The sequence below is a fragment of the Steroidobacter cummioxidans genome, from assembly GCF_003104955.1.
In genome coordinates, this window is the sequence record NZ_LSRW01000002.1 from 115,344 (window position 1) to 173,014 (window position 57,671).

Consider the following 57,671-nt stretch of genomic DNA (forward strand, 5'->3'; position numbering starts at 1 on the left):
GCCCTTGAAACGCAACGTCGGCGGCAGGATGGACATCCGCTCGCCAGCTGTATCGTACGGATTGCTCATTGTTATCTCCTGGGGTTGCGAACTGCCGCACACTGTAGGCAGCAGCGCACATCCACAAAGAGAGTTGCATCACAGATTGATCGGCGTGGGACGCGGCGACGACGATATCACCGAACTGTCACCTTCCCTAAATTGTCACAATGTGCCTGCCCCAAGGGTGATCCCTGAATGTTTTGAACAACTGTAAAACGGAGCGTGGCTCGCCGCACCAGCCTGGAGCGTCAGTGGCGCATCTTTTTCAGCAGCTCATGCAATCGCCCTTGCATCATGCGCGCCATGGCTTCGTAGTAACGCGCAGCCTTCTCTGCATCGTTGTTACGTCGCACGGGCCGCTTTTTATGAGCGGAATCGCGACGGCGATTCCTCAATGCATAGATAACGTCCATGCCGATCTCCAGCGCGGCGTCGTTGCCGAGAATGCTGGCGACCATCGCGACGCCCGACTGCGTGAATGCGAGCGCGGGCCGACGGTCGAGCCGGCCGCGAGAGTAGCGTTGATCGAGCTTGAAGTACGCCGGCGATTTCAGGGCCCACAGCTTGCCACCGATGCGCTTATAAAAAATCGGCAGGCTGAGGCCAAGCAAGCGGGCAAGATCGGCGTCCTTGATCGCCTTGCAACCTTCCACGGTAATGACGAGAGACGCGATGGTGCTCGCGTCGACACGCCCTGGCTTGCGTGCGCGCGTCATGCGGCATTCCCGCCGCATGACACGGTCTCTAACGTGCGTTGCTTTGTTCGAGCACGTCGAGAATACGAATGATGAAGCGCTGCTGCGTCTTGCTCAGCGCCTGCAATCGCTCCGCGTGACGCATCGCCCGGGGCGACAAGCGCCCCTTCGGAATGCGCGGAGGCTTGGACAAGCCCGCCATTTCCTCGACCGAGACAGTAAACACTTTCGCGATCTTGGTCAGGATGAGCACCGACACCCGGCGCTCGCCGAGCTCGTAGGCAAAGACTGCCTGTTGTGATACCCCAATGGCGCGTGCCAGTTCCGCCTGGGTCATGCCCCTGGATTTGCGCAACATCGCGACGTGCGCCCCGAGAGCTTTGAAATATGCGCGGCTTTCGTGCTTGATCACAATCCCGAGCTTCCATCGTTGTTATTCCTGAAATATACAAATCCTGTTTTGGGATGACACATGAATCCATTGCGGTTGTCGAGTTCGGCTATTCAATTCGTTGACCGTGGAAAATGAATTTCTCGTTACTTTATGCGCAGCTTAGTTCCAATATTTGTTTCGCAGATTGCCACTGCTTGCCAGCACGTTGCGCCGTCAAAAGGTGCAGCTTTGCGCAAATCGCTTTCATCGCTACGGCGCAGAGTTTTTCACGGAACGGACTGATGTAGCGGCGACCATGTATGGCGTGCCGTGGCACGCGCACGGAGAGGCGATCCGCGGGTATTTCCGCGCCGCTTCACAGGGCCGGCCACCTCGTCGATACTTCACTCTTCGCGGCGAGGGGACACAACGTGAACGATTTGAGCTTCAGCGGGTTTCTGGTGCGGGTAGCACTGTCGTTGATACTCGTGCTGCTGACCTTCAACCCGAGCGGCTATTCGTATGTACACATGGTCGCTGACGGTTTTCCGAGCATCTCGCCGGTCGAAGCGGTGCTCGGCATCCTGCTGCTGATCGGCTGGATCGTATTTCTGGGCGCGACGCTGAAGTCCATCGGCCTGTTCGGGATGGTGCTGGCACTGGCACTGTGCGCCGCACTGATCTGGCTGGTCGCGTCGTGGGGCTGGGTGAGCCTGGACAACACCAACGCACTGACCTGGATCGGTCTGGTGGTGCTGGCGCTGATCATGGCCATCGGCATGGCCTGGGCCCATCTCTACCGTCGCTGGACCGGCCAGACGACGGTAGATGAGGTCAACGAAGGTCAGTAGTCATTCGGCGCTGTTAGCGGGCGCCGTCTTCCAGTAAACCGTGTATCGCTGGTAGTCCAGCTCGTGAAACGGCCGTAGCGTCACCTCCTGGCGAGGCTCGCCAGTCGTCAGCTTGAAGGCCAGCTCGTTGCCCGGCACCCGACGCAACCCGGCGGCCAGCTGTTGCGGATTTCCGGCCAGTGCCGGGACTGCGACCGATTCGGCTTTGAAATTCGCCTGCTGCTCCTTCGCATACGGCACCGTCGGCACCGCCGGCGCCGGCCCGAGATCGCCGGCAAGAACGACAGGCCCGTACACGAACGCGAACTGATCGCTGGATCCATGGAGGGGCTCGGTGCGCACCGAGGTCGGGACCGTCACCTCGAGCACATCGCCCTTCTTCCATCGCCTCTGCAGCGTCGCGTATGAACCGGGCTTCGCATCGACCGCGACCGCCTTGCCATTCAACTTCAGCGTAGCGTTGCCCGATGCCCAGGCGGGCACACGAACTCGCAGTGACAGCGGCCCGCGCGGCGCTTTAGCGACCGTCAACGAAGTTCGATTCTCGTTCGGGTACCGGGTGTTCTGCCGCAACTCCAGGCCGCGCTCCTGCCAGCGCAGCACCGACGGAATGAACAGGTTCACGTAAAGCGCATCAGGCGTGTGGAAATAGATTGCCGCGCCGTACTTGGTGTGATTCTCCATGCCGCTGCCCACGCAGCACCAGAACGACTCATGCGGCGTGCTGTAGGTCTTGAAGTGACCCGGCTTGAGCGACATGAAGTACGTGAACATGCCCTGCTTCGGCTCCTGTGAAGCCAGGATGTGGTTGTAAAGCGCGCGTTCCTCGAAGTCGGCGTACTCGACCTGTGGCTGCCAACCGAACAATCGCTCGGTGAGTCGGAGCATGTTGTAGGTATTGCAGGTCTCCGCCGTAGCGGCGCTCAAATGCTCCGAAGCTGCGTTCGGCGAAAAGAAGAACTCGCCGTCGCTGTTGCCGCCAATGGCCCACGAGTGATTGTGGACGACAGTCTTCCAGAAGTTCTCGGCGATCGGCCGCCCCTCCGACTGATTTGCCACCTCATAGCCGCGTGCGGCGCCGATGACTTTCGGGATCTGCGTGTTCGCGTGCTTGCCGGGCAGCTCGTCACGCCCGGCGAGCAGCGGATCGAGAATGGCACGGTGCTCGAAGCGCTGCGCGGTCTTCAGATACCGCTCGTCTTTGGTCAGCCCGTAGATATCGAACAGCACTTCACGCATGCCGCCGTGCTCGACCTGCAACATCGTTTGCTGCTGCTCGGGCGTCAGGCCGGCGGTGATGTCATCCACCCAGTTCGCCAGCTTCAATGTCACGTCCCTGGCTTGTGCACTTTCGCCCAGCGTCCATGCATCTCTCACCCCGGCGAGCACCTTGTGCTGCGTATACCAGGGCACCCAAGCGCCATCCTTGAAGGTAAAGGCATCCTTGCTCTCGACCTTGCCCTGCTTGAAGCCGCGCATGGTCGACAACTCCAGCTCAGGTAGCGCGCCAACATATCCATCGCCGTAGGCGCGCTGCGCCTCGGCCATCTCGCCGATGAGATAATCCAGCCGCTGTTTGAAACGCTGATCGCGAGTGGACGCGTACTGCTGTGACACCGCCGTCAGATAGTGACCGAGCGTGTGACCAGCGATGCCTCGCGACTCCCAGCCACCGTACAACTCGCCCTTGGGCTTCAGGCCCGCGTACTTGCGCGTGTTGTGCAGCAGACGATCCGCATCGAGGCTGAGCAGATACTCGGCATTGCGCTCCATCGCCTGCTTGAACGGACTGTCCAGCAGTTCGACGTCGCCCAAACCGAAAGTCTTGACCGTCGGCGTCGCGGCTTCCACGGCCAGGCTCGCCATGACCAGAGTTCCAAACAATACAGATCGCAGCAGCATGGGCGAGCTCCTTACGCCAGGGTGGTGACGATAACGTTCCAGGACAGCGGCTTCAGCTTCGCGCTGACCACACCTTTGTTGATGGAAACATCGGTGCGCTCCTTCGGCGCGACGGCGTTGGGCGACTCCTTGCTGTTGACCGCCTTGATGTCGCTGTGATGCAGCTCGCTGGCAATCGCCACCCTGCGACCCTCGCCCAGGCCACGCAGCTCGACCTCCAACTGCATTTCTTCATTCGGTCGTGCTGCGATTCAGCGCAAGGATGGTCACCGCACCGGTCGCTTCGTCATGAATGACGCTCGACAACAGCAGCGCCGCATTCGAATGCGTCTTGGTCGAGAACGTCTCGGACTGCACCTTCGCACGCAACACCTGCCCGCGCGCATGACGCGAAGCCTGCGCGAACGGATGGAAAATCGTCTGACGCCAGGCCGCGCCACCGGTCTCGGTCATGATCGGACCGATGACGTTGACGAGTTGCGCGATGCACGCCGCTTTGACGCGATCGGCGTTGTTGATCATGGTGATCAGCGCGCCGCCGACCACGAGCGCGTCCTCGAAGTTGTAGATCTCTTCGATCAGTGGCGGCGCCTTGGGCCAGCCCGGCTTACGCAGATCGGCCGGCGAGTGCGCCTTGTACCAGACGTTCCACTCGTCCAGCGACAGCATGATGCGCTTTGGCGAGCGTCGCTTGGCGGCCACGGCATCGCCGATCGCGGCGACTTCCTTGATGAAGGAGTCGAGGTCTTCGATGACGGTGAAGAATTCCTTGATGTCATTGCTGTCGTTGCGGAAGTACGCGTGCAGCGAGATGAAGTCGACCTCGTTGAAGCAGTGGTCGAGCACTTCGTATTCCCACGACGCGTAAGTCGGCATCGCACGCTGCGATGAGCCGCACGCGGCCAGTTGCAGATCGCCGTCGACCCAACGCATGACCTTGGCGGTTTCCTTTGCGACACGGCCATACTCCTGCGCGGTTTTTTGACAGATCTGCCACGGACCATCCATCTCATTGCCCAGACACCAGAACTTGATGCCGTAAGGCTGCTCGTAACCATGCGAACGCCGCAGATCCGAGTAGTACGTGCCGCCCGGGTGATTGCAGTACTCGAGCAGATGGCGCGCGTCATCCGGCCCGCGCGTGCCGAGGTTCACCGCAAACATCGGCTCGACATTGGCTGTGCGGCACCAGGTGATGAATTCATTCGTGCCGAACTCGTTGGTCTCGGTCGAGCCCCACGCGAGATCGAGCCGCGTCGGACGCTGCTCTTTCGGACCCACGCCATCTTCCCAGTTGTAGCCCGAGAGGAAATTGCCGCCGGGATAGCGAACGATCGTCGGGCCGAGCTCGCGCGTCAGTTCCAGCACGTCCTGGCGGAAGCCATCCTTGTCCGCGGTGGGATGACCGGGCTCGTAGATGCCGCCATAGACACAGCGCCCCATGTGCTCGACGAAGGTGCCGAACACACGCCGGTCGAGTTCGGAGATGACGAAGTCGCGGTCGACGACAATGCGTGAAGTGAGCATGACGATGATCCAGTGAGCTACAGAAGATGAAACAGCAGATCGTTGACGCGATGCTCGGCATCGGCGAGCGCGGCGTCGACGGTTTTGTGGCCGGTTATGGCGGCAGCCATTTCCTCGCCGATGATGTCTTGCACAGGGAACTGTCGCTGTACGGCGGAAGGCAATGGCGCGCCGGTCGAGGAGATCTTCGCGATCTCGCTACGATGAGGCAGCGCGTTGAAGCGCTCGCTCTCGATAACCGCCTGGTACGCGGGCAAATGGCCGGTGCGCGACCACTCAAAGTCGTTGTCGGCGACGAACTTCAGCAATCGGAAGATCGCGTCGCGCTGCTGCGGCGTGCGGTCCTTGGCGGGCATCACCCACGCGTGACCGTCGATGAACGTAGCGTCGCGTCCATAGAGTTGCGGCCAAGGCATGACGGCGTAGCCATTCGACAGCGGCCGATCCAACTTGCGCGACTCCGCATCGAAATCGCCAATCATCCAAGTGCCCACCAGATACACGCCACCGGCACCATTGATGAAACCATTGGTGGCAGCCGCGTAGTCTTGATTCTTCGTGGTCAGATCTTCGACGTAGATTTGCCGGAACATCTCCAGGACTTGCTTCACTGCCGGCGACTGCAGCTTCACGCGTTGCGGATCCGCGAAGAAATCGACGTTCTGCTGCATCAACAGCGTGTACAGATTGCGGCTGTAGGCGGCTCGCTCATTCGCCAGCGCTTGCACGAAATACGGTTTGCCCGTGGCTTGTTTGAATTGCCGTGCTTGTGCCAGCAATTCCTCCGGGCTGCGCGGCAGGATGGGCTTGCCATCCTTCACCAGGCCGGCCTGCCGGAAATAGTTCATGTTGATGTGCCACAGCGGCGCCCAGTTATCGATGGGCAAGCCGTAGATCTCGCCCTGCTTGCTGACACTCGCGAGGCTCGCCGCAGTGAAGCCATTCGGATCCACCCCGACCGCACGCAGATCCTTGCCGAGCGGCTCGAGCAACTTTCTCGATTGATAATCCGAGATCGCCGACAGGTGCATCGTGACCAGATCCGGCGGATCGCCAGACGCGAGCTGCGCGGCCAACTGGTTATATCCGGGCCACGCCACCGGGCTCACTCGAACTTTCACATCGGGATTGCGCACGCTGAACTCGTTGATCAGCGTCGTCATGATGCCGCACTCGCCTTCCGCGTTCTCGACATCGGTGCGGCTGCCATACTCGGCCTTGCACGTGCCGAAGAACCGTTGCACGACGATCTCGTTCGGCGCCTGATGTACGCCGCAACTCGCGAGCACGACGCAGCCCAGCAGGGACGCAAGCAGGCGCCTCATGTCGCCGCTCCGGAAGCTGCCCGCACAATGTACTTCTGGAAGAACATATAGACGATGAGGATGGGCAACCCGGCGAACACCGCCTGCGCCATCAAGTAGCCGAGGCCCGCCGATTCCGCGAAGTTCATTTGCGTCGAGGCAATGCCGACGGTGAGTGTGTACATCTGCTCGTTGGTGCCCGACACCAGCGGCCACCAGTAGTCGTTCCACGCATGCAGGAACGTGAAGATGCCGAGCGTCGCCTGCGCTGGCAGCGTCATCGGCAACAGCACGCGCCAGAAGATCTTGAAGCGCGACGCGTTGTCGAGCATCGCCGCTTCATCGACCTCGGTTGGAATCGCCTTGAAATACTGAGTCATCAGGAACACGCCGAACGGGGCCGACATGCCCGGCAACATCAAGCCGGCATACGTGTTGTGCAGATCGAGATCGCTGAACAGCTGATGCCGCACCAGGATCACCGCCTGCTCGGGAATCGCCAAGCCGCACAGCACCAGCACGAAGATCACATTGCGGCCCGGAAACTCCAGGCGCGCGAAGCCATAGCCGGCCAGCGACGAGAGCGCGAGCACGCCCAGACTCATGCCCACCGACACGATGATGCTGTTGAGCAGCCAGCGGAACACCCCTGAGCCGATCAAGATGTCGTAGTAGTTCCGCAGCGTCCACGGCGCTTTCAGAACCGAGTTGGTATCGACCAGCAGTTCGGCATTGGTCTTCATCGACAGGCCGACTGCCCACAGCATGGGCAGGACCATCACGATGGCGAGCGCGATCGTCGCCGCGAGAATCACTCGATCGCCGAGACCGCGACCGACGGCGCCGGATGCGAGCTGCGTCGTCATCAGAACGCCTCCTTGCGACGCGCGACGAAGTACTGAGCCATCGCGGCGATCGCAATGAGGCCGAACAGGATCTGGCCCGCAGCGACCGCGTAGCCCACGTCCCAGCGAGTGAAGCCCACTTCGAAAATGAACAGCACCAGCGGACGCGACGCATTGTTCGGTCCGCCCTGCGTCATCAGATACGCCTGACCGAACAGCTGGAATTGCAACACCACTTCGATGATGACGACCAGCGCAAACGTGCGGCGGATCGACGGCAACGTGACGCTCCACAGCGTCTTCCATCGCCCGGCATTGTCCAGCGCCGCGGCTTCGTACAATTCACGCGGCACCTGTTGTAGCGCCGCCAGGAACAGCATCATCGGCAAACCGATGCACCACCAGATCGTCGTAATCGCAATTGCAGGCAGCGCGAGATCGGCGTCACTCAGGAACGCAACCGGCTGCTTGCCGAAAGCTTCGAAAAGATTCGCGAGGAACCCGCCGTCCGGCGCGAACACCACTTTCCACAGCAGCGTCACGATCGTCACCGACAGCACCGAGGACGAGAAGAACACCCCGCGCAGGAACGCAGCGGTGCGTGTCGTGCGATTCAGCGCCAGCGCCAATCCCAGTCCAATGATCGCGAGTGCCGGCACGGTCAGCAGAATGAAGTAGAACGTGTTGCCGACGGCACCGATGAAGACCTTGTCGTTGGACAAGCGAACGAAGTTCTCGAAGCCAACGAAGCGACTGCCGCCAAAGAAGTCCGCCTTGTGCAGGCTCAACCAGAAACCTGCGAACAGGGGATAGACGAGCAACGTCACATACAAGAAAAGGAACGGCGCCACATAGAGCATGTGCCCCCAGCGGCTTTGCTGCGCACCGGCGCGCGCAGGCTGAGCGCGCGCCTGGCCCAGCTCGGTCAACTGACCAGCCGCGGTGCTCACGTTGTGCTCCCGTCCAGCACGGCGTGATGGCCGCGATCCTGATCGTCGAACAGATGCGCGCCGCCGCCGTCGAACTTCACGCCGACCCGATCATTCAGCGCGACGCGGCTGTTGCCGGCATCCTCGGCCACGATGATTGAGCCATCGGACAGCTTTACGTACACGAGCGTGCGATCACCCAGGCGCTCCACGAACTGCGCAACACCCGCGGTCTCGCCCTGCCCGACCGGACAGATATCGAGCGACTCGGCGCGAATACCCAGCTTGAACGACTTGGACGCGGGCAACGATGATTTGTCGATGCGCGTCGTGACAATCGCGCCGTCTGGCAGCCGTGCCGAGACGAAGCCGTTCGGCCCATCGCTCAACTCGACCGGCGAGAAGTTCATGGCCGGCGTGCCGACGAAACCCGCGACGAACGTGGTCGCGGGTCGCGAGTAGATTTCCATCGGCGTGCCGATCTGCTCGATCTTGCGGTTGTTCATCACGACGATGCGATGTGCGAGCGTCATCGCCTCAACCTGATCGTGCGTGACGAAAACCATCGCCGCATCCACGCGCTGATGAAGTTGCGCGATCTCCAGGCGCGTGCGCACACGGAGCGCGGCATCGAGGTTGGACAGCGGCTCGTCGAACAGGAACAGCTGCGGCTCTTTGACGATGGCCCGACCGATCGCGACTCGCTGGCGCTGGCCGCCGGAGATCTGGCCAGGCTTACGGTCCAGCAGGTGCGTGATCTCGAGCATCCTGGCCGCGGCGTCGACCCGCTTTTCTATTTCCGCTTCAGGCAGTCGCACATTACGCAGGCCGAACGACATGTTCTCCCGCACCGTCATGTGCGGGTAAAGCGCGTAGTGCTGAAACACCATCGCGACGCGTCGCTCGCCCGGCGCCAGCTGATCGACGCGGCGGTCGCCAATCCAGATCTCGCCGGCATCGACGGACTCCAGGCCAGCGATCATGCGTAACAGCGTCGACTTACCGCAGCCCGACGGCCCCAGGAACACCATGAATTCATGCGGCCGGATGCTCAGCGACACGTTGTCGATGACGGTGGCGGCCCCGAAGGTCTTGGTGACGTTCTTTAGCTCGATGCCAGGCATGAGAAGTGACGGGTGACTAATGATTGGTGACTGGTCAGACGAGCGAAGGCCAGCCGTCGGCGGTCCATTCGATGGGCGCAATGCGCAGCGTCGGCCGGCCGTCGTGCTCCGCGTCGTACGCGTGATACACGAGATAGTCACGATCGCCTTCTCTCAGGATTGCCTGATGCCCTGGCCCCCTGAAGCGACGGCTGCCTTGAATCACCGCCGTGCCATAGCCGGCCATTTGTGACTTACCGTCGCGCCCCACGTAGGGTCCGGTCACATCTCGCGAGCGTCCGACGACGATGTAGTACGAGCTGCTCGCGCCTCGGCAACAGTAATCGAATGACGTGAACAGGTAGTAGTAACCGTTGCGCTCGATCATGAACGGCGCCTCGATCGCGCCTGGCGCGTTCTCCGGCGCAGGCCGCGACGCGAGAGAATATTTGCGCGAGTCGTTCGGGAACAGCTTGCCGGTTGCGGGATCGAGCGGAAACATTTTGATGCCGCTCCAGAAACTCCCGAGGCACAGCCAGTGCTTGCCGTCGCGGTCGATCAGATGGTTGGAATCGATGGCGTTGAAGTCATCGCCACGCTCGGACTTCACCACCAGACCGCGATCCTCCCATTTGAAGTCCCTGGACGTGCGATCCAACGTTTTGTTGGTTACCAGACCAATGACCGAATGATTCGAGCCAAACGTCGAGCACGAGTAGTACAGGTGATACTGCCCGTTGAAGTACGCGATATCCGGCGCCCATGTGCCGCGAGTGCCGGGCACTGCTTGCTGCGCCCATTTGGGAATCTCATCGAACACACGGCCCTGGAGCTTCCAGTTGACCAGATCCTGCGACGTGCGCCAGGGCAACAGGCCGGTAGGATCGTGCGCCTGCCCGGTGCAGAACAGATGATAGGTATTGCCCTGTTTGATGATGCAGGGGTCGTGCACGGGCGCAATGTCGCCAGCCAGTCGATCGTTGAGCGAGGCTGGACGCTCATCGGCACGGGCTTTGGCCCAGACGCCGGCGGACAAGCCCAGCGTCGAGCCCATGAGCAGCGAGGCGCGTAACAGGTCGCGCCTGTGAACACTCACGTTCCGCACGTGAGTCTCGACCCACCGTCGCAGCTGTGCATGGATCCCCCCCGTTGAAATTCGTCCACCTGAGTCATATTACTCAGACAATTTCATGGTAACGATTTTTGATTTGTCAGGCAAATCGGCTCTGCATTTTGCAGAGCGCCGAGCGGCGAACGCAATCGCAATGCGCGCTTCGCTGTAAATCAGAGCAGATCCTGCGAAATCGGGCGCCGGCGTGCGTAAACTACTGTCTAAGTAAAGGGCGCCGGGCATAGACCTGTCCGTGTCGCGAGGAAATCATCGATGTCGAGCAAAAAATCATCAGCGTCTGCGGCGAGGGCCAATGCACGGGCGCGCCGCAAGTCGCTGCGGCTGCATGGAACCATCGCGCGGGATCTGGGAGTGCTGATCGTCTCGGGACGTTACAAGCCGGGCGACATCCTCAACGGCGAGATCGATGCGAGCGATCGGCTGCAAGTGTCGCGCACCGCCTATCGCGAAGCGGTCCGCATCCTTGCAGCGAAAGGCCTGGTGGAATCGCGACCGAAAGTGGGCACGCGCGTCAGCCCGCAAGCCCGCTGGCACATGCTCGATCCCGACGTGCTCTCCTGGATTTTCGAGTTCGAGCCGGACGATACGCTGCTGGCGAACCTGTTCGAGTTGCGCAAGATCGTCGAGCCCGAGGCTGCCGCACTCGCGGCCTTGCGTCGGACCAACGAAGAGCTGCAAGCCATGGAAAAAGCACTCGAAGGCATGGCCTCACACACGCTGGCCAGCGAGGCCGGTCGCCTTGCCGACCAGGAATTTCATTCCGCGATGCTGCGCGCCAGCGGCAATGCTTTCATCGTGTCACTGACCAGCGGCGTCGGCGCCGCAGTGTCGTGGACCACGATCTTCAAACAGCGCCACAACCCGCTGCGCCGCGATCCGATTCCCGATCATCAAAAGGTGTACGAGGCGGTCAAAGCCTCCGACCCCAAGGCCGCGCACGCGGCGATGTTGAATCTGGTCGAGCTGGCGCAGCTGGACACGACCAACTCGCGCAAAGCCAAACCTGCCAAGTCTGCGACTTCGGCTCGCAGCTGAAATAACGCTCCCTCGAGGCGCTGCTGGGCAGGACGCCCGAATGCAGCGGGCACATGGATGTGCAGGAGCTGCCCCCAGGCTATGGATTTTGCGCCCGGGCCCCTCACCTTTCGTGGCATGGTCTTGCTGATACCCCGCCTCGGATGCCTTAATGCCGCAGGCGTTGTTAGCGCTACCTCGCCCCCGGGGCGCCACGGCATTGCCCGCCATGGCGCAACTGGGATAATGTCTGAGTAAATCACGGAACAAGTTTAGGTGGAGAATCTCCCATGCCCCTGACCGGTCAGCTATTCATCGGTGGCGAACGCGTCGCGACCGCACAAACCTTTCGCGCGGCCAACCCCACCACCGCCTCATTGCTCGAGCCGCCCTTCAGCTCGGCCGGCGCCGCCGAAGTGGAGCGCGCCTGCCAACTGGCCAGCGATGCTTTCGATCAATACCGCGCTCTCGATAGCGAAACGCGTGCGAAATTTCTGGAGACCATCGGCGATCGCATCATGGCGTTGGGCGATGAACTGCTCGAACGCGCTCATGCGGAGTCCGGTCTGCCGCTCGCTCGTCTGACGGGCGAGCGCGGCCGCACAGTGGGCCAGCTGCGTCTGTTCGCCGATGAGTTGCGCAAGGGCGGCTGGCAAGGCGTTCGCATCGATCCCGCGATGCCCGACCGCAAGCCGCTGCCGCGCGCCGATCTGCGTCAGCGCAAAGTGCCGCTCGGTCCGGTCGTCGTCTTCGGCGCCAGCAACTTCCCTCTCGCGTTCTCTGTCGCCGGTGGCGATACCGCCTCCGCGCTCGCGGCCGGCTGCCCAGTCATCGTCAAAGGTCACTCGGCCCATCCGGGCACGAGCGAGCTGGTCGCACAAGCAATCACTGAAGCCGTCGCTCAGTGTGGCTTGCACCCTGGTGTGTTCTCGCTGTTGAACGGCGATAAGCGCGACTTGGGCGCGGGCCTGGTCGCCGATCGACGCATCAAGGCCGTTGGCTTTACGGGTTCCCGCGGTGGCGGCGTGGCGTTGATGAAGATTGCCGCGGCTCGTCCTGAACCGATTCCTGTGTACGCTGAAATGAGCAGCGTGAATCCGGTGTTGTTGTTGCCCGGTGCGCTCGCCGCTCGTGCCGAAGCGCTCGGCAAAGAGTTCGTCGGCTCGCTCACGCTCGGCTCGGGTCAGTTCTGCACGAACCCCGGTCTGGTGTTCGCGATCGACAGCCCGCACGTCGACACATTCATCGCATCTGCGGCCGCAGCGCTCGGCGGCACGGCGCCCCAGGTCATGCTGACTGCTGGCATCTTCGATGCGTTCCAGAAAGGCGTCGATCGCCTCGCCAATCAACAAGGCGTGAAGACGATTGCGCGCGGTAGCGACACGCAAGGCAAGAACTGCGGCCGTGGCGCATTGTTCTCTGTTCCCGCCAGCGCGCTCACGACGGAAATCGCCGAAGAAGTATTCGGCGCCTCTTCCGTCATCGTCCGCTGCGCCAACGAGGCAGAGCTGATCGGCGCGCTGGAGAAACTCGAAGGCCAGCTGACTGCGACGCTGCACGTCACCGAGCAGGATTACGCGGTCGCGCAGAAAGTCCTGCCCACGCTGGAACGCAAGGTGGGTCGCATCCTCGCGAACGGCTGGCCGACCGGTGTCGAGGTGTCGCATGCCATGGTTCATGGCGGCCCCTACCCGGCGACCTCCGATAGCCGCACGACGTCGGTGGGCACGCTCGCCATCGAACGTTTCCTGCGCCCGGTCTGCTATCAGGACATCCCAGACGCACTGCTGCCGCCGGCGCTGAAGCGTGACGCTCAAGCTTCGCTGCCACATCGATTCGACGGCGTTTACCGGAGTTAACAGATGAGTTTGCGTTTGATACAGGTGCGCGCTGCTGACGGGCAGCGGTGCGTGGCCGCCATCGACGACAGTGGCGTCGCTCGTAAAGTGAAAGATTGCGTCAGCACGTACGAGCTGGCGCACTCGGCCCTGAACAGCGGCACCTCGCTGGAGAAATGCGTAGCCGCGCGACTCTCCGACGAACGGCTCGATCTGGAGGAGCTGCAGACGTGGAATCGCCTGCTCGCCCCAATCGATCATCCGGACGTTGCGCACCTGTATCTCACCGGCACCGGCCTCACGCATCTCGGCTCGGCCGAAGGTCGCGACAAGATGCACAAGGCCGCCGCCGGTGGCACGCTCACCGACTCGATGCGCATGTTCAACATGGGCCTGGAAGGCGGCAAACCTGCCGCCGGCCAGGTCGGCGTGCAGCCCGAGTGGTTCTACAAGGGCGACGGCTCCTGCGTGGTCGGCACAGGTGAGGCGTTGCCCTCACCTGACTTCGCGCTCGACGGCAGCGAAGAGCCGGAGATCGCCGGCATTTATCTCATCGACGCCGCAGGCAATCCGCGTCGTCTCGGCTTCTGTCTGGCCAACGAGTTCTCGGATCACATCACCGAGCGTGGCAATTACTTGTGGCTGGCGCATTCCAAACTGCGCCATGCCGCGCTGGGCGCCGAACTGCTGGTTGGTGATTTGCCTGCCGACGTGCGCGGTATGAGCCGCGTGCTTCGCGATGGCAAGACGCTGTGGGAAAAGCCGTTCCTCACCGGCGAAGCCAACATGTCGCACACCATCGCGAACCTCGAACATCATCATTTCAAGTATCGATTGTTCCGTCGGCCCGGCGACGTGCACGTGCATTTCTTTGGCACGGCGACGTTGTCGTTCTCCGAAGGCATTCAGACCAAGGAAGGCGATGTGTTCGAAATCGAGGCGCCGCCGTTCCGTCTGCCACTGCGCAATCCTCTGAAACGCAGTGAATCACCGTCCGTGGCCGTCAAGGCGCTGTAACCCATGAGCCCGATCAAACTCGCCATCGTCGGTCTGGGCAAGATCGCGCGCGATCAACATCTGCCATCGCTGGCCTCCAATCCGAACTACCAACTGGTCGCGGTCGCCAGCCCGAACAGCAAGCTCGAAGGCACGCCCACCTATCCGAATATCGAGACCTTGCTGCGCGAGCAGCCGCAGATCGAGGCAGTCTCGTTGTGCTGCACGCCGCAGGTTCGTTACGACATCGCGCGCTATGCGTTGGAGCAGAATCGACATGTGATGTTGGAGAAGCCGCCGGGCGCGACGTTGAATGAAGTCGCGGGCCTGATGGACATGGCACAACAACGGCAGCTCGCGCTGTTTGCTACCTGGCATTCGCGCGAAGCCGCTGCGGTCGAGCCGGCGCGTGAGTGGCTCGCGGGCCGAACGATTCGCAAAGTGCAGGTGATCTGGAAGGAAGACGTCCGCGTCTGGCATCCGGGCCAAGCGTGGATCTGGAAAGCAGGCGGGCTCGGAGTGTTCGATCCTGGCATCAACGCGCTGTCCATCATCACTCGCATCCTGCCGCAGCCTCTGGTGTTGAAGGACGCCGAGCTGCACTTTCCCTCGAATTGTGAAACGCCCATCGCCGCTGAACTGACCTTGCAAGGTCCAGGCGGTTTGCCGGTGCGCGCGGAATTCGATTTCCGCCAGACCGGCCCGCAGAGCTGGGACATCGACATCGAAACCGACGACGGCCACCTGCTGCTTGCCAAAGGCGGCTCGGTCATGCACGTCGGCGGTAAACAAACGGTGTCCGCACCGGATCGCGAATACGCGAATCTGTACGCGCGTTTCGCCCCGCTGGTTCGCGAGCGTCGCATGGACGTCGATCTCGCCGCCTTCCGCCTGGTCGCCGATGCATTCATGGCCGGCCGGCGCTCCGTCGTCGATCCCTTCATCGAATAGAGGACAACAAGATGCCGATTCTCCAGGGGGCTTCCCGCCTGACCGCCGCGCTCGGTCTGGCGACGCTCAGTTTGGTTCCTTTCACTGCCGGTGCCGCCGAATCGACGGCCGTCTCGGTGACCATTCAAGCCAACCAACCGGGCGCCAAGATCGATCGCAATATTTATGGCCAGTTCGCCGAACACCTGGGGCATGGCATTTACGAAGGCATCTGGGTAGGTGAAAACTCCTCGATTCCCAACACGCGCGGCTATCGCAACGACGTCGTCGCGGCCTTGAAGAAACTGCAAGTGCCGGTGGTACGCTGGCCCGGCGGCTGCTTTGCCGACGAATATCACTGGCGCGAAGGCATCGGCCCGCGCGATCAGCGGCCGGTGAAAGTGAACACGCACTGGGGTAACGTCGAAGAGCCGAACTCCTTCGGCACGCACGAGTTCCTGGATTTCGCCGAACTGATCGGCGCAGACGCTTACGTGTCCGGCAACGTCGGCTCGGGCAGCCCGCAGGAAATGGCGGAGTGGGTCGAATACATGACCTCCGACACGAAATCGACGCTCGCCGAGCTGCGCCGTAAGAACGGCCGCGAAAAACCCTGGAAGGTGCCGTACTTCGGTATCGGCAATGAAACCTGGGGCTGCGGCGGCAACATGCGGCCGGAATATTTCGTGGACCTCTACAAGCAGTTCCAGACGTTCGTGAAAGCGCCGAAGGACAACACCCCGGTGAAGATCGCCAGCGGCGCAAATGTCGCCGATTATCACTGGACGGAAGTGATGTTGTCGCAAGCGGCCAAGCACATGGATGCCTACTCGCTGCACTACTACACCTTCCCTGGCCGTTGGGAGAACAAAGGCCCGGCGATCGGCTTCACCGAAGATGCCTGGGCATCGACGCTGAAGCATGCCGTTCGCATGGAAGAGCTGGTGACCAAGCACTCGGCCATCATGGACAAGCACGACCCGGACAAGAAGGTCGCCCTGTACGTCGACGAGTGGGGCACCTGGTACGACCCGGAAGCGGGCCGCAACCCGGGCTTCCTGTATCAGCAGAACACGCTGCGTGACGCGCTCGTGGCATCGCTGACACTCGACATCTTTCATCGCCACGCCGACCGCGTGAAGATGGCGAACATCGCGCAGATGGTGAACGTGCTGCAGGCGATGATCCTCACCGACAAGGAGAAGATGACGGTCACGCCGACGTATCACGTGTTCGAGATGTACATCCCGTTCCAGGGCGCAACGTCTCTGCCGGCGGAAGTTCAGTCGCCAACGTATTCGCGCGGCGAGTGGTCGCTGCCGCAGGTATCGGTGTCGGCCGCGCGTGATGCGAATGGCAAGTTGCAGATTGCGTTTACGAACGTTGATCCGAATAAGGGCGCTTCGGTGTCTACGAAGATCAATGGCGTGAATGTGAAGTCTGCTTCGGGTCGCATCCTCACTGCGGCCGCGTTGGATGCACGCAATACGTTTGATAAGCCTGAGGCTGTGAAGCCGGCGCCGTTCAAGGCGTCGAAGAAAGGGAATGAGCTGCGGGTTGAATTGCCGCCGAAGTCGGTGGTCGTTGTCGCAGTGGAGTAAGAGGCTCGGTGGTTCGCAGTGCCGGGGTGGGGGATCTCCTCCCCGGCACCGCGACACACCGTACTCGTGCAGGGCGGACAAAGTCGCTGCGCAGAGCGAAGCGCAACTCAGCAAGCGCGGGACGGGTGGTCGGAGTGCGTCTGTTCGGAACTATCTGATCCTGCGATCGAAGAACGGAGCACAGACACCGGCAAGCTTCGATTCCTGATTCCGATCTACAAAAACAATATCCATGTGCTCGTGGGGGGCCGAACATCGACGCAAAGATTCTCCCAGCATGCTGAACTACATCGCTATCGTGACCGCCCGACGGTGTCAGGCAGAGAGCGACGCTTACTGCAGAGCCGCCGTAGGTAACCTGCGCCAAGTAGGCGGCCTCCACACTCCTGCTGTGCCGGAAGTATTCGATTAATCGTTCCTTAAGTTCGCGCTCGGGCACTCCGTCTTGTCCCCCCAAAAAACGGAGCTGTGAGACCTGCGTCGATTCTGTGCGCTTCTTCATCATCGGCTGGGTCACGACAGATTTCACATCACCTTCGAGTGAGCATCGCTCTCAGTGCGATACAACTCAGCCCATGCGATTGACTCAAACTCGTCGGAGCGCAGATCGTCCCTGAGTTCAGGATGCTCGACTAACGGGCGCGCCACATGCACAAAGATCGGCCACTCGTTGATCGGGAACAACGAGCTGCCGCGATATCGAGTAGCAACCAGCACCATGTCGACGTCGCGGCTTCCGAGGCCGTACTTCTGCCCCAACAAAGGTGGATCAATTTTTAACAGCAGCAGATCATCTCGTCCGTCTGTCGACAATCGCCTGACGCGCCACGCCCGTCGGGGACTTTCTAGATCGTATCCCTCGGAAGATGCCAAATAAAAATCCGGGTCGCTCATACGTTTCTCTAGACATCATGGCCTGAGCATCCGTTCGGAGTCAGGCGATGAAGAGGAAAACAGCGGTTAGAGGGAGGGGTCTGTCTCCCGTATCGTGGGTTGCGCAGGCGAATGCGCCGAGCCACATGCAGAGCGCCCGAGGGCGTCAGACTGCAAGGAGACAGACCATGAAAGAGGCTATCACTTCCTTTGTCGGATTGGACGTTCATAAGAACTCCGTTGCAATCGCGGTCGCTGAAGCCGGGCGGCAAGCACCACGCTTTGTAGGCACAGTTCCGTCGTCGATGAGTACGCTGTGCAAGACCTTGCGAGGGGTCTGCCGCGCCGAACGCACGCTGGTGGTCTATGAGGCCGGCCCGTGCGGTTATGGCTGGGCGCGTCACTTGCGTGCGCACGGTTGGACTTGCGACGTCATCGCACCGGCTCGAATTGCCCGCAGTCCCGCTGAGCAGCGGATTAAAACCGATCGACGTGATGCGTTGCTGCTGGCGCGAGAATCGCGCGCTGGCAATCTGGTCTCGGTGGTGATGCCCGATACCTCTGATGAGGCCATCCGGGATCTGTCGCGCACGCGCGAGGATGCCTGCGTTGCGCGCTTGCGGGCGCGTCAGCAACTCAAAGCGATGCTGCTGCGTCATGGGCATGCCCACCAGGGGAAAACCTCCTGGACGGGTGCGCACGAGCGGCACTTGAGCACGATCCGCTTCGCGCATTCGGCGCAGCAGATCGCCTTCGAAGAGTATCGCCAAGCGGTCAAAGAAGCCCACGAGCGCGTGGAACGCCTCACGGAGCAACTGCGCGAACAATGCGCGCACTGGCGCATGAATCCACTGGTCAAGGCGCTGATGTGTCTGCGCGGCTTTGACTTCGTCGCCGCCGTGACCTTCGTCGCTGAAGTCGGTGACCCGCGCCGCTTCTCTCATCCACGTGAACTGATGGCTTACTTGGGACTGGTGCCTTCGGAGTACTCCAGCGGCGAGTCTCGCCATCAGGGCCCCATCACCAAGACAGGAAACAAACATGCTCGGCGCATCCTGGTGGAGGCCGCCTGGAATTACCGCCACCGCGCATCGATCAGTCGCGTCCTGGAGGTTCGCCAGCAAGGTCAGTCCAAAGCCAGCCGCGACATCGCTTGGCGTGCGCAGCTGCGCCTGACCCGGCGCTTCGCACACTTGAGCATGCGCCGCTTGCCGCAGAACAAAGTGTGCGTGGCGATCGCTCGGGAGCTGGCGGGCTTCATCTGGGACATCGCCCGCCAGCTCACCCCGGCATCGGCGTAAGCAGTTACGTTCCTTGGCGATGCGTTCTCGGAGGGCGTCCCTAACGCTGAACCGAACCACACCTGACAACGAGCCGGCAACGCGATGTGCGGAACCGATGAGGGGAATCCTCGAACGTTCTATGTGGGCATCCGTGTGATGATCCCCGCTCCTAGAGCGAGGCAGCCCCGCGAAGAAGAGATGAAATGCGGTAGCCAACCCGCGGATATCAGAGTGATCCATCGTCGCAGCCATCGACCGCACGTCGCGTTGCTCGCTCGCTGTCAGCGCCGTCCAATGTAACCCTCGGGCCAAACTCATCATCGCCTCAGCGAAGGATAGTCCGCGCCCTTCGTTGACAGAACAGGCCATATCAGACACCTCGCCCGACGCCTCGACGAACTGGAAGCACGCATCACTCGCCAGTTCGCCACGCACGGTCAAGCCATCACCGGGATTCTCAAGACCATCCGCGAGCTGATGAACCCCCGCCCGAGCGCTGCGGCATCGGCTTTACCGCCGACTTCGACGAGAAGTGCCGCGCAGCCATCGGCCTCGCGCATTTCTTTTAGCCGTTCTCTGGTGCTTCCGTTCTGCCAGCACCGAAGCGACTAAACAGGGGTGCGAAGCGGCGCACATGCAGCTCACAACGGTTGTGAGCGAAGGCGCGCCGCGCAGCGATGGGCGGGCATAAAACTGCGGCGCTTCGCCGCTGCGCATATTTTCTGAGCGTTGTGTCCGATGCCCGCCTAAAGCCCCCTTCCAGGGGGATGGGGGTCTTGATCGGGCACGCAAGCGGCGCGCCGACGTGTGAAGAAGTGTAGATGTATCGCGCTTGAGTGCACGATCAGTGGAACAACTCCCAGCACGCGCGTCTTCGCGGGTGTTGACCGACTCAGTCCACTCAACTCACCGAAGCTGCCCGCACCTCAGCGCTCCACTGCCGCAGCCCGGCGCGCAGCTGAAGCGAAGCACAACGCAGCAAGCAGCGCGACGTGAGGCCCACGTGCTACTCGCCGCCACTCTCACTCGCTTGAATGATTCGATGCACGTCGCGCTGAAATGCTGCCTGCGCACTCGGATCACCGTCGAAATACGCTTCCCAAAACCCCGGATTGCTCCAGTCCTGAGTTGTAAGCTCGAAGACGCCGTTGGCGTTCCACGTGACGATCCAACAGCTAGGAACGCTCGCGTCTACAACCTCGAACTGCTCTATAGGAAAGAGTCCAACGCCAGGGTAAGAGTCACTCGGCAATCGCAACAGCCATCGACCATGAGCATCGAAGACCACGGACAGCACGTCATAAATCCTTCCAACAGTTAGCCAAGAAGACTGTCTCTGCGGCGCATCCAGCAGTCGTGTGCATCGGACTTTCATTGATCAAAGACCGCTATTGAAGATGACCTTGTAGTCGAGCCCATAGAAGACTTCTCGCGTGGCCGGATTCATGTAGAAGTGAACTTGAAAGGGCCCAGCGGGGCTCTTGAACGTTTCGGTCGTGAACTTCGCGAAGCCCGCAGGAATCGCGGGATTTCCGAGCGCACCGGCCGGGATGATTTCGATGGCACCATTTATGGCTCTTTGGCTAAGTCGTCCGCCGGTAGTGAATACGGAAGTTGCTTCCGACACCGTGAGCTGCCCTGAAAGCCGAACGCCATTCACGATGTTCTGAGCGCTGGCTGCGCTGGTTGCCCGAACGATCGCGCCAGGCAGCGGAGGCATTCCGGTAACGCGCGGAATTTCCCGGCCATCTTCGGTGACATATCGAGGCGGGCTAGTCCACTCGTTGAGTTGTCTCAGAAGATCTGAGAATCCTCCGCGGAGTGGCTCCTCCATCGGTGGTTCCCACTGCGCACCATTGACCCCACCCACTGTGCTATCGGCAGTAGTGCCAGCCTCCCCTGCCCCACCGCCGTAGCCCGGTCCCCCAATTGTGCCACCCAGATCGTAGGTCGGAAAGGTTGGCAGATCAGGGTATGGGCAAAATTGGGGTACCGCGCTCAGCTGGTTATCGATGATCTCCATGATGCTGCCGCACGCATAGCCCGTGGGATCGACATTGCTCAGCGGGTTGTTGAACGTGTAGCTATAGCGATTGAGGCTCTGCGAGTTGAACGGCGCCTGCACGTACGGGTCTGCCGAGATGAAACGGCCGAGCGCAACGCCGAGCGCTTCCCGGAAGATTTCATGTTTCCGCTGGCGCGCGCCGAGGCCGAGGCGCTGAACCGGTCACAGTCTATGACTGGTTGCCAGAAGCATCGCGATTCACGGTTCCCGCCGTTCGCGTTCACCGAACACGCATCCTCAACAGCGCGCGAAGGCGTGAAGGAGCGAAGAACGTCTCGCGCATGGCGGCACGATTAGTTGAACCACTCTCAGCACGCGCGTCCTCGCGGGTGCTGACCGAGTCATTCCACCGAGCTCACCGAAGCTGCCGACGCACACTGCCGCAGCCCGGCGCGCTGCTTGCGTTGCAAGCGACAAGCCGCAGGGCCGAGCGAGGCGCGCAAGAAGCGGCGCGCAGCTCAAGCGATGCGCAACTTCGCAAGCAGCGTGGCGGGCGGTCAGAGTGCTTTCTTTGTCGGAGTTGCGATCACTCCGGATCAAGCGCCCACGTTCCTTCCTTCCAACGCTGCAGCGCTTGGGCTGCGCCGAAAGCAACGAGACCGCTCCCGCCCGATTCCGCTTCTAGTACAGCTTTCGCTTTATCCTCACAATGTCTCAGCAGATAGGCAGCCGCCATCACCCTGACTTCTTGACGACCATCCTCAAGCAGTACTGCGAGCGCATCTCGCCCACTATCACCGGTCGAGCGCAGTTTCTCAAAGGCCGCGATGTACTGCCTCGCGAATTTGTTTCCTCTAATCGGATCCGCTTCAGCTATCGCCGCCGCTTGTGCTGCCACACAATCCGCGAACTCCTTCACGAGATCATGGATTTCCATGCTACGGCACTCCGAATAGACGCAGGACTTGCTCGCCGAATAACCGCTGATCGTTCAAGGATTGCGTGCTCAGCCATTGCCTAACCGTCAGCGTGCTCGAGCCTGTGAACTGTGGCGCGATGGACGAAAATCGTAATCGCCCTTGAGGATCGAAGTGCTCGAGCAGGGGCCTACGGACACAGTCCCGGATACACCGTTTTGTCCAGCCTGATATCCAATGAGGGTTGGCGACAAACAATTGGCCGCAGCATCGTCGGCGCATTCCTTGATATGTGTAAGCCGCGATCGCTGGGTGACAGCTCCAGCGTCGTAGGTGAAAAAGTAGCGGCGCACCGTCTGAGGAGTACCGCCAATCGTGCTGCGAATCTGGATGTCTTCCAACCGTCGCGTGACGCTCACCAGGTGGCCGGCGACACAGCCGTACGAGTCTTATTAGTCTTAACTCATCACTCGTTGCCGCCGCTAGCGACAAACATCATCCACGACCCGCATGTTGCCCAGGGAAATTACTTGATCTATCAACGCGGCGCCAGCCCCATTTGAATATATAAGATGTTATATCGGCACATTGGAGCCAGCGATTGATTGAACGCGCCACAGCGCCAGCAAGATGCGCGCGGGCAGGGGAATCACGGCCCGGAAACGTCACCCAGCAAACAACCCCGGCGCCAAGCCACGAACGCCGCCGGCATCAACCTCAAACAGCGCTCCAGCAAACGTCTCCTTCGACCGATCCAACCCCTTCGCCGCCGAAGTAACAAACATCCGATCCAACCCCGGCCCCGCGAACGTGATGCTCGTAATCTGCGGCGCCGGCAATCGAATCTCTCGATCCAGCTTGGCGTCCGGCGACCAGCGGCTGATTCGCGAGCCGCCCCAGTGGGCGATCCACACGTAGCCTTCCGCATCGGTCGTCATTCCATCCGGCGATCCCATGTCGCCGCTGAACTCCAGCCAGACCTGCTTATTGCTGAGCTCACCTTCGGGTGACAGATTGAAGCGATACACCACGCCGCGACCCGAATCGGTGTGATACATGAATTCCTGCTTCAGACAGAACGTCGGGCCATTCGTCACTTTGTACCCTTCGTCGACGCGACGCACCTTCAACTCCGGGTGCAGGCAATACAGCGATCCGGTGGTCTCGACGATGGCAGCATCCATCGTGCCCGCCCACAGACGGCCTTGTTGATCCACCTTCGCATCGTTCAAACGATTGCCCGGATGCTGCGGCTCGGGATTGACAATGGCACGAAGCGCAAAGGGATCGAGATCCAGCTCATAGAAGCCGCTCTGCAAGCCCGCGATGAACCCCGGCTTGTTACGCCGCTCCACCACCCAACCGATGCGCTCCGGCAACGACCAGCGTTGCACCGCACCGTCCGCCAGCGAGTAGCGATACAGGAAGTGAGAAAGGATATCGACCCAGAAGATGGCGTTGTGCCTGGCGGACCACATCGGTCCCTCGCCCAACTCGTCTCGCTGCTCGCGAGCAATGACTCGCCATGCCTCCGCCATACGTTGCCCCTCGCTACAAATGAAAAAGCTCCCGCGCAAGAGTCGCGCGGGAGCTTGAAATCTTAAATTAGTGATTGTGCCGGGGCACGCCCTTGGTCTGGGCGAGGCGCTGATACTTCACTGACGACTCGAGCACCGCGCCAGTTTCGGCTTGGCCGATATCGGCGCGCTGCATTTCCTGCCACGGCGTCTGGCTCGCAGGAACCGGATAACCGCCCGCGTCCTTTAACGCCTGACGGCGCTGATTCAGCTCTTCGGCGCTGATGAGGATGTTCGCCTCGCCCTTGACCAGATCGATGCGCACGCGATCGCCGGTTTTCAACAACGCCAGGCCACCGCCGACCGCTGCTTCCGGCGAAGCATTGAGAATCGACGGCGATCCCGACGTGCCGGACTGCCGACCATCACCGATGCACGGCAGATTGTGGATGCCCGCTTTGATCAGATTCACCGGCGGCCGCATGTTCACGACTTCCGCTGCGCCCGGATAGCCGATCGGCCCCGTGCCGCGCATGAACAGCAGCGTATTCTCATCGATGCCCAACGACGGATCGTCGATGTGGGCGTGATAGTCCTCGGGGCCATCGAACACGACGGCGCGGCCTTCGAACGCTTCCGGGTCTTTCGGATTCGACAGGTAGCGGGCGCGGAACTCGTCGGAGATCACGCTCGTCTTCATGATCGCCGAGTCGAACAGGTTGCCGCGCAACACGGTGAAACCCGCGCTCTTCTTCAGCGGCTCAGCAAACGGCCTGATGACCTTGGTATCCACAATGCTGGCACCGCGGTAGTTGTCACCAATGCTGCTGCCGTTGACCGTCAACGCCTTCTCATTGATCAGGCCCTGACGCATCAGCTCGGCCACGACAGCGGGCACGCCACCGGCGCGATAATAATCCTCGCCGAGATATTCGCCGGCCGGCTGCAGGTTCACGAGCAAAGGAATATCCAGGCCGTACTTCTGCCAGTCATCGATGGTCAGCTCGACGCCGATGTGACGCGCCAGCGCATTCAAATGAATCGGCGCGTTGGTGGAACCGCCGATCGCAGAGTTCACGCGAATCGCATTGATGAAAGCTTCACGCGTGAGAATGTCCGACGGCTTGCGATCCGCCCACACCATCTCGACGATCTGCTTGCCTGTGAGATACGCGCATTCCTGACGATCACGCAGCGGCGCGGGAATCGCAGCCGAGCCGGGCAGCGACATGCCGAGCGCCTCGGTCAGACTGTTCATGGTCGTCGCCGTACCCATGGTGTTGCAGTACCCGGTAGACGGCGCAGAAGACGCGACCAGTTTGATGAAGCCCTGATAATCGATCTCACCCGCCGCCAGCAATTCACGAGCGCGCCACACGATGGTGCCCGAGCCGGTGCGCACGCCTTTGTACCAACCGTTGAGCATGGGGCCGACCGACAGCGCGATCGCTGGCATGTTCACCGTGGCCGCAGCCATCAAGCACGCGGGCGTCGTTTTGTCACAGCCGACTGTCAGCACGACGCCATCGAGCGGATATCCAAACAACACTTCCACGAGGCCGATGTAGGCCAGGTTGCGATCCAGGCCGGCGGTCGGACGCTTGCCGGTCTCCTGAATCGGGTGCACCGGAAACTCCAGCACGATGCCGCCCGCTTCGCGAATGCCTTCGCGCACGCGCTCCGCCAGCACGATGTGATGACGATTGCACGGCGACAGATCGCTGCCGGTCTGCGCGATGCCGATGATCGGCTTGCCCGACTGCAATTCCTGCAGCGACAGACCGAAGTTCATATACCGTTCCAGGTATAGCGCAGTCATGTCCGCATTGGCGGGATCGTCGAACCAGGCGCGCGAGCGCAGGCGACGCGGTGCTGACGAATTGGAATTGGATGAGCTCATTGGATTGAAGCGTCAGGTTCGAAAGCTTAGGGAGCGGCGGAGAAGCGCAGCACCAGAGTGTTCACGTACGTCTGCCCGGGATTCAGACGCGCACTCGGGAAGTCGCTGTGATTGGGCGAGTCCGGAAACACTTGCGGCTCCAGACAGAAACCATCGCCCTGCCGGTACACGCGCTGGCTCTTGCCGGTGCTGGTGGCGTCGATGAAATTGCCCGAATAGAACTGCACGCCCGGGGCGCTCTGAAGCAGCTCCAGCACGCGACCGGACTGCGGGTCCTCGACACGGGCCGCCGGGCGCAACTGGCCCGGTTCGCCGTCGACGATGTAGTTGTGGTCATAGCCGCGGCCGCGGCGCAACTGCTCGTCCCGACCGTCACGGATACGCTCACCGATCGTGTGCGGCTGGGTGAAGTCGAACACCGTGCCGGCGACGGCGCGGCGCTCGCCCGTGGGAATCAACGTTTCATTCACGGGCGTGTACTTGCTCGAGAACAAAGTCACTCGATGGCCGAGCACGTCGGTCGGCGTCGCCTCACCCGCCAGGTTGAAATAGCTGTGGTTGGTGATGTTGACGATGGTCGGCTTGTCCGTGGTGGCGCGATACTCGATCGCCAGCTCATTCTTGTCGTTGAGCGTGTAGGTCGCGGTCACCTGCAGCTTGCCGGGATATCCGCCTTCGCCATCGGCGCTCGTGTAAGAGAGCACCGCGCGCGCGGGCGACCCGGCGCTGACGGACTCGATCTTCCACAGCACCTTGTCGAAGCCCTGCTTGCCGCCGTGCAAGTGATTGGGGCCGTCGTTGATCTCGAGCTGATACTGCTTGCCGTCCAGCGAGAACTTGCCGGCGGCGATGCGATTGGCATAGCGCCCGACCGTCGCGCCGAAGTACTGCGGCTGGTCCAGGTACTGTTGAGCGGTGGCGTAGCCGAGGACGACGTCAGCGGATTTGCCGTGACGGTCCGGCACCAGCAACTGCTGAATGACACCGCCGAGCGCCAGGATGCGCACCGACATGCCCTTGGCGTTGGCCAGCTCGACCGACTCCACCTGCCGCCCATCGGCCAGCTTTCCGAACTCACCGCGACGGGCTTCCACCGCCCCCGCGACCGACGCACCAACACTATTGAGCACGAGTACTCCCACCAGCCACCGACCTGCCTTTGCGACACCCTCGCGCCGGGGTTGACCGGACGCCTCTGGGACCTTGCCTGCCGCACCGTTGCGGCCGTACGAAACTATCTGTTTTTGGGTCACGAAAACTCTGGCCGGCGACTTGGGAAACTCATTCTAATACTCAGACAAAATGTCATCAATTGCCGCGACAAACAAGCCGCAATTTCCCTGTTATCAGCCTCATCCAACACGCAAAAACACCGCCGCCGGCTGCCCTTGTGGCGCCCGATCGCGCACAATCCCGCGACCGGCGCCCCGCCAGGCACCCTCGCCAGGCCGGTCTCCGCATCCATACGCCCGCCCATCAGGAGATGAGTCGTGAAAGGAAGTCGAAAAGCCGGCGTCATGGCGAGCCTGGGAGCCGGACTGGTGTCCGCCCTCGCCGGCCTGGGCCATCCAGCCCTGGCAGCTGAGCTCGTGATCGAGCAAGTGACGGTCGTTTCGCCGCAGCTCGCCGCGCCTCAACCCAAGCAGAACGTGCTGATCCGCGACGGACGCATCGTGTCCGTCAGCTCGAAGCCGGTCACCGCCGGTTCGGGCGCCGTGCGCATCGACGGCCGGGGCAAGTTTCTCACGCCCGGCCTCATGGATTCGCATGTCCATGTCGGCGAAGTGCCGGGCCTTCCGTTCGGCAGCGCGACCGACCCGACCATGAGCGCCCTGCGCGAGGCATATACGCGCCAGCAACCTCGCAGCTATCTGTATTACGGCGTCACTCAGGTGCTGAATCTGCTCAGCGCGCCCGATCAGGCTGCTGCGTTCGAGGCCCAGCCTGTGCATCCCGATTTGTTCAGTTGTGGCGCGGCCGTCGTGCTCGACGGCTACCCATCGGTATTCATCGACAAGGCGGCTCGCTACAGCGCCTGGCCGCACTATGTGTACGAGCCCGCCAATGCCGTGAAACATCCGCTGCCGGCCGGCGCGGACGCAGCTCAACACACGCCGGAAGCCATCATCGGCAAGCTCGCTGCGAGCGGAGCTCGCTGTATCAAGATCTTCATCGAAGACGGCTTTGGCGGCGCCTCCGACTGGCCGCTCATGAGCAAAGAAACATTGCAGCGAGTGCGCGCCGAGACTCGCAAGCGAGGATTGCTGCTGATTGCGCATGCCAACGCCATCGACATGCAGCGCATTGCCGTCGAGACACAAGTCGACGTAATCGCGCATGGCCTGTGGAATTGGAATGAGTATTCGACCGACCAAGGCGTGCCGCCGGCCATTGCCGCGCATCTGCGCGAGGTCCATGCGAAGAAGATCGGGTATCAACCCACACTGCGCGTGATCGCGGGGCTGGCGGATTTACTTCGTGAGGACACGCTGAAAGATCCGGCGTACGCGAAAGTCGTGCCGCCCGCCTTGCTCGAATGGTATGCAACGCCGCCGGCGCAATGGTTCAAGGAAGAAATGCGTCAGGGCATGGGAGGCATGCCGGACATGAAGGCCATGCACTCCTACATGGTCGTGGGCTCGTACGGCATGCGCGCCGCTAAATATCTGAACGACCTCGGCCAGCCGTTGCTGCTTGGCAGTGACACGCCTTCCGCACCGACCTTCGGCGCTCAGCCGGGCTATGACACCTATCGCGAGATGCGGATGATGGCGCAGTCCGGCATTCCGTTACCCGCGATCTTTCGTGCCGCGACCCTCAACAACGCCAGGCAATTCGGCCTCGACAAGGATTACGGCAGCGTCGAGACCGGCAAGATTGCCAACCTGCTGTTACTGAGCGCGAATCCGCTGGAAACCGTGCGAGCCTGGACCAGCATCGACCGCATCATCCTGCGCGGCTCGGTGATCAAACGGGAATCGCTGGCGGCCCCGCGCGAATAGTTCCGCCTGACGGCATGAAACGCCCGCCGTTACAGAAGTGCAAAGATTCTTAACATTCATTCGTGACATTTGAACCACGCGCGGATGGACACCCGCGCGGGCATGGACGCAGACTGCCCCGATAGAACGAGCGCCCGGTCAGGGGCAATTTCGTTCCCGCCCGCCAGGGAGGGAACATTCAGTTGGGGGTTAACGCAATGAGCATCAGCATGAAGCACGGATCCACGCTGCTCGGTATCGCAACTGCCCTGGCACTCTCGGGCACACTCAGCCCGGCGTGGGCGCTCAATCCAGGCGACACGGTCGATAATTTTCGCCTGCTCGATCACACCGGCGCCTCGCGCCAGCTCTATTACCTCTCCGACATGAAAGCCGTCGTGCTGATGGCGCAGGGCAATGGCTGCGACGTCGTGCGCAAGTCCCTGCCCGAGCTGCAGGCACTCCGTGACAAATATCGCGAGCAAGGCGTTGAGCTGCTGATGATCAACTCCAACCTCGCCGACACGCGCAACGCCATCGAAAAGGAAGCCAAGGCGCAGAGCATCGATCTGCCCATCCTGCTCGATGAAACGCAGATCATCGGCGAATCGCTCGGCTTGCAGCGCAATGGCGAGCTGCTGGTCATCAATACCAAAGGTTGGAAGGTCGCGTATCGCGGTCCCGTGTCCGCCGGTGGCACGCCGTACGCAGCCAACGCGCTCGATGCGATCATCAACGCCACGCCGGTGAAGACCGCCCAGGTCGATGCCAGCAAAGGCAAAGGCTGCGATCTGAAATTCCCGGAAGCCGATCGCAAGCAGGCACACGCGAAGATCTCTTATGAGAAGACCATCGCGCCCATGCTCATCGACAACTGCGTGACCTGCCATCGCCAGGGCGGCATCGGTCCGTGGCAGATGAGCAGCTACGACATGATCAGAGGCTTCAGCCCGATGATTCGCGAAGTGGTGCGCACCGAGCGCATGCCGCCATGGCATGCGGACCCGCACTACAACGTGTTCTCCAACGATCGCTCGCTGAGCAAGGACGAGATCAAGAATCTGGTGCACTGGATCGAAGCAGGCTCGCCGCGCGGCACCGGCAGCGATCCACTGGCGGATCTGAAGAAACAATGGCCGCAGTGGGCGCTCGGCCAGCCGGACCTGATCGTCGAGATTCCCGCCTTCGACGTGCCGGCGACCGGCGTGATTCCGTATCAAATGCCGATGGTCGCCAACCCGCTGGATCATGATGTGTGGGTGCGAGCAGTCGACTTCCAGCCGGGCGATCGCACCGTGCTCCATCACATCATCGCGACCATGGGCACAGATGCAGAGAGCGTGCGCGATGGCGGCAGTCTCGGCGGTTATGTGCCCGGCGCCGGCCCGATGCTGCTGCCCAAGGAAACGGGCGTGCTGGTCAAGAAGGACGCGAAATTCTTTTTCCAGATGCACTACACCGTGAGCGGCAAGCCCGCCCGCGACGGCAGTCGCATGGGCCTGTATTTCCGGAAGGATGCGCCTCAGTATCAAATGCGCAGCGTCGCGCTGCTCAATCCTCGACTGAAGATTCCGGCGAACACCAAGGCACACACCGAGTCGGTGTCGAAGACATTCGAGCATGACGTGATCGTCTACAACCTGCTGCCGCACTCGCATTTCCGCGGCAAGGCATCGGACTTTGTCGCCACTTATCCGGATGGTCGCAAGGAGGTGCTGTTGTCAGTACCGAACTACGACTTCAACTGGCAAACCACGTACGAGCTGAAGACACCGAAGCTTTTGCCCGCGGGCACCAAGGTCACGCACAGCACGACCTGGGACAACTCGACGCAGAACAAAGCCAACCCCGACCCGAACCGGGTCGTGCCGTGGGGCCAGCAGACCTGGGATGAGATGCTCTACGGGGTGATTCGCTATCGCTACGTGAATGAGAGCGATGCGCCTGCAGCGACGCCGGCGAAGGTATCGCAGACGGCGGGTAACTGAGCACTAATGAAACAGATGCAGCGCCCCAGGCAATGAGGCCTCGGGCGGTGTCTTACCTTCCAGAATCGCCGAGATCACTTCGATACTCGGCGGCAGGTCGGACGGATTGTAAGGCTTACCGATGAAGCCCAGCGCCAGATCCTGATTCTGAAACGCTGCAGGGTGCTGAGCGCTTACGAACACTGCCGCGATGTGCAGCTCTCGCAATCGCTTCGCCAATTCGACGCCATCTCCTGCGTGCATCAAGTCGATGTCAATCAGAGCAAGGGTTGGATGACCGTTGCGCGCCAGCTCCAGTCCCTCTTCGAGCGTGGCCGCTGGGCCCAACGTCTCATGTCCCGCCTGCTCCAGCTCGGCAACCGTGCTCAGTGCGCAAATGGGCTCGTCCTCTACTACCAATATCAACATCTTCGTTTCGATTTGCGGCTAACTCTCCTAAAGGTGGCAACGTCGCACAATCGCGAATCGTTCCTGCACCAAGCACGCAATCGCAAGTCATCTGAGTCCGAGAATCAACCACATAGCGCCTCGCGACTACGCGAAAGCCACTTCTCAGTTCAAGTAGATGGGATTGCCGAGCAGTGCCAGCTTGCCGTCGGCGTCGCGCACGTCGATCCGAATCCAGTGACGCTTGCCGTCCGACGTCTCCTCGAACGACCACGAGTGCTTCGCTGTTGGGATGGCGGTGCGTCGAGTCGTTTTGCCGTCGCGAATGATTTCAACGGTGCCGCCGGTCATCCGCTCGACGCGCGCCGTGAAGGTGACAGATTGTTTCGCCGGCACCGACAGCTGGCCACCCATGGTGACGATCGATTCCCCATACGTGGCACTCAGCTCGAGCTTGCGATCGCGCGAGCCGGCAGTGTCGACGAACACATTGCCGGCGCGGATGCCATCCATGATTGCATCGATGCTCAACTCCTTCGCATACACCACGGTCGTCGGCACACCGATGTGACCCGGCGGCGGAGATACGTTCTTCGACGTCACATCATGCGTATCGCTGCCGCCGATCGCGGTCAAACGATGCCCCTTTTGCAGCTGTTCGTGCCAGAACGGAATGCCCGTGATCGGGCTCTCCACATCGTTGCCGTTGATGACTTCCACGGCTTGCACCAACGACAGGTCGGCCGCCGGATTCGGCGACCAGCCGCACCCCATGCAAGCCTCGCCAGTCGGCACGCGTGGATGATTGATCGAGACCAGCGCGCCTTTCTGCTTCGCTTCGGTGAGCAACGCGTTCCAGTCGGGGACTGCGGTGCTGCTGACGCGAAAGTCCACCGGTTCGCGCAGATTGAATGCGTTGGCATGACCTTGGAAGGTGGTCATCTCCATGCCGGGGATCAACAGCAGCTTGTCGAAGTACGGCTGCAACGCAGTCAACTCTTTGACATGCGAGTTGGTGTTGTGCTCCGTGAACGCAATGAAGTCGAGCCCACGATCGGCGGCGGCATCCAGTGTTAGAAACAACGGACAAGGCACTCGCTTCTCGCCACTCTTGCTCGCACAGTTGCCATCGCTGTGTTCGCTGTGCATGTGCAGGTCACCGCGATACCAGCCCGCTGCGGTTTTCAACGGCGCCGGCGTCGTCGGCAGGCCGTACTCGTCGTTGCGCTGGAAATAAACTTCCGCCGTGAACTCGGCAGCCTGCCCGTTGCGAATGTTCGGCACGCCGAGCAGTAGCTGCCAGCGGCCCTGTGTCACCGGACTCGATAGATAAGAGGGCGTCGCGTCGCTCGCCGACAGCATGAATGAGCGTTTGTTGCCCCCGCTCCAGCCACGAAATGCCTCATCGAATTTTTCACCCGGCCCGAGCAATCCCACATCGATCGTCGTGCGCGCCTCGCGACCGGTGTAGTCGAAGCGAATTTCCAGAGCCTTCACGCCCGCTGGCACGTCGAACGGAAGCAGACGATAGGTCCGATACGCTTTATCGGTGATGGTGTCGCGGAGAACGAGATCGGGTGCAGCCGCATGCACATTGGCAAGGGCCGTCAAGCACAGCAGCGCGAGTAAGGAGACGAAACGCATGGAACCTCAGCGGCGTTCGGGCCGCGCCGGCCCGTAGAAAGCATCAGGGCGGCGCAAAGCGCCGCCCCCCCATCATGCCCGTGGCCGCGTTAGAAATCCCACGTCATCGAGAAGCGGAAGTTCCTGCCATAGATCGGCCGACCGATGAAGAACGGCGAGTTCGCCTCACCGCTGACGAACGTGCCGGCGCGCGGATTGCCCTCCGTGAGACCCACTTCATTCAGCAGATTCTCACCGCGCACGTAAACCGACATGCGCTCGATCGGCGACCAGCGCAGGTTCGCGCTGAGCACATCGTACGAAGGCAGCTTCAACAGATTGGCCGCATCGGCATAGCGATCGCCGAAGTACTGATAATCCACCTCGAACCGCACCTGCTCGCCCAGCTTGACCGCAGGCGTCACGCGATAGCTCACTTTCGGCACGCGCAACAGACGATTGCCGGTGAAGTCGGACCTGACCTCGCGACCGTTGACCAACGTGGTCTGCACGAAGTCGCCGAACTCCGGCTCCTGCCAGGTCGCGCTGAAGCCGATGTCCAACCAGTCCGTCGCGTGTACCGAACCTTCGAGCTCGACGCCGAGCGTTTCGGTGTCGGTGAAGACGCTCACTTCCTGATAGCTGCTGGTGTCCGGGTTGTAGCGCACATCGCCGAAACGGAACTTGTCGTACCTGGTCTGGAACAAGGTCGCGTACAACGACCAGCGATCCGACTGAAACTTGTAACCCGCCTCGATGAAATCCATGGTGCGCACCACCGGCGTCGCGAACGCGTTGGTGATGTAGTCGCCCACGTTCGGCAAACGGAACGTCGAGGTGTAGCGTGCGAACACGCCCATGCTCTCGAGGAACTGCCAGTTCACGCCGGCGGTCCAGCCGAAGTCGTCGTAGTCCGTATCGAAACGATCGAACTCACCGGTGCCGGTGAGCACAGTGTCATCCGCAGTGCTCGCCAGAATGCCCAGGTTGCGAGGAGCGGACTTCTCCACCTTGCCTTTCACGTCGACCTGCTCGTAACGCGCACCGAGGTCGATACGCCACTGATCGTTCAAGCTCCACTCGTCGGACAAGTACAGCGCCTTGGTGAACGACTCGCCCTCGCCATTGGCGAACTCCGAGCCGTAACGAATGAAGCCGTTGTCGGTGAGCGTGCGCAGCGGGTTGCCCGCCGCATCGACGGCAACCAGATCGAGCAAGCGCGCCCGGTCGCGGACGTCGATGATCGCGTTCGCCGAGTAGCGATCGAACGCTTCGTCGACCTTGGCCAGATACAAACCGACGGCCACGTCATGCTTCTGGCCGGCGATCTCGAAATTGCGCATCAGGCGCAGATCGTTGAGCAATTCATCGAGCGTCACGCGCACCTGACGGAACGAGCCGTCGCTGGTCAACCCATTGCCGTTCTGGCTGCTGACATTGAAGATCTCATTCGGCGCGTTCACATAGCGGAGTTGCACATCCACCGCGCCCGGAACGACTGTGCCGATATTGGCGCGCGCCGCTGCGAGCCGCGACGCCGCAGTGACTGGAGTGTTCGGGAACAGGCCGATGCGCGAGCTGTCCGACTCGCGATAACGCGTGCCATTGCGCAGCTGCCAATCGCCCGGCAGCTGATATTCAAACTTCAACGTGTACTGCGTCAGCTCAACGTCCGTGCCGCGATCGATATCGAGCGGGAACGTGCCGTTGGCATTGCGCAGCGTTACGCGCCGGGTGTCGGGACCGGACAACGTGCCATAGTGCTCATCGATGCCAGGCACGCCGACCACATCGCCGTTGGCGTCATAGGTCAGCGGCAGGCCGGTGTAGAAAATGACCTGGTCATCGATGCGCTTGACGTTGAAGTCCACCGAGCCGTTCTCGAACGTGCGGCCGACGGCGAAGCGCAACTGACCGCCTTTGTTGGCGGTATAGCCCGGATCGCGCACACCATCGTCTTCACGATAGAAGCCGCCGAAGCCGAGCCGCCACTCGCCGATCGGCAGGCTGTACCAACCATCGATACGACGCAGGCCGTAATCGCTGCTCTCGACCTTGATATTGCCGCCTGCGACGTCGCCGGGCTTGCGAGTGATGAAGTTCACGACGCCGCCGGGCGCGTTCGACGAGAACATCGAGGCCGGGCCGCCGCGCACCACTTCGATACGTTCGATGGTGTCATCAAGGCGGAACGCTTGATCCGCGTTCAGCCAGCCGAGGCCGGGATCGTGCTGCACCGGTAGACCATCCTCTTCCATGCCCACAGCCGAGAAACCTTCTTCAGGAATGCCGCGCACACGAATATTTGCGCTGGCTTCACCACCTGTGGATTCGACCCAGAAACCAGGCACCGAGCCGAGCGCATCGGCGACACCGAGCGGAGCATCCATGCGCAACGCTTCGCTGCTGATGGTGGTGATGGCGTAGCTCACATCCACCTTGCGGATCTCTTCCACACCAGCGCGGCCGGTAACGATGACCTCTTCCAGGTTATTGGAGGAAGTGCCGGCATCTTGTGCATGCGCGAATCCGGCAACAAACAATGGCAGCGCAATAGCAAGCTGACAGCGAATAGCGTGGCGAAGCGTCGACATGTGACCGTGGCGTCCTTATTTGCATGGTCGAAAGCGGCCGAGGCCCTTTCGACTGGGCTGCGGAAAAAATTTCCGGCGCATGCTCGTGGTAGCGCATTAAGCGCCAATGACAGCCGAATGACGTGGTCGTGACATTCCTGATCGCGAATTTCGGAACGCAATCAACGCGTCATGGATTTACTCCGGTTCGTGTCATGAGGTGTTGCTCCAATGAAATATTTCAGCCTAATCGCACTGGTTGCGCTGCTCGCCGCCTGTGGTCAAAAGGAGCACGCCGCTCCGGCCACCACCGCACCGCCGCCTGCCGGTGAAGGCCCAGCAGTAACGACCACCACCGAACCTCAGACCGCCGCGACGGCAGAGGCCACCGCCGGCGCAGCGGTGAAACTCTCGCCCACGCAAGGCAACACTGCGAACGGCGCATTGAAGATCACTGCCGCAGGCACCGGAGTAAAGATTTCAGGAGTGGTGCAGGGACTGAAGCCCGACGGCGAATTCGGTTTTCATTTTCATGAGAAGGGCGACTGCAGCGCGCCCGACGCGACCAGTGCCGGCGCTCATTTCAACCCCACTGGCCAGGAGCATGGCAACCCGCAGGGTCATCCCCATCACGCAGGCGACATGTTGAATGTGAAGTCGGATGCGCAGGGTGTCGCAGAAGTGAGCATCGACAATCCCGATGTCTCACTGCAAACGGGCTCGCCCAACGACATCCTCGGCAAAGCCCTGGTGATGCATGCCAAGCCCGACGACTACAAGACGCAACCGTCGGGCAACTCTGGCGACCGCATTGCCTGCGGTGTCGTCGCCATTCAAACGAACTGATGGGCCCTACTCAATAACGAGCGACGGCGGCGTGTAGCGATACAGCGCCGCCGCGTTGCCCCGGGCCACACACTTCGCATCCGGCCTGCCTCGCACGATGTACCACTGCGAGCGATTGGCCTCTCCCAAGGCCACAGCCGTGGTATCGCTGAAGCACAGCTGCCGGGCATAGTCATTGACGACCAACTGGCGATCTTTCGAGCCGTTCAGCCACAGCGCCGCATCAGCCGCCTCCTGCTCCGCCTCTCGCCAGCGTGCGTGCCCGAAGTGAACGATGGGACGATGCACGTTGAGCAGATACTGTTCCTTGAAGCCCACGAAGCCGAGCTCGGCGTTCGGGTCGTCATTCGCTTCGACGCGATCGATGAAGCCCGCCCCCGAGCGGGCCGAGTTCATCACCGGGTTGACCCAGTAGCTGACGGTCAGCAAAGCGACGGCGAGAACGCCTGCGTAGGCGAGAATGCCCCGAGCCGGTCGGGCGAGCGCGCAAACCACGGCGCCGGCGCCGCCAATCAACAACAGGGGGCCGAATACATCGATCTCATAATTGGCGAGGACCTCGAGGCGCTTGCCCGGTTGTATCTGGACGTAGACGGCAACCACCAGACATACCGTAGCGATCAACGCAGCCAGCATGAACAACACTCGCTGCACCGAGCGACGCTGCAGCAGCCCCAGCAGATAGGGCCCGCTCGCGAGCGCCAGGGCCGGCACTGCCGGAAGAACATAAACACCGCGCTTGCCACTGCTGAGACTGAAGAACAGCACCACCAGCACGACCCACGCTGTGAGCAAGCCGATGCGCAAGTCACCTGCCTGCCAGGCTTTGCGCCACTGAGGCACGAGCCAGGGCAGCAGCAGCGTCAGCGGCAGCCACAACCCCGGAATCACCTTGATGATGAAATACCAGAACGGCTCGCGGTGATGCCACGCATCGGTGTAGCGACCCACGGTTTGATGAAACAGGATCTCGTCGCGATAGGCCGCGAGGGTCGGATCGGCATTGGCCGCCAACAACATCGGCACGAGCCAGGTGCTCACCGCCAGCAGGAACGCCACTGGCCCGATGAGCCACAGCGCGATGCTCGTGCTCTGCATGCGTGGCGACCAGCGCGGTGCACGCATCGCTGCGAACGGAATCAACATCAGCAAGGGTAGAAAGCCGACGCCCTTGGTGATCACACCGAATCCGGCCGCGGCCCAACCTATCGCGTACCAGCCCCACGCGGGGCCAAGTAACAAGTGACGGACCAGGCCATACAGACCGAGCACCACCCAGAACAGCAGCGTCGCATCGATCTGCGCCTGTCGCACTTGCCAGACAAACTGAACCGTCAGCAACAACGCCAACGCAGCAGCCAGCCCGGTTTCGCGATTCCACAGACGGCGGCCGAGATCGTAGATGAGGAACAGGCACGCGAGGCCGCTGAACAAGGACGGCAGCAGGAAGGCGACACGCAGCGAACCGGTGGCGAGCAGCGACAGGCCCATCAACCAGAAGAACAGCGGCGGCTTGTCGGCATACACATCGCCGCCGACGCGCGGCAACAGCCAGTCGCCGGTTGCCACCATGTCGCGAACGATCAGCGCAAACCGCGGCTCGTCCGCAGGCCAGGGATCGCGCAGGCCGAGCCCCGTCGCGATCAGCAGCAATCCCAGTCCCAACAGCCACAACAGGTCGAGTCGCGTATCGCGTGAGCTGTTACTGCCTACGCGAAACCACTCCTGCACCCAACTCGCCTGCATCGTTCACCCTGCCTCGAAACTGGCGGCGATTATGCCCTGGCCGCCGCAAATTTAGTGTTGGACGACGGCTGCGGCACAAACCAATCGCGGTTGCCGCAATTTTTTTTGCGATTGATGGCCGTCAACAGGCCCGTCCAACACAGCGATGCACACTGAACATTTCCCGGCCTCGCCGCTGCCGTTGTACGCACGCCTTCGCGAGCGTTGGGGCGCTGGCATTCCCTGCTCGTCCGATGTCGCTTTCGCGTTTGGCGTGTCGTTCATCTGGTTGGCGCTGTACAACGTCCGCTTCTGGGAGTTGTCGGGCGCCGCGATGTGGCACCCGAGCGCCGGGTCGCTGTTCTTCATGGCTTCGCTCTTCGTGCTGGCGTGGGTGGTGCAGGCGGTACTGCTGCTCCTGTTGCCGAGTCGTTGGGTGATGCGTGCCGCCGCCAGTCTGATGTTCGTGGGAGCCGCTTTCGGTGCGTACTTCATGAGCCAGTACGGCGCCATCATGAACCAGGAAATGATGCGCAATGTCCTGGAGACCGACCATGCCGAAGTCACCGCACTGCTGAATGCGGACGTAGTGCTGCACGGTGTGCTGCTGGGACTCGTCCCTGCGCTGCTCGTGTGGCGAGTCCGGTTGCCGGAAACTCGTTGGCGCACTCAGATGATGCAACGCGCACTAGCCATTGTTGTCGCGCTCGGCGTAGCGGTCGCAGGCATGTTCGCCAACTCGGCCGACTACGCCACTTTCTTTCGCGAGCACAAGCCAGTTCGCTACACGCTCAATCCAGTTGCGCAGGTCATCAGCATGGCGGGCCTGCTTGCCGGTGGCCGCGACGCGCATGCCAGCGGGCCGTTGATCGATCCGGCCGGCAAGATCGAGCACCTGGCCACGCCTTCAGCGAAGCCTTTGGTGTTGTTCCTGGTCGTTGGCGAGACCGCGCGCGCCGAGAACTTCCAGCTGGGCGGCTATGCGCGCGAGACCAATCCTGAGCTGGCGCATATCTCCGGTCTCACTTATTTCTCGAGCACCTCGTCGTGCGGTACCTCGACGGCCATTTCAGTGCCCTGCCTGTTCTCGCACCTGCCGCGCGCCGAATTCAAAGTCGCTGAAGCCGACCGCTACAAGAATCTGCTCGACTCGCTGGTGCAGGCCGGATTCGACGTGCAATGGCGCGACAACAACTCCGGTTGCAAAGGTGTCTGCGCCCGCGTGACCAGCATCGACTACAACGAGCAGCCCGATCCGCAGTACTGCCGCGACTCGAACTGTTTCGACGCCGTCATGCTCGGCGACCTGCCGGAGACCTTGCGCAAGATCGAGCGCGACACGGTCATCGTGTTCCATCAGAAAGGCAGTCACGGCCCGTTCTACTCCGAGCGGTATCCACCGCAGTTCGAGCGCTTTCAGCCGGCTTGTCGCTCCAACAAGCTACAGCATTGCAGCCAGCGGGAAATCACCAACGCTTACGACAACACGATCGCGTATACCGATCACGTGCTCGCCAGCCAGATCCGGATGCTGCGCGAGGTCAGCTCACAGCTCGACAGCGTATTGATCTATGTTTCCGACCATGGCGAATCGCTGGGCGAGAACGGCATCTACCTACACGGCATGCCGTACGCATTTGCCCCAGCAGCGCAGCGGCAGGTGCCCATGCTGGTCTGGACCTCCGAAGGTTATGTCCGCCGCACACAGCTGCGCACCGACTGTCTGCGCACCGAAGCCAAGCTGCCGGTGAGTCATGATTTTTTCTACCACACGGTGCTGGGTGCAGCCCAGCTGCGCAACCAGGTTTATGATCGGCAACTGGATTTGATCGCCGGTTGCCGCCGCAGTGGTGGCAGTGAATGAGCGGCGATTGATTTATCGAACGCCCCCGTCCTACTGACAAGTGAGCTCCGAAACCAGCACCGAAAGCGCCCTGATCGCCGCCATGCTCCGAGGCGACGAGGCGGCTTTTCGCCGCTTTTTCGAGAGCTATTTTCCGCGTGTCTACCGGTTCGCCCTGCCCCGGCTGGGCAACGATGCCGAGGCCTGCAAAGAAGTGGTGCAAGCAACCCTGATCAAAGCCATGCGCGCCCTGGCCGGCTTTCGCGGCGAGGCGGCACTGTTCAGCTGGTTGTGCCAGATCTGTCGGCGCCAGATCGCGGACTATTTGCGCGCTCACAAGCGCCATCATCAGAACGTAGTGCTGATCGACGACACTCCGGGCCTGCGCGAAGCGCTGGAATCGATCGCCGCCCCCGCCTCGGATGAACCGATGCAGGGCTACAGCAATGCCGAAGCCCGCCGGCTGGTGCAGTCCGTCCTGGATCGGCTCCCGTCGCGCTACGGCGATGTATTGGAATGGAAATATATCGAGGGACGCAGCGTCGAGGAGATCGGCGAGCTACTCGGCGTCGGGCACATAGCGGCGCAATCGCTGCTGGCTCGCGCCCGCACGGCATTCCGCGAGGCACTGGAAACTGTATTTGGTTCGACTGCGAGCGATGTGCTCGCCGGTATGAGAAAGTAGCGCCATGACGACGGTACGAGACGAACCCGAGTCTAACGACGCCAGCATCGAAGCGTTGCTGCGAGAGGTTGGTGCGCGCGACGAACCTTCGGCCGCGGCTGCGGCGGAAGTGATGTCGGCAGTGCATGCCGAATGGCTGAATATCGTGCAACAACGTCGGCGCCAGCAGCGCGCTGTTGCCTGGCGGGTTGCTGCAGGTGTCGCGCTCGCGGTCGGGGCCACCTCTTTCGCCTATCGATTCATGGCGCCCGCCCCCGCGCAGTTCGCCAGCGTCTCGTACGTCGATGGTCATCTGCTGGCCGGCAGCGATGACAGCAACGTCGCAGCTCGCGAGATCGGACAGTTCATTCTCGTCGGCGACAACATGCAAACCGACGCGCAATCGCGCGCCGCCGTTTCTTTCCCTGACGGACTGTCGCTACGGCTCGATCGCAACACCCAACTCACGGTCGACGCGACCGATCGCATTTCGCTGGCCGCGGGCGCCGTATATATCGACGCGCCTCCAAGTGCGGACAGTGCCAATGCGCTGACGATCGAGACGATCGCTGGATCCGTGCAGCACGTCGGCACGCAGTATGAAGTGCGGACCCACGCCAATGCGATGGTGGTCAGCATCCGTGAAGGCCGCGTGCGGGTCATGACTCCGAGCACTTCGGACACCGGCGAAGCAGGACAGGTGCTGCATCTGACGAATAGCGGCGAACTGACCCGCAGCACGCTCGATGCCACCGATCCGCACTGGCAGTGGGCCATGCAGGCCGCGCCTGAGTTCGACATCGACAACCAGTCGCTGGCCTCGTTCCTGCAATGGATCGCTCGCGAAACTGGCCGGCACGTCGTTTATTCCACGCCGCAAGCCGAAGCGGCTGCGCAAGCAGTGAAGCTGCGCGGCTCCATCGCGGGCCTGGATGCAGATGTGGCCCTGACGACGGTGCTCGCGACGACGCAGCTGCGTCGTTATCAAACAAATTCGAGCGAGATTGGCATCGAGCTCGCACCGATTGATTCGAGCGTTCCCACGCGTCAAACCCACTGAGCGCCGGACTGGACGCGAATCATCGCGCCCCACGAGCACGGCGATGGGGGCGTGATGAAAAGCTTCTCCAGGATTGCTGTTACGACTGCCGCATCCACTCTGCTGATGGCACCGCTGGTCTACGGTGCCGACACGATGGTAGCGATGCTTCCTGGCAAGCTGGCTCTCGATCAATCGCAATTGCCTGCGGACGCAGACCTCGAACGGCGCGGCGCCACGATCGGCCGCGTCGACATCCGAGTCGACGATGTGTTCGAGGAAACCCAGTCGCTGGCAGCGCCGTATCGCATGGTGAATGGCCTGCACATCTCCACACACAACGAAACGGTGCGCCAGCAGTTGCTGTTCAGACCTGGCGAGCCGTTTCATCGTCGCGTGCTCGATGAGACAGAGCGCCTGCTGCGTGGCCAGCGCTATCTCAATGAAGCATCCGTGACCGTGGTCCGCTACAACGAGGACAACACGGTCGATGTCGAGGTGCGCGTTCATGACGTCTGGACGTTGAGTCCCGGCTTTTCCTTCGGCCGCAAGGGCGGCGAAAACAACACTCGCTTGAAATTCGAGGACACCAACTTCCTCGGCTTGGGCAAACAGATCGGGATGGAGCGCTCCAGCAACGTCGATCGCACCGCCTGGCGCTTGACCTACGTCGATCCTCATTTGTTGGGCAGCTGGTGGACGCTTTCCAGCGCGTATTCGTCCATGAGCGACGGCAAGGAACAGGCCTTGGCGCTGTCGCGGCCTTTCTATGCTCTGGATTCGCGCTGGAGCGCGAACATCAGCGGCTCCAGCGAAGACAGCGCGATCTCTCGTTACTCGCTCGGCAAACGCATCGAACGCTTCGCCATGCAGGAGCGTCAATTCGAATTCGGTGGCGGCATTTCGGATGGCCTGCACGACGGCTGGACCGTGCGCTACCTCGGCGGCTTTCGCTATGACGCGCGTGCATTCAACACACGCCTGGATGAGCCCGACGCGGCAATCCCCGATGACCGCACCGTCGCGTATCCCTGGGTCGGCATCGAGATGATCGAAGACAACTATCTGAGCACGCGCAATCTGGATCAGATCGGGCGCACGGAAGACCTCTATCTGGGCCGCAGCGTGCGACTCGAAGCAGGCTTTGCCAGCACCGCCTTCGGCTCGACTCGCGATGCCTTCATCGTCAACGGCGCATTGCAGACCGGCACCGATCTCTCCAATGAGCGTTATCTCATTCACACCTTGGGCTGGCGTGGACGCCTGGAAGGCGGCTCGCTCGCCGACGCCGTGCTGGATGCCAACAGCCGGTTCTATCTGCGGCAGTCCGAGCGCAGCGTGTTCTTCGCGTCGGTTGCGGCATCGCTCACATCACATCTGGATCCCGAGAAGCAGCTGCTGCTCGGCGGCGATAACGGGTTGCGCGGATACCCGCTGCGCTATCAGGCGGGCAAGACTAATGCGTTGGTCACGTTGGAAGAGCGCTTCTACAGCTCGTGGCAACCGCTGAAGCTGTTCAATGTCGGCGCCGCGGTGTTCTACGATGCCGGCCGCGCGTGGGGGCAGGACGCATATGCCGCCGCGCCGTCCGGTTGGCTTCAGGATGTCGGCGTCGGCTTGCGACTCGGCAGCGCTCGCTCGGGCCTGGGCAATGTCCTGCACATCGATCTGGCCATGCCGCTGGATCGCAGCAACGACATCGATTCGGTGCAACTGCTGATCGAAACCCGGAAATCGTTCTGACGCATGCCGAATACGACGTTTTTCTGGCGTCATCTGCGCGCGCCGCTGGCGGTGTTCGTGCTGCTCGCCCCCTTGCTTGCCACTACCACACTCGACCTCAACATCGCGCACGCGCTGTTCTTCGATGAGTCCCAGTCGCGCTGGATCGGAGCGCACAGCTGGTGGACCAATGAGCTGATCCATCGTGACGGCACCTGGCTGATGCGCCTGGTGGCGCTGCTGGCACTGGCAACTTGCATCGCGAGCTGGGTCCGCCCGCAACTGCACGAGCTGCGCAGGCCCGCGCTGTACTTTTTCGTCGCCGTCGTGCTGTCGGTGGGACTGGTGGGCCTGCTGAAAACACTGACCAATGTCGACTGTCCGCGCGACCTGATCGAGTTCGGCGGCCGGTTCCCCTTCTTTCATCTGTTCGAGCATCGCCCCGCCGACTTGCGCCGCGCGCAGTGCTTTCCGGCCGCACATGCCAGCTCCGGTTACGCGTTGCTGGCTTTATACTTCGTGTTTCGCGAGCGCAGTCGGGTAGCCGCGCGATGGGGCCTGGCCGCCGGCGTGCTGTTGGGCCTGATATTCGGTATCGCTCAGCAAGCGCGCGGCGCGCATTTCGTTTCACACGATGTGTGGAGCGCGATGCTCGTGTGGACGGTTTCGCTAACTCTATACACTTTCGTTTTCAAGGCCCGGCTATGGAACCCTGCCCCGCCCCATCGATCTCAGTGGGACCGCAATGAAGTCAGCGCTGCGGCGCGTCGCCTGCCTGTCGACGGGACTGCTGATGTGCCACGCCGCGATGGCGCAGCTTCAGGGCCGTAGTGTCGGCGATGTGCTCAAGGATCTGCGCTCCCAGGGCCTGATCTTCATCTACAACGACCAGATCGTGCCGGCGAATTTGCGCATCGAGGTCGAGCCCGGCGCGACTCGCGGGCTGGATCTGGCTCAAGAAATTCTGGCCGCGCACGGCCTGGCTTTGTCCGAGGCGGCCCCTCGCGTCTATGCCGTCGTGCGCGGTTCGTCAGCCACGCCCGAACCAGCGCCGGCCGCCGCTCCGAAGCCGGAGCCCGCACAACCGGAAGAGGTCGTCGTTCAAACCAGCCGCTACGTGTTGGCGACCGCCGACAACATCGCGCCCAAAGAATTCCTGACCCAGGACGAAGTGCAGGCCATGCCGCGTCTGGCAGATGAAACGTTGCGGGCCGTGCAACGACTGCCGGGTACGGCGACCAACGGTGTCTCCAGCCTCGGGCCGATTCGCGGCGGCGTGCCGAACGAGACGGCCATCGTCCTGAACGGGCTGCGGCTATACGAGCCCTTTCATCTCAAGAACTTCTACAGCCCCGTCAGTCTGCTCGATTCCCGACTGATCGATGGCATCGAGTTCTATTCGGGTGGCTTCCCGACACTGTATGGCGATCGCATGAGCGCCATCATCGACGCGCGCACCATCCGTCCCAGTGAGCGCTACTACGAAGCTGGCATCAGCCTGTTCAATACCGGCGCGCTGGCGGCAACTGACTTCGACAACGGCCGCGGCCGCGCACTGATCTCCGCTCGGCGCGGCAACCTCGGCGAGCTGGCGCAGTTCGCGGAAGAGGATTTCGGCAAGCCGGACTATTCCGATGGTTTCGCTCGCGTCGAGTACGAACTGAACGACTCCACGCGTATTTCTTTCGACGCGCTCGCCTCTGGCGATCAGATCGTCGCCAAGCGCGATGACGGGGCCCAGCAGGCACGCGCCAAGTATCGAAACATCTACAGCTGGCTCACGCTGGACCACGCCTGGTCCTCGGACTTCTCAACCCGCGCCATCGGCTCGTTCACCGACCTGGTCAACGAACGCCGCGGCTTCGTCGAGCAGCCGGGCCAGCGCTCCGGGCGCGTTCAGGACGATCGCAGCTTCCATATCGCAGGGCTGAGGCTGGAAAACACCTGGAACGTCGGTGCGTTCAAGTATCGTTTCGGCGGTGAAGTCCGCAAGCTCTGGGGCGACTATAACTATGAGCTCGACCTCACCGTCTCGCCCGATTATCCGTTCCCAGGCTCGCCCGGCTCGGTGACTTCGCGTCGCGCCTCACCGGCACCGCAGGGCTATGAGAACTCGGTGTACTGGGATATGCGGACCACGCTCGGTCAGCGCTGGACGATCGAGGCCGGTCTGCGCGCCGACGTGCAAACCTATGACGGCACCGATGATGGCGAACAATGGAGCCCGCGCATGAGCGTGCTCTATGCGCTATCACCAGCGACCACCCTGCGCGCCGGCTGGGGACGTTTCTTCCAATCCCAAGGCATCAACGAGCTGCAGGTCGAGGACGGCATTGCAACGTTCTATCCCGCGCAGCATGCAGATCACTTCATCGCCAGCCTCGAGCATGCCTTCCACGAGGGCTTCAATCTGCGTGTCGAGGCGTATCGAAAAAACTATCGGCGCATCCATCCGCGCTTCGAGAACATGCTCGATCCACTGGTGCTGTTTCCCGAAGCGGAGTTCGATCGCGTCATGATCGACGCCAATAGTGCCTACGCCGAAGGCGTCGAAGTGCTGATGCAGATGCGGCCGCGCGGCCCCTGGAGCGGCTGGCTCAGCTACACATGGTCACAGGCAACCGATCGGGTCGATGGCGCAGACGTGCCGCGCAGCTGGGATCAACGACATGCCATCAATCTGGGCGTGAGCTGGGCACGGGGCCCGTGGAACGCGACCGTCATCAACAGCTTTCATAGTGGCTGGCCAACCACCGAGCTGGCCATCGATCCGGTGACCGGCGTGCCGAGCATCGATCTGTCAGCGCGCAATCGCAGCCGGTTTGCCGCGTTCAATTCGCTGGATTTTCGCGTGACTCGCACGTTCCTCATGCCACGCGGTGCGCTGGATGTGTTCGTCGAGGTGACCAATGCAACCTCGCGTGAGAATCCTTGCTGTGTCGAGTACAAGCCGCGGCAGAACGCGGATGGCTCGGTGAGCTACGTGCGCGATTTCAATTCCTGGCTGCCGCTGATTCCGTCGGCCGGAGTGCTGTGGCGATATTGATTGGGGGCACGGTAATCCCTGTCTTACAAAAGCCTGCCGGTATGGAAGACTTGAGCCTGGGAAAATACCTAGCTGCCCCTCGATCGTGACCGGGCGCACACGTCCCGGTCGCGCTCGGCTGGAAAATACGCGGCCGCAGCCAGGATTGGAAAATCTCCGGTGAGCCCATCCGGAGTGCGAGGAACTGAGGTTAGATGAAGATCCTGCATCTTGAGGACAATCCAAGCGATGCGCTCATTATCGAGCGCGGCATTCAGCGACAAGGCATCCAGGCGACTTTCATTCAAGTCCGCAGCTCCAGCGAATACGCCGCGGCGTTGCAGGACGGCGGCTTCGATGTGGTGCTGGTCGATAACAATCTGCCGGGCTACAGCGCCGAGGATGCGATCGCCGAATCCAAGGCCGCCTACCCCAACGTGCCGGTGATCGTTTGTTCCGGCGCCGCGCTCGACGCTGAAGTGGCCGCAAGTTTCGCGGCTGGCGCCAGCGATTACGTGCTCAAAGATCATCTTTGGCAGCTGAGTGCAGCGCTGCGCCGGAACATCAAACCGCCGCCACCGGTAGTCGCGCCTCCGCAAGCGGCCATGATGTTGCTGGTCGATGTCGTGCAGAAACTATCTCTGGCGCGCGGGCTGGAGGCCATCGTCGACATCGTTCGCAAGGCGGCCCGCCAACTCACTGGCTGCGATGGCGCGACCTTCGTACTGCGCGATGGCCCCTATTGTTATTACGTCGACGAAGACGCGATCTCGCCGCTTTGGAAAGGCCAACGCTTTCCGCTGGAGACCTGCATCAGCGGCTGGGCCATGCTCAACAGCCAGTCCGCCATCATTCCCGACATCTATAAGGACTCGCGCATTCCACACGCCGCGTATCGGCCGACCTTCGTGCACAGCCTCGCAATGGTGCCGATTCGCTCCTACGCACCGATCGGTGCCATTGGCAACTACTGGGCCAGGCATCACGAGTGCACGCCCCAGGAATTGATGCTGTTGGAAGCGCTCGCGAACACGACCGCAGTGGCGATGGAAAATATCGATGTCTATCAAAATCTGGAGCGCCAGGTTCGCGAGCGCACGCGCGAGCTGCAGACGGTGAACCAGGAGCTCGAGGCGTTTTCATCCGCGGTGTCGCACGATCTGCGCGCGCCGTTGCGAATCATGAATGCCGAGCTGGACATGGCTCGCGAACACGCCGGCGTGCTGCCGGCGACGTCGATCGATCGCTTGCGGGACTCCACCACGCGAATGGGCTCGCTCATCGATGACTTGCTGCGCCTGTCTCACATCACGCGCACCGAACTGTATTTGCAGCCGACCGACCTCAGCGAAATCGCGGGCAAGATCATGAACCGCCTGCGCAACGCCGAGCCACTACGCGAAGTCGACGTCAGCATCGCGCCGGGCTTGCGAGTGACGGCCGATGCCGGCCTGATGAGCGTGGTACTGGAGAACCTGTTATCGAACGCGTGGAAATACAGCTCCAAGCGTGAGCGCAGCCGCATCGAGCTCGACGCTTATCGCGACGCGACCGGGCGACTGGTGTATCGAGTGCAGGACAACGGCGCGGGCTTCAATCCGAATCAGGCTGATCGACTGTTCAAGCCCTTCACTCGCCTGCACGATGCGCGGCAGTTCCCGGGCGTCGGCATCGGCCTGGCGACCGTCCAACGCATCGTTCAACGGCACGGGGGCGAGATCTGGGCGAGCAGCGACGGTCGCACCGGCGCGCAGTTCATGTTTACTCTGGGCGCGCAAACCTGATCAGACGGCGTCTACGAATCCCTGCAGCACCTGCGCGACGTTGTGGCCGATCTCGGCGACGGCATAGCCGCCTTCGAGAATGAACACGGTCGGCAGTCCGAGGGCCGCGAGCTGCGCGCCGAGTTTCAGGTACTCGGGCTCGCGCAGCTGAAACTTGGAGATCGGATCGTCGGCGAAGGTATCGACGCCGAGTGAAATTACCAGCGCGTCCGGCTGGTACTCATTGATGCGACGGACCGCATCGCCCAGCGCATCGAACCACAGCGCATTGCTGCTGCCTGCCGGCAACGGATAGTTCTTGTTGTAGCCGAGCCCCTCGCCAGCCCCGGTCTCGTCGGCGTGCCCGAGGAAGAAGGGATACTCGGTGCGCGGATCGCCGTGGATGGAAAGAAACAGCACGTCGCTGCGATCGTAGAAGATGGTCTGCGTACCGTTGCCGTGGTGATAGTCCACATCCAGCACGACGACACTCTTCGCGCCGTTGTCACGAAACGCCTGAGCCGCAACCGCAGCGTTATTCACGAAGCAGTAGCCGCCGAGAAAATCGGGGCCCGCATGATGGCCCGGCGGTCGCGATAACGCGAACGCCGCGCGCTCGCCGCCACTGACGATCTGCTGCGCGGTCAATGCGATGTCAGCACCCAGCTTCGCCGCCGTCCACGTGCCCGCCATCAGCGGCGTGCCGCTGTCGAAAGAATACAAGCCCAATTTGCCCGAGAAGGTCTCAGGCTCGATGTCGCTGCGCAAACCTCGCACCGGCCACACGGCGGGCAACGCGTCGTTCGTGTAGCCCTGCGCAGTCCACAGATCCCAGGCTTTTTCCAGAAAGCGGATGTAGCGCGGCGCATGGACGCGCTCGAGCGCAGATACCGGAAATTCCTGCGGCTCCATGATCGGCCCGAAATTGCGAGCCTTCACCGCGTCATGAACGAAGTCGGCGCGTTCCGGCTTCTCGAAGCACGGCACCATCTGACCACGATACATTTCCCTGTCACCGGCGTGCAGACGGTGACGATCGCTGTAGATGATTTTCATGAACGAGCCTGGAGCCCCACGGCGACCAGATTGGCGATTTCGCGGGCGATGTGTTGCTGTTGTACCGGGTCGGTGGGCACGTCATCCTTGACCAGCCAGCTGAGCAGGCCGGGCAACATCAGCGCACGCGCATGCACGTCCACCTCTTTGATCGTCTGCTCGCGCGCGCCTTGGCGGATCAACTCGTGATACGCGTCGCCGAGCTGATCGGAACGCACCGCGAACTTCGCCTGACCTTCCGGCGACAACGCGCCGTGCCCGACCAGCGGCGACAATGGATTCAAGTCTTCGTTGGGATAAGCGCGCGCCAGCGCGTCCATCGATGCGGACAACGCTTCCATTCGCGTGCCCGAATATTCGAGCATGCGGTCTTTGATGAATAGAAAGATGCGGAAGGCGCGCTCGTAACAAGCCGACACCACCTCCTGCTTGCTGCCGATGTGGTGATGGAACGTGCGCTTGGTCGTTCCCAACTGAGCGGCGATCTCTTCGAGCGACGTGGCATCGATGCCTTTGCGATTGAAGGCGCGCGACGCGGCTCGCAACAACGCTTCACGCTTCGCTTCGAGCGCAGCGTCGCGATCGAACGCACTGACGACTTGGGGCGCGAGCGCGGAAAGATCCAGCGGCTGATAATTCGGCAACCCGGCACGCGTGGAGAATCCTTCGAGGACCGTTGCCATGACCGCCGACCGCAAGCGCTCCGCGCCCATCGGACCGACTGCATGTGCCCACGGTCTTGCGAGCGGCGCCCAGGTCACCAGACTCAGGATGACGCGCGCATTCACTTCGATGTCGCAGGCTCGCAGCACGCCTTCGCGGTGCCCGGTTTCGAGCAGATGGGCGAGCCGGGCAGTCAGCGCGTCGTACAGCCCCTGGATGGTGTCGCGCTGAGTCTGGTTCATCATCGCGATCTCGGCGCGGGCCGCGATCTCTGGCTCCTTCGGGTCCAGCATGCGACTGATGAAATCGATCAATATGTCGGCCGATGTACCACCGACGCGCTCAGCTTCCCGCAGGTGGCGCGCGATGATTTCGGCTGCGCGCCGATAGCATTGAAATACCAGATCCTCGCGATCGGCGACGTAGTGGTACATCGCCCCGCGCGTGACGCCCAGTTTCGCGGCGATTTCCGCCAGCGAGGTGAGCAACACGCCCTTCTGATTCAATTGACGAGCGGCTTCATCGAGCACCCGCTCGTGACGATTGACCACGCCCCCCGAGGCTGGCGCCTCGGCGGTGGGCTGGGCCGCGCTGTCTTTGGGATTCGAAGTCATGGTGGTAAACCGACAGTTACCCATAGTAACCCGCAGCGGCGCTCTCGTTCACCCCGCCCCGCACCGAGTACCGGCCCTGGACGGCACCCCCTCACGAGCGGACGAGAGCCGGTTCACAGTTCCAAGCAGCCATCGCCGCGTGCGGGGGTCAGTTTTTCCATGGCTGCGTTACGCTTCGCCCGACCCCGGGTGACGTAAGCCATTGCCCGATCGTTTCACAACCAAGCACCACGGCTGACATGGAGTCTTTTTTCGGCTCGCATGGCCCCACTTCCGACGCTGGGGCGACCCGTATCAAGGCCATGCGCTGGCCGGCCAGCTTGCGCCTGGGCCATACCACCATGCTGACGGGCAAAGCGATTCAGATTTCCAACTCCGGCGTCGGCCTGCTGATGGACCGGACGGTGCGGGAAGGTGAGACCGCGCTGGTGCGGGTCGACGCTTTCGTGGACGGCAATCCGCTGCGGCTGCAGGCGCGGACCAGCGTGGTCTGCTGTACCTGCGTGGGCATGGACGGCTTCCGGATTTCGCTGCGCTTCCAGGACTTGGATGAAGATGCGCAGAACGCGGTTGACGCGTTACTACGCGCCCGCTGAGAGGCAGCGGGCGCGCTCACTGACGATCACTTCAACAGACTGCGCAGCATCCACGCGGTCTTTTCATGAACCTGCAGACGCTGGGTCAGCAGATCTGCAGTGGACTCGTCGCCGCCTTTTTCCGCAGCGGGGAACGCCGCCCGCGCGGTGCGCGCAACAGCTTCATGACCGGCGACCAGTAGCCGTACCATCTCCATCGCTTCAGGCACGCCCTCGGTCTCCTCGATCGAGGTCAGGCGGGCGAACTGGCTATAGGTGCCCGGCGCCGGATAGCCCAGCGAACGGATGCGCTCGGCCACCGCATCCAGCGCGTTCCACAGCTCGGTGTACTGCCCCATGAACATCAGGTGCAGCGTGTTGAACATCGGCCCTTCGACGTTCCAATGGAAATTGTGAGTCTTCAGGTACAGCGAATAGGTATCGGCCAGCACCTTTGCCAGGCCATCCGCAATCTTTTCGCGGTCTTTACTGCTAATACCGATGTCGATGGCGACCGCATCGCCCTTGCCGCCGTTTTTCTTGGAACTTTGTTTGGCCATACCGATTCTCCTGGGATATTCGCGCTACCGAACTGAATCTGTTCACGATCCTACCCGGTCGTTCCACAGCCCTCCAACAGGGAGGCTCTATGTATGCGATCGACGACAGCGACAGGGTTCAGTGAGCATTCATAGCGCATACATTGCAATACGCGCGGCGACCGCTGGGACGCCGTGGACCACGAAGGGATGAGAGACCTGATGATGCAAAAGCTTGTTTTTGCCGCGATCGCTGGCAGCGCCTGTCTGTTGAGCGCCGTCGGCGCGCGCGCCGATGACGCCAAGGACAAACTGGTGGCGGCCGAATCGTTCGCCACACTCGACCGCAACGGTGACGGCCGCATCAGCCGCTCCGAAGCCGGCTTCGACCGCAGTCTGTCGCAGACTTTTGCCGAGCTCGACACCGACGGCGACGGCTTCGTGTCCGCCGAGGAATTCAGCGCTGCCCAACAACAAGAAAGCGCCACGGTAGGCAAGCTCACGCCGAAGTAACCTTGTCGGCCGCAGGGCGGTCCGCCGGCCGCCCGGTCAGGGCAGCACACTGGTTCTGCGAATATCGTCCGGCGTGATCACCAGACGTTTTTGATAGTTGGCACCGCCGTGCCGCAACTCGCCGGTGACCAGCACCTTCTGTCCGAGCAGGGATCGATATTGCTGGTATTGCTCCGGCGCCAATGCCAACTCGATCTCCAGCTGGATGATTTCTCGGGGATATTGCCTGTTGGCATCGACGCAGGTGCGTTGCTCCAGCTGCAGAATCCAGATGACCCGCGGCTCATCGCCCTTGGTCACACTCTCGTAATCCGGCGGACCGGCGTAGGTCTGACGCACGATCGTGCCGGGGATTTGAAGGGGTCCGTATTGCAGGCACGAGAAATCGACGGCTGCGGCCGGCAGCATCACACTGAACAGTACGACCGCAAACAAAGGTCGCCACATACTCTATTCCGGCCTGCGCAACTCGTAGCGCAATTCACCATCGGCGCTCGTTCCCGCCAGGCGCCAGCCCGCCGCCTCATAGAAGCGCGAGGCGCGAGTGCCCGACTCCGTCGTCAGCCACAGTCGATCGTGTCCGTGCTCCCAGAGCCACGCAACCATGACTTTGTGCAATTGACGGCCGTAACCCTGACGTTCCTGCCCGGGCTCGACGAACAACGCCCAGATGCTGGCGTTGGCCGCATTGCCGATGGCAAAGGCCACGATGTTTCCATCCCGCTCGACCACCCAGCCCCGGCCCGTGGTTTCGATCTCGAGCAGGTAATCCTGTTCAGACAGCTGCCGGGACACGAGCCGATTCTCGAGGACGGACATGCGCACTCGATGCATGCCCGCAATGTCTGACGCGACGGCTTGCCTGATGAGAGCGTCAGGAGTGTGCATACGCAACCGGCGCAACCGACATCGAGGCTCGCATCCTTCCAATCTCCGCTATCGTTGCCTGGCTCGAGTATGCAACAACGAGACGATCCAATCTTGACTGAACCTGTCCCGCCCAAAGTCCTGGAACTGTGCGCCGATGAACGACCCAAGCTCGTGTGGACCAACGAGCGCGGCGGTACGACTTATCGAGCGGGCGCACGCTTCATCAAATGGAGCCCGCACACGACCGGCCTCGATCTGGACGCGGAGCGTGTCCGGCTGCAATGGGCCGCGCGATACCACAACGTTCCGCGCGTGCTGGACTGGGGCGCGAACGACGCAGCTCAGTGGTTGATCACAGCCGCATTGCCCGGCACGAGCGCCGTGATGGAACCCTGGCTCTCACAACCGCTGCTCGCCGCGCGAGCCATCGGACGTGGCCTGCGCATACTTCACGAAACGCTGCCGATCGCCGAATGTCCGTTCGAATGGTCGCCCGAGAAACGCACGGGCTACCGCGTTCCTGCCAGTGAGCTTGGCACCCCGCCGATCGACCGCCTGGTCGTATGTCATGGCGATCCCTGTTCGCCAAACACCCTCATGGGTGCCGATGCCAACCCGATCGGCCATGTGGATCTCGGCTCGTTGGGCGTGGCCGACCGCTGGGCCGACCTGGCCGTCGCGAGCGTCAATCTCGATTACAACTACGGGCCGGGGTGGGAACAGGAATTCTTCCGGGCCTATGACATCGAGCCGGACCCGGAACGCATTGCTTACTATCGTTTTCTCTGGGACAACGAAGACCGCATCGGCCAGTGATGCAATCTCAACTCGACGGCAGCAACCGGCGCCAGAACTGACGAAGCGCACCGATTTGCGGCGCGACGCGAGCGACCGGCGCGGGACGGCCCACGAACACTTGTTTGCGAGTGCTGTACGCCGCCTGACTCCCCGTCTGATCGGCGCCGTAGATGGCGCACCCCATGTCGGATGGTTCAACCAGCCGCAAGCCTGCGTGCTCCAGGCGGGCCAGTTGCTCTTCGCTCACATGACGCTCGAACACACCGGTGGCAGTTTGCCACTCCCACACCGTGCGACCTTCGTCGAACACCGCGCGCCCGGACTTCCGTTCCGCTGCCGGGGATGGCGACATCTTCTTATCATCCAGCTGACCCATGACCTCTCCTAGTTCTTTCTTGTAGGTCCGGCGCCCGCCGCTGATCGGGTATTCACCGGTTGGATCAGTTATCGTTGCGTAGCGGAAAATCTTGGATAAGACCAACCCTGAATGCCCCTATAAGGCCGAGCAGCAAGCGATGTTTACTGCGGATCCTTCCCAGGCTGGCGGTTTTTCCTTGCCGCGTCGGCGGCAAACCCTTGCCGCAGGCTCAGGCCGTAGCTGTCGGCGTTGCCACCTCAACCGCAATCATCCCTGCTCATGCCCGGCGGCGAGGCAGGCATTCTTCACCTCTTCCTTGATGATCTGCGCCAGCCGCAACGCGCCTGGCCCGGCGCCCTCACGATCGGCAAAGACCAGATACAACGATCGGCTGAGTTGATTCATATCTCGCATCGGCAGCGGTTTCAGCTCGCCGTTACGCAGCTCCGTGCGAATCTTTTCTTCGGGCAGCCACGAGAACCCGTAACCCCGCGATACCGCACCGATCGACGTGCTCATGTTGCTCACGGTCCAGCGGCGCGCGACATCGAGCGTCAACGCTTTCTTGTCGCGCTTGGCACTCGTATCGCGCACGATGATGTGACGATGCTTGCGCAGATCGCGATATTCCACCGGCCGGCCGAGCTTGTGCAGCTCATGATCGGGATGCGCGACCGCGGTGGCGCGCACCGTCATCAGATGCTCCGCCGGCATGCCAGGCGGAATGATGCCGGTGATCACCAGATCCGCCTTGCCCGTGCGCAATGCCTCGGGCGTGCCCTCGAGCACGGTCTCGAACCATTCGATGCGGGTCTGTGGACTTTCCTTGCCGAAGCGATCCAGGCATTGAAACATCAACCAGTTCGGAAACAGGATCTCGACCGCGATGGCGATCTCCGCTTCCCACCCCGCCGAAGCCCGACCCGCTGCGCGCTCGATCGCGTCCGCATCCTCGAGCAGCAAGCGGGCCCGCCGGTACAGCATCTCGCCAACCGACGTGAGCCTGGCCTTGCGACCCTGGATCTCGAATGCCTTCACCTGCAGGGTCGATTCGAGCTTCTGCACGGCGTAGGTCACGGACGACTGGCTCTTATGCAGCGCCTCTGCCGCCCGGGCGTAACCGCCGGCCTCGACGACCGCAATCAGGCAGCGCCACTGCTCCATGCTGATGTGAGGTAACCGCATGGCAGGCAAGGCTTTTTTGGCAGGGGACTTGGATGCGCGAGTGACCATATATCGATCCAGTCGATGAATTTCACCGAAATCTTCAGCTTTTTAATCGATCCATTCAATATTTAAATAGGGACCACTGAAAACAAGGCTGATTCGGAGGTCCTCATGAGCACTTTGCTACAGATCAATGCCAGCCTGGCCGGCGCCAACGGTCAGTCTTCCCGCCTCGCCCAGCACTTCGTCGCTGACTGGCAGGCCCAGCATCCCGAAGGCCGCGTCATCACGCGCGACCTCGCCAGCGAGCCCGTGCCGCACCTGACGGCTGAGCGCTTCCAGGCGTTCCTGTCGCAGCCCGATGCGCGCACTGAAGAGCAACGCGCAGTGAACGCGTATTCCGATGCGCTGATCGAGGAGATCAAGAGCGCCGACACCATTGTGTTTGCGGTGCCGATGTACAACTTCAGCGTCCCCTCGACGTTGCGTGCGTACTTCGATCACATCGCGCGCGCCGGCGTGACGTTCCGCTACACCGCCAACGGCGCGGAAGGATTGCTCAAGGGCAAGAAGGCGTATGTGTTCATCACTCGCGGCGGCTTCTATGCCGACGCGGCTGATACACAGACGCCGTACCTGAAACAGTTCCTCGGCTTCATCGGCATCACCGATGTCAGCTTCATCTTTGCCGAGGGCCTGGCCATGGGCGACGCAGCCCGCGAAAAGAGTCTGGCTCAGGCGCACGACACGATTGGAGAGTTGCTCCCCCGCGCCGCGTAATCGACCCCTGCGCCGATTCGAGGGCACCCATCTTGACAGCCGCACGTTCGTCCCCGAACGTGCGGCGCATGCGCATCCTGCTGGTTGAAGATGACAACATGATCGGTCAGAGCCTCAGAGAGGCATTGACCGAGAATGGCCTGACCGTCGATTGGGTGAAAGACGGCGTGCTGGCGCAAGGCGCTCTGGCACAGGGCGGCTATGCGGCCGTGTTACTGGATCTAGGATTGCCCCGCCGCTCGGGACTCGAAGTCCTGCGCCGCGCCCGACAGGACGGCGATCGCACCCCCATGCTGGTGCTGACTGCGCGAGACGGCGTCGATGATCGCGTCGAAGGGTTGGATGTCGGCGCGGACGATTACCTGGTCAAGCCATTCGAAATGCGCGAACTGCTGGCGCGCATGCGAGCCATCGTTCGCAGAGTCGGCGGGCACGCTCAATCCACCATCGGCACGGCGCAAACTCAGTTGGACCTTTCCAGCCGCGAGCTGACTCACGCCGGCAGCTCGATCCTGCTATCCGCCAAGGAATTCCGTCTCATGCATGCGCTGCTCGAACGGCCGGGCGCGATCCTGTCGCGCACTCAACTGGAAGAGCGGTTGTATGGTTGGGGCGAAGAGGTCAGCAGCAATGCGGTCGAAGTTCTGATTCACGGCGTGCGTCGCAAGCTCGGCGCCGATGTGATTCGTAACGTCCGCGGCCTCGGCTGGCGCGTCAGCAAGGACGCGTCATGAAGAAATCGCTGCGCAAACAACTCATGACCTGGTTGCTGCCACTCTATGTAGTGGCAGCCATCGCCGCAGCGATCGTGACTTACTACGTGTTCGGCAGCATGGTCAGCGTCTTCATGGACAATCAGCTGCGCCTGTTCGCCGAGTCGCACGCTGGAGCGTCTGGCTCCGCGCCGGTATTACGACCGCTCACTCGCTATAACGTGGTCGACAAGGGCGACATGTTCGTGCAGATCTGGGATCGCAACCAACGACTGGTGGCAACGTCCTGGCCCGAGCTGGATCTGCAGCGGCAGCCTTCCCAAGGCTTTCATGACGTAACCATCGGCGACTCGCGCTGGCGCGTTTACACCCTGCAATCCCCGGATCGCACCGTACAGAGCGCGCAAAGCCTGTATTTCCGCCGCCATCTGGCGAAATCGCAGGCACTGCAGATGGCGCTGCCGGTGCTGCTGATGATTCCGATCTCGGCCATCTTCCTGTGGTTCGGCATGCGGCCCGCGGTGCGCCGACTCGAATTGATTTCGCGCGCAGCCGCGCAACAGGATGAGCACCGCTTGACTGAGCTGCCAGTCGAGCATGCGCCCTGTGAGATCAAGCCGCTGGTGATGGCGGTGAATACGTTGCTGGCTCGGTTGCGAAATGCATTCAGCGCTCAGCGTCGCTTCGTGCAGGACGCGGCACACGAGCTGCGCACGCCGATCACGGCGATGAGTTTGCAGCTGGAGAATCTGAAATCGCGTATGCCGGATACGGCGTCGGCCGACCAGTTGAAGCAGCTCGAAGCGGGCCTGGCGCGGACCAAACGACTGGTCGAGCAGTTACTGCGACTGGCACGTCAGGAATCGCCGCGGCCGGCGGATCCGCCGGTCGCGATCCAGCTGGACGGCATGCTCAAGTCCAGCATTGCTGAGTTCATGGCACTCGCGGACAAGCGCAGTATCGACCTCGGCTACGCGGCAGATATCGACGCAACCGTGCACGCGAACGAAGACGAGTTGCGGAGCCTGATTCACAACTTGCTGGACAATGCGCTTCGCTACACGCCGACCGGCGGTATCGTCGATGTGACGTTGCACCGAGACACCGGTGTTGTGACTGTCGAAATCGCCGATAACGGCACCGGCATTCCTGCCGAACTGCTGCCACGTGTGTTCGATCGGTTCTTCCGTATCGAGGGCGCAGAAACGGAAGGCAGCGGACTCGGCCTTGCGATCGCCAAGAACGCAGCGGAACGGAATCGCGTCGCGT

General features: G+C 61.7%; 50 protein-coding genes and 1 pseudogene (2 of these 51 cut by a window edge). 24 read left to right on the plus strand and 27 right to left on the minus strand.

Annotated features, from left to right (window positions below):
* From D0550_RS01105 to D0550_RS01115, 3 genes are all read right to left on the minus strand, one after another.
* Positions 1–69 carry the beginning of a bactofilin family protein gene (locus D0550_RS01105; protein WP_116807245.1) on the minus strand. It extends 309 nt beyond the left edge of the window, so only the first 69 of its 378 coding nucleotides appear in the window; the start codon lies at positions 67–69; the stop codon falls past the left edge of the window.
* Between the two features lie 221 nt (positions 70–290).
* Positions 291–758: a hypothetical protein gene (locus tag D0550_RS01110; protein WP_116807246.1), complete on the minus strand. Its 468-nt coding sequence runs from the start codon at positions 756–758 to the stop codon at positions 291–293.
* Positions 759–786: 28 nt separating this feature from the next.
* Positions 787–1,149 carry a helix-turn-helix transcriptional regulator gene (locus D0550_RS01115; protein ID WP_116807247.1) on the minus strand — a complete coding sequence of 121 codons (363 nt, stop codon included), beginning with the start codon at positions 1,147–1,149 and terminating at the stop codon, positions 787–789.
* A gap of 392 nt (positions 1,150–1,541) precedes the next feature.
* Between D0550_RS01115 and D0550_RS01120 the strand changes: the two genes are divergently transcribed.
* A complete protein-coding gene (locus D0550_RS01120) occupies positions 1,542–1,961 on the plus strand; it encodes a DUF6524 family protein (protein WP_116807248.1) in 420 nt (139 codons plus the stop codon).
* Here D0550_RS01120 and D0550_RS01125 read toward each other — a convergent pair whose 3' ends face one another.
* The 7 genes and pseudogenes from D0550_RS01125 to D0550_RS01155 all read right to left on the minus strand — a co-directional run bounded on the left by D0550_RS01125 (position 1,962) and on the right by D0550_RS01155 (position 10,625).
* Positions 1,962–3,863: a glycoside hydrolase family 127 protein gene (locus D0550_RS01125; protein ID WP_116807249.1), complete on the minus strand. Its 1,902-nt coding sequence runs from the start codon at positions 3,861–3,863 to the stop codon at positions 1,962–1,964.
* Positions 3,864–3,874: 11 nt separating this feature from the next.
* A pseudogene (arfA, locus tag D0550_RS36300) lies at positions 3,875–5,390 on the minus strand (arabinosylfuranosidase ArfA).
* A gap of 17 nt (positions 5,391–5,407) precedes the next feature.
* Entirely contained in the window at positions 5,408–6,715 is a 1,308-nt protein-coding gene (locus tag D0550_RS01135; RefSeq protein ID WP_116807250.1) for an extracellular solute-binding protein, read from the minus strand.
* Positions 6,712–7,560: a carbohydrate ABC transporter permease gene (locus D0550_RS01140; protein ID WP_116807251.1), complete on the minus strand. Its 849-nt coding sequence runs from the start codon at positions 7,558–7,560 to the stop codon at positions 6,712–6,714. Before D0550_RS01140 ends, D0550_RS01135 begins: the two co-directional genes overlap by 4 nt.
* Complete coding sequence (locus tag D0550_RS01145) at positions 7,560–8,399, minus strand: carbohydrate ABC transporter permease (protein WP_116807311.1); 840 nt, start codon at positions 8,397–8,399, stop codon at positions 7,560–7,562. Before D0550_RS01145 ends, D0550_RS01140 begins: the two co-directional genes overlap by 1 nt.
* An 86-nt stretch (positions 8,400–8,485) precedes the next feature.
* Complete coding sequence (locus tag D0550_RS01150; protein WP_116807252.1) at positions 8,486–9,592, minus strand: ABC transporter ATP-binding protein; 1,107 nt, start codon at positions 9,590–9,592, stop codon at positions 8,486–8,488.
* Between the two features lie 34 nt (positions 9,593–9,626).
* Complete coding sequence (locus D0550_RS01155; protein ID WP_116807253.1) at positions 9,627–10,625, minus strand: arabinan endo-1,5-alpha-L-arabinosidase; 999 nt, start codon at positions 10,623–10,625, stop codon at positions 9,627–9,629.
* A gap of 330 nt (positions 10,626–10,955) precedes the next feature.
* On the opposite strand from D0550_RS01155, the gene D0550_RS01160 reads away from it, so the two are divergent.
* The 5 genes from D0550_RS01160 (at position 10,956) to D0550_RS01180 (ending at position 17,082) form a co-directional block, all read left to right on the plus strand.
* Positions 10,956–11,738: a FadR/GntR family transcriptional regulator gene (locus D0550_RS01160; protein WP_116807254.1), complete on the plus strand. Its 783-nt coding sequence runs from the start codon at positions 10,956–10,958 to the stop codon at positions 11,736–11,738.
* A 269-nt stretch (positions 11,739–12,007) separates the two neighbouring features.
* A complete protein-coding gene (locus D0550_RS01165; protein WP_116807255.1) occupies positions 12,008–13,576 on the plus strand; it encodes an aldehyde dehydrogenase (NADP(+)) in 1,569 nt (522 codons plus the stop codon).
* Positions 13,577–13,579: 3 nt separating this feature from the next.
* Positions 13,580–14,572, plus strand: a complete 993-nt coding sequence (gene araD1 / locus D0550_RS01170) for an AraD1 family protein (RefSeq protein WP_116807256.1) — start codon at positions 13,580–13,582, stop codon at positions 14,570–14,572.
* A gap of 3 nt (positions 14,573–14,575) precedes the next feature.
* Positions 14,576–15,502, plus strand: a complete 927-nt coding sequence (locus D0550_RS01175) for a Gfo/Idh/MocA family protein (protein WP_116807257.1) — start codon at positions 14,576–14,578, stop codon at positions 15,500–15,502.
* Between the two features lie 11 nt (positions 15,503–15,513).
* On the plus strand, positions 15,514–17,082 hold the full coding sequence (locus D0550_RS01180; protein ID WP_116807258.1) for an alpha-N-arabinofuranosidase: 1,569 nt from the start codon (positions 15,514–15,516) through the stop codon (positions 17,080–17,082).
* Positions 17,083–17,607: 525 nt separating this feature from the next.
* On the opposite strand, the gene D0550_RS34560 is transcribed toward D0550_RS01180, so the two are convergent.
* Positions 17,608–17,976, minus strand: coding sequence for a hypothetical protein (locus D0550_RS34560; protein WP_153066990.1), 369 nt, complete (start codon positions 17,974–17,976; stop codon positions 17,608–17,610).
* Positions 17,977–18,143: 167 nt separating this feature from the next.
* Here D0550_RS34560 and D0550_RS01190 point away from each other — a divergent pair, with 167 nt between their 5' ends.
* Positions 18,144–19,256 (plus strand): IS110 family RNA-guided transposase, encoded by a 1,113-nt coding sequence (locus tag D0550_RS01190; RefSeq protein WP_116807260.1) that lies wholly within the window; start codon positions 18,144–18,146, stop codon positions 19,254–19,256.
* A 1,360-nt stretch (positions 19,257–20,616) separates the two neighbouring features.
* On the opposite strand, the gene D0550_RS01200 is transcribed toward D0550_RS01190, so the two are convergent.
* On the minus strand, positions 20,617–21,363 hold the full coding sequence (locus D0550_RS01200; protein ID WP_206606024.1) for an RHS repeat-associated core domain-containing protein: 747 nt from the start codon (positions 21,361–21,363) through the stop codon (positions 20,617–20,619).
* Between the two features lie 60 nt (positions 21,364–21,423).
* Between D0550_RS01200 and D0550_RS37070 the strand changes: the two genes are divergently transcribed.
* Positions 21,424–21,600: an ORF6N domain-containing protein gene (locus D0550_RS37070; protein ID WP_116807263.1), complete on the plus strand. Its 177-nt coding sequence runs from the start codon at positions 21,424–21,426 to the stop codon at positions 21,598–21,600.
* Positions 21,601–21,829: 229 nt separating this feature from the next.
* Here the strand turns inward: D0550_RS37070 and D0550_RS01210 are convergent, their stop codons facing one another.
* The 4 genes from D0550_RS01210 to D0550_RS01225 all read right to left on the minus strand — a co-directional run bounded on the left by D0550_RS01210 (position 21,830) and on the right by D0550_RS01225 (position 26,707).
* Positions 21,830–22,180 (minus strand): DUF2019 domain-containing protein, encoded by a 351-nt coding sequence (locus D0550_RS01210; protein WP_116807264.1) that lies wholly within the window; start codon positions 22,178–22,180, stop codon positions 21,830–21,832.
* 645 nt (positions 22,181–22,825) lie between these two features.
* Positions 22,826–23,698, minus strand: a complete 873-nt coding sequence (locus tag D0550_RS01215; RefSeq protein WP_116807265.1) for an SMP-30/gluconolactonase/LRE family protein — start codon at positions 23,696–23,698, stop codon at positions 22,826–22,828.
* A gap of 67 nt (positions 23,699–23,765) precedes the next feature.
* The gene (locus D0550_RS01220; RefSeq protein ID WP_116807266.1) at positions 23,766–25,577 is read right to left on the minus strand and encodes an IlvD/Edd family dehydratase; all 1,812 of its coding nucleotides are present in this window, start codon (positions 25,575–25,577) and stop codon (positions 23,766–23,768) included.
* 26 nt (positions 25,578–25,603) lie between these two features.
* A complete protein-coding gene (locus D0550_RS01225) occupies positions 25,604–26,707 on the minus strand; it encodes an aldose epimerase family protein (protein ID WP_206606025.1) in 1,104 nt (367 codons plus the stop codon).
* 360 nt (positions 26,708–27,067) lie between these two features.
* Here D0550_RS01225 and D0550_RS01230 point away from each other — a divergent pair, with 360 nt between their 5' ends.
* Together D0550_RS01230 and D0550_RS01235 are read left to right on the plus strand one after the other, a co-directional pair.
* Positions 27,068–28,579: an amidohydrolase family protein gene (locus D0550_RS01230; RefSeq protein ID WP_153066991.1), complete on the plus strand. Its 1,512-nt coding sequence runs from the start codon at positions 27,068–27,070 to the stop codon at positions 28,577–28,579.
* 209 nt (positions 28,580–28,788) lie between these two features.
* Positions 28,789–30,546, plus strand: coding sequence for a redoxin domain-containing protein (locus tag D0550_RS01235; RefSeq protein WP_161965573.1), 1,758 nt, complete (start codon positions 28,789–28,791; stop codon positions 30,544–30,546).
* A 3-nt stretch (positions 30,547–30,549) separates the two neighbouring features.
* Here D0550_RS01235 and D0550_RS01240 read toward each other — a convergent pair whose 3' ends face one another.
* The 3 genes from D0550_RS01240 to D0550_RS01250 all read right to left on the minus strand — a co-directional run bounded on the left by D0550_RS01240 (position 30,550) and on the right by D0550_RS01250 (position 35,150).
* Positions 30,550–30,954 (minus strand): response regulator, encoded by a 405-nt coding sequence (locus D0550_RS01240; protein ID WP_116807269.1) that lies wholly within the window; start codon positions 30,952–30,954, stop codon positions 30,550–30,552.
* A 144-nt stretch (positions 30,955–31,098) separates the two neighbouring features.
* Positions 31,099–32,577, minus strand: coding sequence for a CehA/McbA family metallohydrolase (locus D0550_RS01245; protein WP_116807270.1), 1,479 nt, complete (start codon positions 32,575–32,577; stop codon positions 31,099–31,101).
* Between the two features lie 89 nt (positions 32,578–32,666).
* A complete protein-coding gene (locus D0550_RS01250) occupies positions 32,667–35,150 on the minus strand; it encodes a TonB-dependent receptor (RefSeq protein WP_116807271.1) in 2,484 nt (827 codons plus the stop codon).
* 210 nt (positions 35,151–35,360) lie between these two features.
* On the opposite strand from D0550_RS01250, the gene D0550_RS01255 reads away from it, so the two are divergent.
* The gene (locus D0550_RS01255) at positions 35,361–35,975 is read left to right on the plus strand and encodes a superoxide dismutase family protein (protein WP_116807272.1); all 615 of its coding nucleotides are present in this window, start codon (positions 35,361–35,363) and stop codon (positions 35,973–35,975) included.
* A gap of 6 nt (positions 35,976–35,981) precedes the next feature.
* Here the strand turns inward: D0550_RS01255 and D0550_RS01260 are convergent, their stop codons facing one another.
* Entirely contained in the window at positions 35,982–37,721 is a 1,740-nt protein-coding gene (locus tag D0550_RS01260; protein ID WP_116807273.1) for an ArnT family glycosyltransferase, read from the minus strand.
* 145 nt (positions 37,722–37,866) lie between these two features.
* On the opposite strand from D0550_RS01260, the gene D0550_RS01265 reads away from it, so the two are divergent.
* The 7 genes from D0550_RS01265 (at position 37,867) to D0550_RS01295 (ending at position 47,777) form a co-directional block, all read left to right on the plus strand.
* Complete coding sequence (locus tag D0550_RS01265) at positions 37,867–39,564, plus strand: phosphoethanolamine transferase (protein ID WP_116807274.1); 1,698 nt, start codon at positions 37,867–37,869, stop codon at positions 39,562–39,564.
* A gap of 40 nt (positions 39,565–39,604) precedes the next feature.
* A complete protein-coding gene (locus D0550_RS01270; protein ID WP_116807275.1) occupies positions 39,605–40,228 on the plus strand; it encodes an RNA polymerase sigma factor in 624 nt (207 codons plus the stop codon).
* Between the two features lie 4 nt (positions 40,229–40,232).
* Positions 40,233–41,267 carry a FecR domain-containing protein gene (locus tag D0550_RS01275; protein WP_116807276.1) on the plus strand — a complete coding sequence of 345 codons (1,035 nt, stop codon included), beginning with the start codon at positions 40,233–40,235 and terminating at the stop codon, positions 41,265–41,267.
* A 54-nt stretch (positions 41,268–41,321) separates the two neighbouring features.
* Positions 41,322–42,989, plus strand: coding sequence for a BamA/TamA family outer membrane protein (locus D0550_RS01280; RefSeq protein ID WP_153066992.1), 1,668 nt, complete (start codon positions 41,322–41,324; stop codon positions 42,987–42,989).
* Between the two features lie 3 nt (positions 42,990–42,992).
* The gene (locus D0550_RS01285; RefSeq protein WP_116807278.1) at positions 42,993–43,799 is read left to right on the plus strand and encodes a phosphatase PAP2 family protein; all 807 of its coding nucleotides are present in this window, start codon (positions 42,993–42,995) and stop codon (positions 43,797–43,799) included.
* A complete protein-coding gene (locus D0550_RS01290; protein ID WP_116807279.1) occupies positions 43,714–46,014 on the plus strand; it encodes a TonB-dependent receptor plug domain-containing protein in 2,301 nt (766 codons plus the stop codon). The genes D0550_RS01285 and D0550_RS01290 overlap by 86 nt, the downstream gene beginning before the upstream one ends.
* 194 nt (positions 46,015–46,208) lie before the next feature.
* Positions 46,209–47,777, plus strand: coding sequence for an ATP-binding protein (locus D0550_RS01295; protein ID WP_116807280.1), 1,569 nt, complete (start codon positions 46,209–46,211; stop codon positions 47,775–47,777).
* Here D0550_RS01295 and D0550_RS01300 read toward each other — a convergent pair whose 3' ends face one another.
* Both D0550_RS01300 and D0550_RS01305 read right to left on the minus strand, forming a co-directional pair.
* Positions 47,778–48,812 (minus strand): histone deacetylase family protein, encoded by a 1,035-nt coding sequence (locus tag D0550_RS01300; RefSeq protein ID WP_116807281.1) that lies wholly within the window; start codon positions 48,810–48,812, stop codon positions 47,778–47,780.
* Positions 48,809–50,089, minus strand: coding sequence for a TetR/AcrR family transcriptional regulator (locus D0550_RS01305; RefSeq protein WP_161965574.1), 1,281 nt, complete (start codon positions 50,087–50,089; stop codon positions 48,809–48,811). The genes D0550_RS01300 and D0550_RS01305 overlap by 4 nt, the downstream gene beginning before the upstream one ends.
* A gap of 239 nt (positions 50,090–50,328) precedes the next feature.
* Between D0550_RS01305 and D0550_RS01310 the strand changes: the two genes are divergently transcribed.
* On the plus strand, positions 50,329–50,685 hold the full coding sequence (locus D0550_RS01310; protein ID WP_116807283.1) for a PilZ domain-containing protein: 357 nt from the start codon (positions 50,329–50,331) through the stop codon (positions 50,683–50,685).
* Positions 50,686–50,711: 26 nt separating this feature from the next.
* Here D0550_RS01310 and D0550_RS01315 read toward each other — a convergent pair whose 3' ends face one another.
* The gene (locus D0550_RS01315; protein WP_116807284.1) at positions 50,712–51,224 is read right to left on the minus strand and encodes a Dps family protein; all 513 of its coding nucleotides are present in this window, start codon (positions 51,222–51,224) and stop codon (positions 50,712–50,714) included.
* Positions 51,225–51,398: 174 nt separating this feature from the next.
* On the opposite strand from D0550_RS01315, the gene D0550_RS01320 reads away from it, so the two are divergent.
* Positions 51,399–51,716, plus strand: coding sequence for an EF-hand domain-containing protein (locus D0550_RS01320; RefSeq protein WP_206606026.1), 318 nt, complete (start codon positions 51,399–51,401; stop codon positions 51,714–51,716).
* A gap of 36 nt (positions 51,717–51,752) precedes the next feature.
* Here D0550_RS01320 and D0550_RS01325 read toward each other — a convergent pair whose 3' ends face one another.
* The gene (locus tag D0550_RS01325; protein ID WP_116807285.1) at positions 51,753–52,163 is read right to left on the minus strand and encodes a DUF4431 domain-containing protein; all 411 of its coding nucleotides are present in this window, start codon (positions 52,161–52,163) and stop codon (positions 51,753–51,755) included.
* Positions 52,164–52,166: 3 nt separating this feature from the next.
* Positions 52,167–52,535 carry a GNAT family N-acetyltransferase gene (locus tag D0550_RS01330; RefSeq protein WP_161965575.1) on the minus strand — a complete coding sequence of 123 codons (369 nt, stop codon included), beginning with the start codon at positions 52,533–52,535 and terminating at the stop codon, positions 52,167–52,169.
* A gap of 162 nt (positions 52,536–52,697) precedes the next feature.
* Here D0550_RS01330 and D0550_RS01335 point away from each other — a divergent pair, with 162 nt between their 5' ends.
* The gene (locus D0550_RS01335; protein WP_206606027.1) at positions 52,698–53,402 is read left to right on the plus strand and encodes an aminoglycoside 3'-phosphotransferase; all 705 of its coding nucleotides are present in this window, start codon (positions 52,698–52,700) and stop codon (positions 53,400–53,402) included.
* A 7-nt stretch (positions 53,403–53,409) separates the two neighbouring features.
* Here the strand turns inward: D0550_RS01335 and D0550_RS01340 are convergent, their stop codons facing one another.
* On the minus strand, positions 53,410–53,760 hold the full coding sequence (locus D0550_RS01340; protein WP_153066993.1) for a hypothetical protein: 351 nt from the start codon (positions 53,758–53,760) through the stop codon (positions 53,410–53,412).
* Positions 53,761–54,009: 249 nt separating this feature from the next.
* A complete protein-coding gene (locus D0550_RS01345; RefSeq protein ID WP_241520682.1) occupies positions 54,010–54,975 on the minus strand; it encodes a LysR family transcriptional regulator in 966 nt (321 codons plus the stop codon).
* Positions 54,976–55,080: 105 nt separating this feature from the next.
* Between D0550_RS01345 and D0550_RS01350 the strand changes: the two genes are divergently transcribed.
* From D0550_RS01350 to D0550_RS01360, 3 genes are all read left to right on the plus strand, one after another.
* The gene (locus D0550_RS01350) at positions 55,081–55,689 is read left to right on the plus strand and encodes an FMN-dependent NADH-azoreductase (RefSeq protein WP_116807289.1); all 609 of its coding nucleotides are present in this window, start codon (positions 55,081–55,083) and stop codon (positions 55,687–55,689) included.
* A gap of 68 nt (positions 55,690–55,757) precedes the next feature.
* Positions 55,758–56,423 (plus strand): response regulator transcription factor, encoded by a 666-nt coding sequence (locus D0550_RS01355; RefSeq protein WP_116807290.1) that lies wholly within the window; start codon positions 55,758–55,760, stop codon positions 56,421–56,423.
* A protein-coding gene (locus D0550_RS01360) for a sensor histidine kinase (protein WP_116807291.1) crosses the window boundary here: on the plus strand, positions 56,420–57,671 show its 5' portion. Its footprint extends 161 nt past the window's final position; 1,252 of the gene's 1,413 nt are visible here — the first part of the coding sequence; it begins with the start codon at positions 56,420–56,422; the stop codon falls past the right edge of the window. Before D0550_RS01355 ends, D0550_RS01360 begins: the two co-directional genes overlap by 4 nt.

Coding starts and splice junctions, on each gene's coding strand:
- D0550_RS01220 (WP_116807266.1), bottom strand. CDS start 25,577: ATGAGCTCATCCAATTCCAATTCGTCAGCACCGCGTCGCCTGCGCTCG.
- D0550_RS01145 (WP_116807311.1), bottom strand. CDS start 8,399: ATGCTCTATGTGGCGCCGTTCCTTTTCTTGTATGTGACGTTGCTCGTC.
- D0550_RS01255 (WP_116807272.1), top strand. CDS start 35,361: ATGAAATATTTCAGCCTAATCGCACTGGTTGCGCTGCTCGCCGCCTGT.
- D0550_RS01280 (WP_153066992.1), top strand. CDS start 41,322: ATGAAAAGCTTCTCCAGGATTGCTGTTACGACTGCCGCATCCACTCTG.
- D0550_RS01285 (WP_116807278.1), top strand. CDS start 42,993: ATGCCGAATACGACGTTTTTCTGGCGTCATCTGCGCGCGCCGCTGGCG.
- D0550_RS01175 (WP_116807257.1), top strand. CDS start 14,576: ATGAGCCCGATCAAACTCGCCATCGTCGGTCTGGGCAAGATCGCGCGC.
- D0550_RS01295 (WP_116807280.1), top strand. CDS start 46,209: ATGAAGATCCTGCATCTTGAGGACAATCCAAGCGATGCGCTCATTATC.
- D0550_RS37070 (WP_116807263.1), top strand. CDS start 21,424: ATGTTTCCGCTGGCGCGCGCCGAGGCCGAGGCGCTGAACCGGTCACAG.
- D0550_RS01290 (WP_116807279.1), top strand. CDS start 43,714: ATGAAGTCAGCGCTGCGGCGCGTCGCCTGCCTGTCGACGGGACTGCTG.
- D0550_RS01330 (WP_161965575.1), bottom strand. CDS start 52,535: ATGTCCGTCCTCGAGAATCGGCTCGTGTCCCGGCAGCTGTCTGAACAG.
- D0550_RS01265 (WP_116807274.1), top strand. CDS start 37,867: ATGCACACTGAACATTTCCCGGCCTCGCCGCTGCCGTTGTACGCACGC.
- D0550_RS01345 (WP_241520682.1), bottom strand. CDS start 54,975: ATGGTCACTCGCGCATCCAAGTCCCCTGCCAAAAAAGCCTTGCCTGCC.
- D0550_RS01150 (WP_116807252.1), bottom strand. CDS start 9,592: ATGCCTGGCATCGAGCTAAAGAACGTCACCAAGACCTTCGGGGCCGCC.
- D0550_RS01325 (WP_116807285.1), bottom strand. CDS start 52,163: ATGTGGCGACCTTTGTTTGCGGTCGTACTGTTCAGTGTGATGCTGCCG.
- D0550_RS01135 (WP_116807250.1), bottom strand. CDS start 6,715: ATGAGGCGCCTGCTTGCGTCCCTGCTGGGCTGCGTCGTGCTCGCGAGT.
- D0550_RS01275 (WP_116807276.1), top strand. CDS start 40,233: ATGACGACGGTACGAGACGAACCCGAGTCTAACGACGCCAGCATCGAA.
- D0550_RS01260 (WP_116807273.1), bottom strand. CDS start 37,721: ATGCAGGCGAGTTGGGTGCAGGAGTGGTTTCGCGTAGGCAGTAACAGC.
- D0550_RS01355 (WP_116807290.1), top strand. CDS start 55,758: ATGCGCATCCTGCTGGTTGAAGATGACAACATGATCGGTCAGAGCCTC.
- D0550_RS01340 (WP_153066993.1), bottom strand. CDS start 53,760: ATGGGTCAGCTGGATGATAAGAAGATGTCGCCATCCCCGGCAGCGGAA.
- D0550_RS01350 (WP_116807289.1), top strand. CDS start 55,081: ATGAGCACTTTGCTACAGATCAATGCCAGCCTGGCCGGCGCCAACGGT.
- D0550_RS34560 (WP_153066990.1), bottom strand. CDS start 17,976: ATGAGCGACCCGGATTTTTATTTGGCATCTTCCGAGGGATACGATCTA.
- araD1 (WP_116807256.1), top strand. CDS start 13,580: ATGAGTTTGCGTTTGATACAGGTGCGCGCTGCTGACGGGCAGCGGTGC.
- D0550_RS01180 (WP_116807258.1), top strand. CDS start 15,514: ATGCCGATTCTCCAGGGGGCTTCCCGCCTGACCGCCGCGCTCGGTCTG.
- D0550_RS01250 (WP_116807271.1), bottom strand. CDS start 35,150: ATGTCGACGCTTCGCCACGCTATTCGCTGTCAGCTTGCTATTGCGCTG.
- D0550_RS01240 (WP_116807269.1), bottom strand. CDS start 30,954: ATGTTGATATTGGTAGTAGAGGACGAGCCCATTTGCGCACTGAGCACG.
- D0550_RS01110 (WP_116807246.1), bottom strand. CDS start 758: ATGACGCGCGCACGCAAGCCAGGGCGTGTCGACGCGAGCACCATCGCG.
- D0550_RS01165 (WP_116807255.1), top strand. CDS start 12,008: ATGCCCCTGACCGGTCAGCTATTCATCGGTGGCGAACGCGTCGCGACC.
- D0550_RS01155 (WP_116807253.1), bottom strand. CDS start 10,625: ATGGGCTCGACGCTGGGCTTGTCCGCCGGCGTCTGGGCCAAAGCCCGT.
- D0550_RS01245 (WP_116807270.1), bottom strand. CDS start 32,577: ATGCGTTTCGTCTCCTTACTCGCGCTGCTGTGCTTGACGGCCCTTGCC.
- D0550_RS01140 (WP_116807251.1), bottom strand. CDS start 7,560: ATGACGACGCAGCTCGCATCCGGCGCCGTCGGTCGCGGTCTCGGCGAT.
- D0550_RS01215 (WP_116807265.1), bottom strand. CDS start 23,698: ATGGCGGAGGCATGGCGAGTCATTGCTCGCGAGCAGCGAGACGAGTTG.
- D0550_RS01300 (WP_116807281.1), bottom strand. CDS start 48,812: ATGAAAATCATCTACAGCGATCGTCACCGTCTGCACGCCGGTGACAGG.
- D0550_RS01210 (WP_116807264.1), bottom strand. CDS start 22,180: ATGGAAATCCATGATCTCGTGAAGGAGTTCGCGGATTGTGTGGCAGCA.
- D0550_RS01190 (WP_116807260.1), top strand. CDS start 18,144: ATGAAAGAGGCTATCACTTCCTTTGTCGGATTGGACGTTCATAAGAAC.
- D0550_RS01315 (WP_116807284.1), bottom strand. CDS start 51,224: ATGGCCAAACAAAGTTCCAAGAAAAACGGCGGCAAGGGCGATGCGGTC.
- D0550_RS01310 (WP_116807283.1), top strand. CDS start 50,329: ATGGAGTCTTTTTTCGGCTCGCATGGCCCCACTTCCGACGCTGGGGCG.
- D0550_RS01305 (WP_161965574.1), bottom strand. CDS start 50,089: ATGACTTCGAATCCCAAAGACAGCGCGGCCCAGCCCACCGCCGAGGCG.
- D0550_RS01125 (WP_116807249.1), bottom strand. CDS start 3,863: ATGCTGCTGCGATCTGTATTGTTTGGAACTCTGGTCATGGCGAGCCTG.
- D0550_RS01160 (WP_116807254.1), top strand. CDS start 10,956: ATGTCGAGCAAAAAATCATCAGCGTCTGCGGCGAGGGCCAATGCACGG.
- D0550_RS01235 (WP_161965573.1), top strand. CDS start 28,789: ATGAAGCACGGATCCACGCTGCTCGGTATCGCAACTGCCCTGGCACTC.